Genomic DNA, 56,672 nt, shown 5'->3' with positions numbered 1-56,672 from the left:
CGTGCCCGCGCCGCGAGGGTGGCGCCATCCAGCCCGTGCAGCCGGTCCAGCAGCGCGACCTGGAAGCTGCCGGGCCCGACGGTGCCTTCGGCCGCCTGCTCGGCCGCCACGCCCAGCGCCGCCAGCCCTGCCACCGCGGCATCGAGCGGCGGCAGCCCCGCGCCCAGGAAGGCGCCGACCAGCGCCGTCGCGGTGCAGCCTGTGCCGGTGACGCGGGTCAGCATCGGGTGGCCGTTCTCCAGCGCCACCATCCGTTCCCCATCCGTGACGTGGTCGGTGGCGCCGGTTACCGCCACCACCAGACCATGCTGCCGGGCCAAGATCCGCGCGGCGTCCCGGGCCCGCTCCGGCGCCGCGCCACTATCCACGCCGCGGCCGCCCCCCTCCTCCCCCAGCAGCGACAGGATCTCGGAAGCGTTGCCGCGCAGCACGCGCGGGCGCAGGGCCAGCAGGCTGTGCGCCGTGTCGCGCCGGAAGGCGGTGGCGCCGGCGGCCACCGGATCCAGCACCCAGGGGATGCCGGCCTCGCCCGCCCGCCGCGCGGCCAGGTGCATGGCGCGGCGCTGCGGCGCCAGCAGCGTGCCGATGTTCACCACCAGCGCGGCCGCCTGCACCACGAAGGCTTCCACCTCCTCCTCGGCCTGCACCATGGCGGGCGAGGCGCCGATCGCCAGCAGCGCGTTCGCGGTGAAGTTGGCCACCACCTGATTGGTAATGTTGTGCACCAGGGGGGCCGCCGCGCGCAGCCGTGACAGGGCGCCGGGCAGGTCAGTGGCAGTCATGCGGCGGTCTCCGGCCAGGTTCGATGCGGGTCGGGTGCAGGGCATAGCCGGTTGCGCGGCGCCTGTTGACTCCCGTTGCCGCCCGGCGGCGAAGCGGCCGCTCACGGTGCTTGTGATCGGCGGCCAAGGCATCCCTGAACCGCCCGGCGCTTTCCCTCACCAGAGGAAGCCATGGTTTTTCCGGGGCTTAAGCCTCAGCTTCCGCCAGAATGGAGGATTTCCGACGTGGACCATGACGCCAGCAAATATCCCACCCCGCCGAACCCCTCGCAGCAGCAGAGCCCGCCGGGCGAAACCAAGGCCATGTCCCCTGCCCCGGATCATGGCGAAACCAGCTACAAGGGCAGCGGCCGCCTGAAGGACAAGGTGGCGCTGATCACCGGCGGCGATTCCGGCATCGGCCGCGCCGTGGCCATTGCCTTTGCCCGCGAAGGCGCTGACGTGCTGATCTCCTATGCGGAAGAGCATGACGACGCCAAGGAAACCGCCCGCTGGGTGGAGGAAGCCGGGCGCAAGGCCGTGGTGCTGCCGGGCGACATCACCTCCGAAGCGCATTGCCAGTCGCTGGTTCAGGCGGCGGTGGACCAGTTCGGCAAGCTCGACATCCTGGTGAACAATGCGGCCATGCAGCGCAGCCACGAGGACATCCAGGAGATCAGCTCGGAAGAATGGGATCTCACCTTCCGCACCAACATCTATTCGCAGTTCTACCTGTCCAAGTCGGCGCTGAAGGTGATGAAGGCGGGCGCGTCGATCGTCAACACCACCTCGATCAACGCCAAGAACCCGAGCCCCAGCCTGCTGGCCTATGCCACCACCAAGGGCGCCATCGCCAATTTCACGGCCGGGCTGGCGCAGATGGTGGCGGAGAAGGGCATCCGCGTGAACTGCGTTGCGCCGGGGCCGATCTGGACGCCGCTGATCCCCTCCACCATGCCGGAAGAGGCGGTGAAAACCTTTGGCCAGAACACGCCGATGGGCCGTGCCGGTCAGCCGGCGGAACTGGCGGCGGCCTATGTGATGCTCGCTTCCGATGAAGCCAGCTACATCACTGGTGCGTTGATCCCGGTGACCGGCGGCCGGCCGATGCTGTAACCGCCCCGACCAGGAGAAGCGCCATGACGGACCGCCACGAGGAACTCAAGGATGTCGGCAGTGGACCGCCGACCGCGCGGCCCAAGAGCGTGGGACAGCATGATCCGCTGAAAGGCCAGATCGATCCCAATGATCCGGGCATTGATCCCGGCGAGTATCACCTGAAGCCGGGTGACAACAACAACTTTACGCCGGAGTCCGGAGGCCCCGCCGGGCCGGTGAATATCCCGGTGAAGTCCAAGGACTAGATGAGGATGGGGCGGGTCGAAAAACGCCCCGTCGACCGAAACCCGCCCTACAGCTCGACGTTCCCCGGCAGACGGGGAGCAGGATGACGATTGTGTTAGGTTTCAGCGCCCCCCGCCCGCTGCGCGGGTTGGGGGCGGCAGGTCTTGCGTTGATCCTGGCCGGTTGTTCGGGTCGGCAATCCGCCTTGGATCCCGCGGGGCATGAGGCACGGGTCGTGGGCGACCTGTTCTGGTGGATGCTCATTGCCTCGGTGGTGATCTGGGCGCTGGTGATGGCATTCTCCTTCTATGCCAGCCACCGCCGTGGTGAGCCCTGGAGCAGCCGGGCCGCCGCGCGCGTGATCCTGATCTGCGGCGCCATCCTGCCCACCCTCTTGTTGGCGATCTTGCTGGTATTCGGCCTGCGCCTGATGCCGATGCTGCGCGCGCCGGGCGAAGAGTTGCGCATCGCCGTGGAAGGGCAGCAATTCTGGTGGCGCGTCACCTATGAACTGCCCGACGGCACCCGGGTCAGCAGCGCCAACGAGGTGCGCCTGCCGCGCGGCCGCCGCACCGAGTTCGTCCTCACGGCGCAGGATGTGATCCATTCCTTCTGGGTGCCGCCGCTGGCCGGCAAGATGGACCTGATCCCCGGCATGACCAACCGCCTCGTGCTGGAGCCCGAGCGCACCGGCCGCTTCCGCGGCGCCTGCGCCGAGTTCTGCGGCGCCTCGCACGCGCTGATGGCCCTGGATATCGAGGTGATGGAGCCGGATGCCTTCGAGGCCTGGCTGCAATCGCGCCGCACTCCGCCCGCGCCGCCGCGCACCGAAGACGGCGCGGCGCTGTTTCTGGCCAATGGCTGCGGCGCCTGCCACACCGTCGCCGGAACCGAGGCCGCCGGCCGCGTCGGCCCCGACCTGACGCTGTTGTCGGAGCGGCCCTCCATCGCCGCCGGCATCCTGCCCAACAACACCGACAACCTCGTCAGCTTCATCCGCAACACGCGGGACATCAAGCCCGGCGCCCGCATGCCCTCCTTCGCCATGCTGTCGCCGGAACAGGCTGCCAGCATCGCCCACTGGCTGCTCACACCCCGAAGCGGAACAGCCGGCACGCGCCGCGCGGATGCAACGCCATGAGCGAGACCGATCACAAGACGCGCCGCGAAGCGCAGGAAGAGCGCCTCAACAAGGTCTGGGCGAGCAAGCCGGGCTGGCGCTACTGGTCGGCGGTGAACAACACCGAGGTGGGCGTCTGGTACACCGTCACCTCCTTCGCCTTCTTTCTGTTCGCCGGCGTGCTGGCGCTGCTGATGCGCGCCCAGCTCGCGGTACCGGAGAACGACCTGCTGTCGCCCGGGCTCTACAACCAGGCCTTCACGCTGCACGGCACGGCGATGATGTTCCTGTTCGCCGTGCCGATCTTCGAGGCTGTGTCGATCCTGATGCTGCCCACCATGTTGGGCGCGCGGGACCTTCCTTTTCCGCGCCTCTCGGCCTTCGGCTACTGGTGCTTCCTGATCGGCGGCGTGTTCGTTTGCGGCTCCATCTTCTTCAACGCGGCGCCGGATGCCGGCTGGTTCATGTACCCGCCGCTGACCACCGATCCGAAGCTGACCGGCATCGGCGCCGACATCTGGCTGCTCGGCCTGTCCTTTATCGAGGTTGCCTCCATCGCGGCCGCCGTGGAGCTGATCGTCGGCGTGCTGAAGTGCCGCCCGCCGGGCATGCGCATCAACATGATGCCGCTCTACTGCTGGTACGTGCTGATCGTCGGCGGGATGATCCTGTTCGCCTTTCCGCCGCTGATCGCCGGGGACATCCTGTTCGAACTGGAGCGGCTGGCCGACTGGCCGTTCTTCGACCCGGCGCGCGGCGGCGACCCGCTGCTGTGGCAGCACCTGTTCTGGATCTTCGGCCATCCCGAGGTCTACGTCGTCTTCCTGCCCTCGATCGCGCTGATGGCGATGATCATACCGACCTTCGCGGGGCGGCCCATTGTCGGCTATTCCTGGATCGTGCTGGCCGCGGTGGGCACTGGCTTCCTGAGCTTCGGGCTGTGGGTGCACCACATGTTCACCACCGGCCTGCCGGCAATCTCGCTCGGCTTCTTCTCGGCCGCGTCGGAGGCGGTGGCAATTCCGACGGGCGTGCAGATCTTCGTGTTCCTGGCCACCATGCTGGCAGGGCGCGTGCGGATGTCGTTGCCGATGCTGTTCGCCTCCGGCTCGTTGGCGATCTTCGTGATCGGCGGGCTGACCGGCGTGATGGTGGCGATCGCGCCCTTCGACTGGCAGGCGCATGACAGCTACTTCGTGGTGGCGCACCTGCATTACGTGCTGATCGGCGGCATGCTGATGCCGCTATTCGCCGGCGCCTATTATTACATGCCGCTGGCGACCGGGAAGAAGCTGTCGGACCGCCTCGGCCGCTGGGTGTTCTGGCTGATGTTCGCCGGCTTCAACATCGCCTTTCTGCCAATGCACTTCACCGGGCTGCGCGGCATGCCGCGCCGTGTCTTCACCTATCCCGGCGACATCGGGCTGGACTGGCTGAACCTCGTCTCCACCGTGGGCGCCTACATCTTCGCGGCCGGCGTAGTGCTGTTCACCTGGGACTGCGTCTTCGGCATCCGCCGCCGCAAGAACACCGGGGCCAATCCCTGGGAAGGCGGCACCATGGAATGGATCTCGCCGCTGCCGGCGCCGGATTACGGCATCCGCTCGGTGCCCGAGGTCTCATCGCGCTACCCCCTGTGGGACCAGCCCGAGCTGGCGCGGGAGGTGGCGGAAGGCCGCTGGTACCTGGCCGATGCCGAGGAAGGAAAGCGCGAGACGCTGGTCACCTCCGTATTGGACGGCAAGCCGCTGCAATGCCTGCGCGTGCCGGGCAACAGCTTCATGCCGATGATCTGCGCCATCCTGATCGGCACCAGTTTCATCGGCACCGCCTTCCACTTCTACTGGTCCTCCCTGGTGGTCGGGCTGGCCGGGGTGTTCGGCATCATGGTGTGGCTGTGGCACGGCACGGCGATGATCCCGGAAACCGACAGCAAGGATATCGGCCGGGGCATGCGCCTGCCGCTCTACGTGTCCGGCACACAATCGGTCGGCTGGTGGGCCATGTTCATCACCATGTTCGGCGACATGACGGCGTTCGCCAGCCTGGTGTTCGGCTACTTCTACTACTGGACCATTCACCAGCAATTCCCGCCGCTTGGTCTCGATGGATTGCCACGAGGGCCAGGGCTCGTGTGGCCGGCCCTCGCCCTGCTGCTGCTGGCCGGCGCCTGGGGCGCGATGCTGTTGGCGCGCGCGCGCAACAGCGCCGGAAGCGCCACCGGGCTGCGGCTGTCGCTGGTGTCCTCGGCGGTGCTGGCACTGGCCAGCGCCGCCGCCATGCTGTGGGCGCCGTGGCAGGCCGGGCTGCAACCCACCGACCATGCCTATGACGGCATCGTCTGGGTGCTGCTGCTGTGGACCGCGCTGCACCTGGTGCTGGGCGTGCTGATGCAGGCCTACTGCCTGGCGCGCTCCCTTGCCGGCAAGCTGACCACGCGGTGGGATATCGACATCCGCAATGTGGTGCTGTTCTGGCACTTCGCCGGTATCACCGGTCTGACGACCATCGCTGTCGTCACTCTGGTCCCGCTGCTGGCCTGAGGGGAGAACGCCATGGTCCTCCGCCTGCGCGAGCGCGCCGATCTCTGGAGCCTGCTGATGCCGCCCACCATCTGGGCGCTGCATTTCCTGTTCTGCTACCTGGTGGCGGCGGTGACCTGCGCGCGCCTCGGCGGCGTCACCCTGACCAAGCCCAATCCGGGCGCCAGCTTCGCCTCACTGGAAAGTTTCCAGCCCTGGGTGATCGGCGGCACCGCCGTTGCACTGGCGCTGATCGCCATCTCCGCTTGGCAGGCCTGGCGCCATTCGGGCTTCGGCCTGGAAGACCCGCCGCACGACGCCGCCACGCCGGAGGACCGGCAACGCTTTCTGGGCTATGCCACGCTGCTGCTGTCGGCGCTGTCCTTCGTGAGCGTCATCTTCATCGCGCTGCCCGCCTTTCTGATCCTGGACTGCCGCTGATGCGCGGGACCCTGCTGGGCGCCGGGCTGCTGGTGCTGGCGCTGGCCTGGGGCGGTCCAGCAATCCTGCTGCTGGGCCACGGTTTTACCTCTGGCATGGCCATTCACATGGCCGTGGTGGCGGTTGCCGCGCCGCTGCTGGCACTGGCCATCGCCAACACTAGATGGGACCCGATGCGCCGGGTCACCTGGATCGGCCCGATTGGCGCCTCCATGGTGGAATTTGTCGCCGTCTGGGGTTGGCACCTACCCGTGCCTCACAATCTGGCGCGGCACGAGGTGGCCTTCGCGGTGCTGGAGCAGGCCATCTTCCTGTTCACCGGGATGCTGCTCTGGCTCGCTTGTCTGCAGCCTGGACGCCAGGGTGCCGGCATCATCGGATTGTTGCTGACCTCTATGCACATGACCCTGCTGGGCGTGCTGATGACCCTGGCGCCTCGCCCGCTGTTCGACCACGGGCACAGCACCTGGCTGTCGCCGCAGGACGACCAGGCGCTGGGCGGTGTCGTCATGCTGCTCGTCGGCGGCGCCACCTATCTCGCGGGCGGCGTGGCGCTGGCCGCCCGCATGTTGAACCGGCAGGGAGATGCCGCATGACCCTTCGCCTGACCTGGCGCCGCATCGGGATCGCGCTGGCGGCCCTGGTGCTGGGCGGGTTGCTGTTCGGCTGGTCCGGGCTGTTCTACGTCGGCGCCACGGGGGGTCACTGGGGCGTCACCAACTGGTTCCTGCACTGGGTGATGCAGAATTCGGTGCGCACCTACTCGCTGTTGGTCGAGGAGCCGCCGGACCTGCGGGACCGTGCCCTGCTCGCCCGCGGCGCCGGGCATTACGCCACCGGCTGCGCGCCCTGCCACGCCGCCCCGGGCGAGCCGCAGAACCCGGTGGTGTCGCAGAGCCTGCCGGCGCCGCCGGATTTCTCCCGTCGCATCGACGAATGGGACAGCAAGGAATTCTTCCGGATCGTGCAGCACGGGGTCCGCTATTCCGGCATGCCGGCCTGGCCCGAGCCCGGGCGGCAGGATGAGGTCTGGAGCATGGTGGCGCTGCTGGAAGCCCTGCCGTCCCTGTCGCCGGAGGAATATCGCCGCCTGGCCTATGGACAGGAAGCCGCGGAATTCCCGGCCGGCGGCAGCGCCGCGCTGGCGCGCCTGTCCGATCCGGCCGCACCGGTGCTGGCGGATTGCGCGCGCTGCCACAACCGCGACGGGCTGGGCCGCGACGGCGACGCCTTTCCGATCATCGCCGGCCAGTCCGAAACCTATCTGGTGGAAACGCTGCGCGCCTTTGCCGAGGGCCGGCGGCACAGCGGCATGATGCAGCCCCCGGCTGCCCGCGCGGGGGACGAGGCGTTGCAGGCGATTGCCAGGCATTACGCCGCCCAGCCCCGCGCCGCCGCCGCAGCCGCGCCAGCCGACGCGGCGCTGATCGAGCAGGGCGAACGCATCGCCCGCGAAGGCGTCGTGGCGCAGCAGGTGCCCGCCTGCCTGTCCTGTCACGGTGACGAGGCGCTGCGCCGCAACCTGGCCTTTCCGCGGCTGGACGGCCAGCATGCCGGCTACCTGCAGCGGCAGTTGGAAGCTTGGCAGAGCGGCGTGCGCGGCGGCGGACCACGCCAGGAATTGATGCGTACCGTGGCTGATCGGCTGACGGCGGATCAGGTGAAGGCTGTCTCCGCCTGGTTCGCGGCGCAGGGCACGCGTCAGGAAGCGGCCAGCCGCCCCTGACGCCCTGCCTCCGGTGGTGCCGGCACGGCGCCGCGGCGGGGCCTGCCCCGCCGCGTTGTCCTGGGCGCGGCTGCGCCCCGGCGGCTAGCTCAGGATGCGCACCGGAACCGATTTCGCCGCCGGCACTTGGCTGCGCTCGGCATGGTGCCACAGCGGGATCAGCGGGTTGCATTCCGGGTAATACGCCGCGATGCAGCCCGGCGGCAGGTTATAGGGCACCACGCGCAGGCCGCCGACGCGGCGCTGCCGCCCGTCATCCGCCACGGTTTCCAGCGTCACATACTGGTCCGGCCGCAATCCCAGGCGGCGCATCTCCTCCGCACCGGCGAACACCACCTCGCGCGTGCCGCTGACGCCGCGGAACCGGTCCTCATAGCCGTAGATCGTGGTGTTGAACTGGTCGTTGGACCGCAGCGTGATCAGGCGCAGCGCGTCGCCATCCTGCGCCTGGTCGAGCGAGCGCGGCACCATGAAGTTGGCCCGCTTCGTGGGAGTGTTCCAGACGCGCTGCCGCGCCGCGCGCGGACGCGGAAAGCCGCCCTTGCGGCCGAGCCGGGCATTGTAGTCGCGGAACACCTCCGGAAAGGTCTGCTGCGCCGCTTCCCGGATGCGGCTGTAATCCGCCGCCCACTGGTCCCATGGCGCCTCGTGGCCCGGTGGCAGCGCCGCCTTGGCGATGCCGGCGATGATCCAGGGCTCGGAGCGCAGTTGCCGCCCGGCCGGCGGCGTCATGCCGCGCGAGGCGTGGATCTGCCCGTTGGAATCCTCGATCGATACCACCTGCCGGCCGGTCTGCTGCTCGTCGAACTCGATGCGGCCCAGGCAGGGCAGCAGAAAGGTGACCTCGCCCGGCACCAGGTGGCTGCGGTTCAGCTTGGTGGCGATCTGCACCGATAGCCGCATCCGCGGCCAGGCTTCCTCCATGGCCGCGGTTTCCGGCACGGCGCGCAGGAAGTTGCCGCCGAGCGACAGGAAGCCGCGCACGCTGCCCTTCAGGATGCCCTCGCAGGCCTCCACCGTGCTCACACCTTTGTGGCGCGGCGGCTCGAACCGGTACTGCTCGGCCAGCTTGTCGAGCGGCACCAGCTCGGGCTTCTCGCTGATGCCGATGGTGCGCTGGCCCTGGACGTTGGAATGGCCGCGCACCGGGCAGATGCCGGCGCCCTCGCGCCCGATATTGCCGCGCAGCAGCAGCAGGTTGACCAGCATCTGCACCGTCTCGACGCCGCGCCGGTGCTGCGTCAGCCCCATGCCGTAGACGGCGATGCAGCGTTGGCTGGCGGCATAGCCGCGCGCGGCGGTGGTGATCGCGTCCCGCGTCAGGCTGCTTTCCCGCTCGATCTCCGCCCACGCCGTGTCGCGCAGGAACTCGGCGAAGGCGTCGAAGCCGTGGCAATGCTCGGCGATGAAGGCGCGGTCCAGCACCGGCTTCTCCGCATCCATCTCCAGCAGCGCCTTGCACATGCCGGTCAGCGCCGCGAGGTCGCCGCCGGCCCGCAGCTGGTGGTACTGGGAGGAGATGCGGGTTTCCCGACCCGCCAGCATCTCGGTCGGCGATTGCGGGTTGGTGAACCGCTCCAGGCCGCGCTCGCGCAACGGGTTGAAGGTGATGATGGCAGCGCCGCGCTTCGCCGCCTCCTGCAGCGGATGCAGCATGCGCGGGCTGTTGGAGCCCGGGTTCTGGCCAAAGAACATCAGGCAATCGGCTTTGTTGAAATCCTCCAGCGTCACCGTGCCGACCGGCACGCCGATGCTCTCGGGCAGCGCCACCGAGGTGGTCTCGTGGCACATGTTGGAGGAATCCGGCAGATTGTTGGTGCCGTACATCCGCGCCATCAGCCCCCACATGTAGGAAGCTTCCAGCGAAGCGCGGCCGGAAACGTAGAATACCACGGAATCCGGCTCCAGCCGGCGCAGCTCGGCGCCGATCTCGCGAAAGGCGTCCTCCCATTCCACGACCTTGTAGGTGTCGCTGCCCGGGTCGTAGCGCATCGGCCGCATCAGCCGGCCTTCCGCCTCCAGCGCGTGGTCGGTCCAGCCGCGCAGCGTGGTCAGGCTGTGTTCGGCGAAGAAGCGGCTCCGGATGCGCCGCGAGGTGGTCTCCCACGCCGTCGCCTTGGCGCCGTTCTCGCAATACTCGAACAGGCGCGGCTCCGCCGGCTTGGCCCAGGCGCAGCTGACGCAGGAGAAGCCGTCCTCCTTGTTCTGCTTCAGCAGCAGCGCGTTGCCCCCGACCAGCCGGCCTTCCTGGTGCAGGATGCCTTCCACCGAGCGGATCGAGCCCCAGCCTCCGGCCGGGCCCTCATATGGTTCGATGCGCCCGTCAGCCATGCCCGCCTGCTCCCGCTTGTCCCTGATCCGAACAACGCCCTGGCTTGAGCAGGCGTTGCCGTGGGGGCACCGGGTGGCGCCGGATCGGGCGGAATGACCGGGGATGGCGCGATCACTCCCCGACCGCGCCGGCCTTGGCTGTTATGCCGTCACATGCTCATCGGTGAGGCCAGCGGGGATCCGCAGAGCTGACTGCTTCGATGGCGAGATGCAGGCTCCTGTTATGGTGGATCAGTCACCGCGACAGCTTGCCGATAGGTACGCGAAAGCACGAGAACCGAAACTACCCGCCAACGAAGTCGTTGAATGCAAGCACAAATCAACGGGCCGCCCTTGACGGGCGCCTGTCGAAGTTACCGGGTGCTTCGCTCCAGCTGCTCAAGAGCACCCTCTCCTAGTCAGAAGGCATGAATGATGACGCGCACTGTGACGGCCTATTTCGACACGCCTCAGGCAGCTGAACAGGCCGCCTTTGATCTTGCCAAGCAGGTCAGTGGCGTGCGTGCTCAGGTCTTTGACTCGAAGAGTTCCACGAGCGACCTCAGCGTCTTGTCCATCCCGCAGGAGGATCTGGCCACCCTGCGAGAGGGTTTTCGGCGTGGCGGCGCAACCGTCTATGCCGAGATCCCTGACAATCAGTTCGAGACAGCGGCAACGGCGCTCGAAGCCAGCGGGGCCATAGACCTGAACGAGCGCGAAGCCGCCTGGCGCCAGGAGGGGTGGACAGGATCATCCACGTCAAGCTCCAACCAGACATCGCCTGCGGCGGTTATGCCGACCAGTGCCGGGTCGGCCGCCTCGAGAACTGCCGGGGTGGAACACCTGGGACCTGCGACTTCCGAGGAACACATCCCGATCGTCGAGGAAACCGTCCGGGTCGGAAAGCGTGAGGTCGAGCACGGCCGCGTGCGGGTTCGCAGCTATGTGGTCGAGACGCCAGTCAGCGAGCAGGTCAGTTTGCGGGAAGAGCATGTTGATGTGAGCCGCCATGCCGTCAATAGGCCCTTGACCGATGCTGACGATGCGTTCCACGAGCGCGTGATCGAGGCGACCGAGCACGCAGAAGAGGCGGTTGTCTCGAAGGAGGCGCGGGTGCGCGAGGAAGTGGTGATTCACAAGGAAACGGAGGAGCGCGTCGAAACTGTGCAGGACACCGTGCGCCGCACGGAGGTCGAGGTCGACGATGGCCGGACGAGCGGGACAGCGGCCAGCAACAACTCGTCTGGCACGGTTACCGGCCGCTCGGTGGACCATGCTCCCGACACCAAGACCAGTGGGGCCAACCCGAAGCGGTAAGCAGCGCATGATCCGCTGACTGAAAGCTGAAGTGGGGCGGGCCAGTGATGCCCGCCTTACTTTTCGTGGTGCTCAATGGCCGCAGCGGTGGCTTGGCGCTGAGTGGCGGCAGCGGTCACAGCAGAGAACATTGATCCGGCCGCTGTCTTCTTCTGACGAACCCCATCAGCCTGTCTGCCGCCGCGACTGGAACGCCGGGCGGGTTGCGGTGTTGTCCCACCACCATGCGCGCCATCCTGATCCTGAATCCCAAATCCGGCGACGCCGAGCACAGCCCCGATCGCGTCGCCGCGCCGCTGCGCGCCGCCGGCTTCACCGTTCTGCCGCAGACCGGCACGGCGGAGGAATGGATAGCGGCGCTGCGCCAGCCGGCCGACCTCGTGGTGGTGGCCGGCGGCGACGGCACCGTGGCCGAGGTGGCGCTGAACATGCCGCCCGATGCACCGCCCCTGGCGGTGCTGCCCTTCGGCACGGCCAACAACCTGGCCTGCGCCGTGGGCGGCTGGGCCGATGCCGAGGCCCTGGCGGAAGGCTGGGGCGAAGGCTCGCATCGCAGCCTCGACTTGGCCGAGGCCACCGGTCCCTGGGGCGCGCGGCCCATCGTGGAGGCGGCGGGCTTCGGCGCCTTCGCCCATGGCGTACGGCGCGCCGACCGCATCGGCCTGAAGGGCGTGGAGAATGGCCGGGCGGCGTTCCGGGACAGCCTGCGCAGCGCCCCCGTGCTGCGCCTCCGGCTCCGCATCGACGGCGGCGAGGCGATCCCGGTGGAAACGCTGCTGCTGGAAGCCTGCACCATGCCCGGCTTCGGCCCGCAGCTGCGGCTGGCGCCCTGCATCGCGCCGGGCGACAACCGCCTGGCGGTGGTGACGCTGGCCCCGGCCTGCCGCGACGCCATGCTGGACTGGCTGGAGCAGCCGGATGCCGGCCCGCCGCCCTGCGATTGCCGCCCGGCGCGCGACGTGGCCTTCGAATGGCCCGGTGGCGCGGTGCGGCTGGATGACGAGCCCCTGGCGCCGGAACCCGCCGGCCCGGTGCGCATCGCCCTCAGCGGTGCCCGCGTCCGGGTGCTGTCCCCCCCGCATTCCAGGAGGTGGAACGCATGAACGAGGATCCAGCTGGCATCTCAACAACTGGGCGGCCAACTTGTGCCATCCCCCGCGCCGGCAAGAGCGCCGCCTGCGATTTGACCCGATAATCCGTGATAGATGATGTGAAATGCCGCAGTGATGACCCGCCGCAAACCAGAGAGCCAGGATATGTCAGACCTCCGAGTGTCCTGATCGATACTGCGGCCCCTCGATCAGGGTGGTCAGTTCTGCTGCAGGCAAGGGCTGGCTGTACAAATATCCCTGGGCATCATCGCATCCAAGGCGGCGAAGAGCATCAAGTTGTTCAGCTGTCTCCACGCCCTCAGCGGTGACCGAGATGCCAAGGCTCTGGCTCATGCTGACAACAGCTCGAATGATGGCTTCCGACTCTCTGCGATTGGGTAATCCGGAGACGAACGAGCGATCAATCTTGATCTTATCAAATGGGAAGCGGAGCAAGTAGCCGAGTGATGAGAAGCCCGTGCCAAAGTCATCCAGAGCGATGCGCACGCCCAGTCTGCGCAGCTCCTGCAGGATTGCCAAGCTCGCCTGATCATCCTGTAGCAGGACTGATTCTGTGATCTCCAGTTCAAGCCGCCCAGGAGCCAAGCTGGCAGCAGCGAGGGCACCAGCCACCATCTGCAACAAGTCTGGACTCCGGAACTGGACCGGGGAAAGGTTAACAGCCACACGGATGAATGGAGGCCAGTGGGCTGCTTCGCGGCCCACTCACCGATCCGCATGATCAACCCGGTTTCCTCAGCTGCTGGGATGAACTCGGCCGGCGAGATCGCTCCCCAGTTCGGAGGCTGCCAGCGTAACAGCGCTTCAAAGCACCTTACCTCTCCTGTCTGAATCCCGACCAACGGCTGAAAGTGCAAATCCAACTCACCGCGGTCGAGGGCCGTACGCAGACCCGCCCTCAATTCCTGTCTGCGTCGAACTTGCTCATCCAGTGCGGGCTCGAAGAAGCGAAAGGTAGCACGCCCGTCTGCCTTGGCTTGATAGAGGGCCATATCTGCTTTTCTGACGGTATCTTCCGGAGCGGCCTTCTCGTCAGAAACCAGAGCGATGCCGATGCTCGCACCTACGACTGCCTGCTTCTGCTCGATCTGATAATCCTGCCCCAGGATCTCCACGACGCGCCGGGCGAGAGTGGCCGCGTCGTCCGGCTCCTTCAAGCCGGTTTGTAGAATAGCGAATTCGTCGCCGCCGAGACGGGATAGCAGGCTGCCTTCGGGAACACAGCGGCGGAGCCGGTCGGCCGCCTGACGCAACAGCGCATCACCCGCAACATGTCCGAGGGTGTCATTGACGCCCTTGAAGTGGTCAAGATCAATGCAGTGGAGTGCCAGGTGCTCACCGGGACGGCGGGTCGTTAGCGCTTGCTCCAACTGTCGGCCGAACAGGTGGCGATTGGCCAGATCTGTGAGCGGATCAACGCCATGTAAGAGACCTGCTGCTCGGCCAGCTTGCGCTCGTGGATGTCTTCATCCGTACCGTACCAGCGGAGAACTCGCCCTGCCTCATCACGGCGCGGAGCCGCACGCGAGCGAAACCATCGGTAGCTTCCATCCTTGAGGCGAATGCGACTTTCCACATCAAGCTGTTCGCCAGAGGTCATGGAACGGGTCCAGCACGCCTCCATGCTGGTCACGTCCTCTGGATGGATAGCACTCAACCATCCCATCCCCAGTGTTCCACCTGGTGTGGGACCAACAAGGCTGCCCCAACGTGGGCTGATGGTGATGATCTGCCCCCCGGTGCGCATCGCCCTCAGCGGTGCCCGCGTCCGGGTGCTGTCCCCCCCGCATTCCAGGAGGTGGAACGCATGAATGTTGATCTCCCCGCCATCGCCGCCACCGCGCGCGAACTGGCCGAGCTGGCCGGGCGCGAGATGGCCGCAGGGCTGCGGCGCAACCCGGCCGTCAGCTACAAGCCCTCCGCCGGGGGCGGCAACAGCCTGCGCGACCCGGTGTCCGAGGTGGACCAGGCGGTGGAGGCGATGATCCGCGAGCGCTTGGCCATCGCCTTTCCGGATCACGACGTGCTGGGCGAGGAAATGGCCACCCGCCCGGCGCGCGGCAGCCGCTTCCTGTGGGCCGTGGACCCGGTGGACGGCACCGCCAACTACATCAACGGCTTTCCGCTGTTCGCCGGCTCGGTGGGCGTGTTGCGCGACGGCGCGCCGGTCGCCGGCGCGGTGTGGTGCGCCTCCTCCCACGCGCTGCGGGCGGGTGTCTACCATGCCGTGGAGGGCGGCGGATTGTTCTTCGACGGGGAGCCGGTGCGGCCGGTGTTCAACCCCGATGTGCGGCGGCGGATCGGCGGCTTCGTGGATGCCTCGCCGCGCTCCCCGGAAGGCTGGGAAGCGCGGCGCACAGGCTCGGCCGCCATTGAATGCGCCTTCGTTGCCGCCGGGCTGATGGAGGTGGCACGGTTCGAGCGGCCGAATGCGTGGGACGTGGCCGGCGGCTTTCCGCTGGTGCGCGCCACCGGCGGCGCCATCAAGGTGCTGGGCGAGGCCGGCTGGCAGGACTTCACCCGCTTCGATGCCGGGGGCGATCCGGGGCAGTGGCGGCACCCGGTGATCCTCGGGCGGCCCGAGGCGGTGGAACGCCTCTGCGCGCTCGGCGCATGAGCGCGAGCCCTGCGCCCCGGGCCGATGCAGCCTGGGTCGCGACATCCCGCGCCGCCTTCGCGGAAGCGCTGGCGGGCTTCAACCGGGACCGGCCCTTGCTGGTGCTGGGGCACCACGATGCGGACGGGCTGTCCGCCACCGCCATCCTGGCCCGCGCCCTGCCCCGTGCCGGCTGGCGGGTGGAATGCCGCATCCTGGGCCGCGGCGAGAACGCCTGGTCTCCGGAGATGGCGGCGGAACTGGCGGCGCGCCCGGTCGGTGGGCTGATCGTCACCGATCTCGGCACCCGTGCCGAGCCGCCCTTGGCCGGCGTGCCCACGGTGCTGCTGGACCACCACGTGCCCACCGGCATCCCGGAGCAGGCGCTGCTGATCACCGGCCACGGGCTCGATCCCATTCCCACCAGCTCGCTGCTGGCCTGGTGGTGCGCGGGGGCCGTGGCGGAGGTGGACGACCTGCTCTGGCTGGCCGCCATCGGGCTGATCGGCGACATGGCGGAGAAATCCGGCTTCGCCGAGCTGCAGGCGGCGCGGGAAGGCTGGGGCATCACCGCGCTGCGCGACGCCGCCGCCCTGGTGAATGCGCCGCGCCGCGCCGCCTCCGGCGATGCCGCCCCCGCGCTGGCGCTGCTGATGAAGGCTGACGGACCCAAGCAGGTGCTGTCCGGCCCATACCCCGAGACCGCCGCGCTGCGGGCGGCGCGGGAGGAGGTGCAGCAGGCGCTGGCGGAGGGCCGCCGCGTCGCCCCGCGCATCCAGGGCGATGTGGCGCTGATCCCGCTGCACTCGCCCTGCCAGATCCATCCCCTGGTGGCGCAGCAATGGAGAAGCCGGTTGAAGAACAAGATCATCATCGCCGCCAACACCGGCTACCGGCCCGGCTGGGTGCATTTCGCCGCGCGCTCGGGCACCGGCACCGACCTGATCGCCTTTTTCCGCGACCACCGCCCGGACGGCGCCGATCCGGTGCAATATGGCAATGGTCATGCCCAGGCCTCGGGCGGCGCGCTGCCGCCGGAAGCGTGGAACCGCTTCCTGGAGGAGCTCGGCTTCGGCGAGGACGCGCAGGTGCCGACATGAGCGCCGCGCCGCTGCGCCTCGGCTTCCCGGTGAAGCTGATGGGTGACCCCACCATCAAGAGCAACGACACACGGCGCTGGCAGCAGGACCCGCACCTCAAGGTGTCGCTGGAATACATGGACCGGGCGCTCGATTACCTCGACAAGCACAACATCCGCATGTACCGCATGTCGTCCGACCTGGCGCCCTACGCCACCCATCCGGACATGCCGCAATTCCATTCCATGGTGCGCGACAGCGATGCGGAGCTGCGTGCCTTCGGCTCCAAGGCCCGGCGCCTCGGCATGCGGCTCTCCTTCCATCCCTCGCAATACGTGGTGCTGAACAGCCCGGACCCTGTATTGGTGGAGAAGAGCATCTGGGACCTGTCCTCCCAGGCGGAGATGCTGGACCGCATGGAGCTGGGCCCCGAGGCGGTGATGGTGATCCATGTGGGCGGCACCTATGGCGACCGTCCGGCCGCCAATGCCCGCTGGGTCGACACCTGGAACAACAAGCTGCCGGAGCATGTGAAGCGCCGGCTGGTGCTGGAACATGACGACCTGCGCTTCTCGGTGTCTGACATCCTGTGGATCCACGAGCGCACGGGCGTGCGGCTGATTTTTGACCACCAGCATTTCTGGTGCCTGAACCCGGACGGGCTGGCCATGCGCGACGCGCTGGAGCGGGTGCTGCGCTCCTGGCCGGACGGGCAGCGGCCCAAGGTGCATTTCTCCTCGCCGCGCACCGAGATGCGCGAGCTGAAGCGCAAGGAGAAGGGCACGCGCAAGCTGAAGACGGTGCTGGTCGCGCCGATCAACACCGGCCACGCGGATTTCTGCAACCCGTTCGAGTTCATCACCTTCATGCGCATCGCCGAGGGGCTGGAATTCGACGTGATGCTGGAAGCCAAGGTGAAGGATCTGGCGCTGATCCGGCTGCGGCCCGACCTGCTGCGCTACGCCCCCGACGTGGCGCGGCGCTTCGGCCTGAACCCGGCCGAGGCGCCGGTGCTGGAAGCGGAGGAGGACGCCCTGCTGGAAGAGGACGCCGATGCCGGCGCCTGACAACCGCGCCGGGCCGGCGCTGCTTCCTGTCCGCCTCCTGGGCAGCGGCTGACGCCATGGCCTATCTGTTCGCGATCCTGGCCGGCATCCTCAACATGGTGCAATCCGGCAGCAACGCCACGCTGAACGAGAAGCTGGGCGCCGGCCCGGTGCTGCCGGGCCTGGTGGTGTATCTGGGCGGCATCCTCGGCCTGCTGCTGGCGGCGCCATTCCTGTGGCAGCCGGCCGGTGCGGCGCTGCGCAATGCCGGTTCCGTGCCCTGGTGGGGATGGATCGGCGGGCTGCTGGCGTCCGGCTACGTGATCGCCACCCTGACCATCGCCAAGGGCATGGGGGCCGGCGCCTTCACCGCCGTGACGCTGACCGCGGCGGTGGTGACCTCCATCCTGCTCGACCATTTCGGCCTGTTCGGCTTCGAGGTGCGCGCCGCCACCGGGCTTCGCCTGCTCGGCGGCGCGCTGATGATCGCCGGCGTGGTGCTGGTGGCGCGCCACTGAGCCCGCCACTGAGCCGGCCACCGGGTCCCGCCACCGGGTCCCGCCGCCCGCCGGGTGCGCGGCGGCGTCAGTCCAGCGGCGCCGCCCGCACCTGCCAGATCTCCCCGGCATATTCCTGGATGGTGCGGTCGGAGGAGAACCAGGCGACATTGGCGGTGTTCAGCACCGCGCTGCGCCACCAGTCGGACGGGCTGGACCACCGGGTCGCAACGTGGCGCTGGGCGCGCACATAGCTGTCGAAATCGGCGGTGACCAGGAAATGGTCATGCGCCAGCAATCCTTCCACCAGCCCCTTGTAGCGGTCCGGCTCGCCCGGCGAGAACACGCCGGAGCTGATCGCCTCCAGCACCCCGCTCAGGTCGTCAGATGCCGCCATGGCCGCCCGCGCATCGTAGCCATCGCGCCGCAGCACCGAGGCCGGACCGGCTTCCAGCCCGAAGATGAAGATGTTGTCGAGCCCGACCCGCTCGCTGATCTCCACATTGGCGCCATCCAGCGTGCCGATGGTCAGGGCGCCGTTCAGCGCGAACTTCATGTTGCCGGTGCCCGAGGCCTCCAGGCCCGCGGTGGAGATCTGCTCCGACAGGTCCGCGGCCGGGATGATGCTTTCCGCCAGCGTCACGTTGTAGTTCGGCAGAAAGGCCACCTTCAGCAGCCCGCGCACGGTGGGATCGCTGTTCACCACCCGCGCCACGTCATTGGCCAGGCGGATGATCAGCTTCGCCTGGCGGTAGCTCGGCGCCGCCTTGCCGGCGAAGATCTTGGCGCGCGGCACCCAGGGGGAGGTCGGCTGCGCCCGCATGGCGTTGTACAGCCACACGGTGTGCAGGATGTTCAGCAATTGCCGCTTGTATTCATGGATGCGCTTGATCTGCACGTCGAACAGCGCGTGCGGATCGAGTTGCACTCCGATGCGCTCCTGCACCACGCGGACCAGCGCCTGCTTGGCCACTTGGCGCTGGGCGGCGAATTCCTGCTGGAACGCCGCGTCGCGCGCATAGGGCACAAGGTCCGCCAGCCGCTCCGGATCATCCAGCACGCGCGGGCCGATGGTGTCGACGATCAGCTGCGTCAGCCCGGGATTGGCGCGCAGCAGCCAGCGGCGGAAGGTGATGCCGTTGGTCTTGTTGGTGATGCGGCCGGGGCAGACGCGGTTCAGCTCGGCAAACACGGTGGTCTTCATCAGCCCCGTATGCAGCGCGGAAACGCCGTTCACCTTGTGCGAGCCGATAAAAGCCAGGTGGCCCATGCGGACCCGGCGGCCATGGTGCTCGTCGATCAGCGACACGGCGGATAGCAGCGCATCCCCCGCGCCATCGGCGCGCGCCGCCTCCAGGTGGCGGCCATTGATCATGTAGATGATTTGCATGTTGCGCGGCAGCAGCCGCTCCATCAGCGGCACCGGCCAGCTTTCCAGCGCTTCCGGCATCAGCGTGTGGTTGGTGTAGGAGAAGGTGGCGCGGCTGATCTCCCACGCCTTTTCCCATTCCAGCTCATGCACGTCGACCAGCAGCCGCATCAGCTCCGCCACACCCACCGCCGGATGGGTGTCGTTGAGCTGCACGGAGATCTTGTCAGCCAGGGTCAGGATGTCGCCATGCAACCGCACATGCCGCCGGATCATGTCCTGCAGGGAGGCGGAGGCGAAGAAATATTCCTGCCGCAACCGCAACTCCTGCCCGGCCGGGCTGTCATCGCCGGGATACAGCACGCGCGAGATCGCCTCAGCCCGCACCCGCGCCAGCTGGGCACCGACATGGTCGCCGCTGTTGAAGGCATCAAGGTGCAGCGGGTCGGTGGCGCGCGCCGACCACAGGCGCAGCGTGTTGACCCAGCGGCCGCGCCAGCCCACCACCGGCGTGTCATAGGCGATGGCACGCACCGTCTCGCCGGGCACCCATTCCAGCTGTCCGTCCGCGGCCTGCGCCACATGGCCGCCGAAGCCGACATCGTAGGTGACGCTGGAGCGCTCGAATTCCCACGGATTGCCGAGCGACAGCCAGTCCTCCGGCACCTCCTGCTGCTGCCCTTCCCGGACCAGCTGGCGGAACAGACCATGCTCGTAGCGGATGCCGTAGCCGATGGCGGGGATGCCGAGGCTCGACATGCTGTCCATGAAGCAGGCGGCCAGCCGCCCGAGGCCGCCATTGCCCAGCGCCGCGTCCGGCTCCTGCCCCAGCACCTCGTCGAGGTTGACCTCCAGCCCGGCCAGCACCCGGCGCACCTGATCGGTCATGCCAAGATTGCCGAGCGCGTCGCCCAGCAGCCGCCCGATCAGGAACTCCATCGACAGGTAGCAGACCTGCTTGCGCCCTTCATCCGCGATGGCGGCGTTGCACAGCCGCCAGCGGTCGATGATGCGGTCGCGCACCGCCAGGGTGGTGGCCAGGAACCAGTCGCGTGGTCCCGCCCGTTCTTCCCGGGCCGCGACGGAATAGATCAGCTTGTTGACGATCAGCTCGTGCAGTTCGACGTCCCCGGCGGGCACGTCCATCGGGCTGGTCTTGATCATGCGCAGTTCCTTGTTTCCGTCGACGTCCAGGCCCCGTGCGTCAGCGGCGCGCGATGGCCCGGTAAAGCGCGGCGTATTGCGCCGCCGGCCGCGACCAGCTGACATCGCAGGCCATGGCGTTGCGCTGGATGCGCTGCCAGCCTGCCCGATCGCCCCATAGCAGCGCAAGGCGGTTGAGTGTCGCCTCCAGAGAATCGCGCGTTGCGTTGGCGAACTGGAGGCCTGTGGCCACGCCCGCGGCCTGCGCCATGGCATTGGCGTCAATCACCGTGTCGGCCAGCCCACCGACCCGCGCCACCACCGGCAGGGCGCCGTAGCGCAGGGCGCAGAGCTGGGTCAGGCCGCAGGGCTCGAAGCGCGAGGGAACCAGCAGCGCGTCGCAGCCGCCCTGGATGCGGTGCGCCATGGCCTCGTCATAACCGAGGTGCAGGCCGATCCGCCCCGGATTCGCCGCCGCGGCGCGGGCGAAGCCGGCCTCGATGGCGGCTTCCCCGGTGCCCAGCGCCACCAGCCGCAGGCCGAGCCCCAGCAGCGCCGGCAGCGCTTCCAGCACCGCATCCATGCCCTTCTGCCAGGACAGTCGGCTGACCACGCCCAGCACCGGCGCTGTCGGGTCGTCATCCAGGCCGAATTCGCGGCGCAGCGCGGTGCGGTTGGCTTCCCGCGCGGCCAGCCGGCGGGTGGAGAAGGGCTTGGCCAGCGCGCTGTCGCGCGCCGGGTCCCACACCGCCGTGTCGATGCCGTTCAGGATGCCGAACAAGTCCGGGCCGCGATCCCGCAGCAAGCCAGCCAGCCCCATGCCGCCCGCCTCGGTGCGGATCTCGGCGGCGTAGGTGGGGGACACGGTGGTGACCCGGTCGGCCAGCCGCAGCCCTGCCTTCAGGAAGCCGATGGCGCCGTAATACTCGACCCCATCGATCGAATAGGCTTCCGGCGGCAGGCCCAGCTCGGCCAGCAATGCGGCCGGGCACTGGCCCTGGAAGGCCAGGTTGTGCACCGTCATCAGCGTGCCGGGGCGCGGCCCCTCGCCGTAATGCAGGTAGGCCGGCACCAGCCCGGCCTGCCAATCATGCGCGTGCACCACCTCGGGGCGGTAGCCCGGCAACGCGCCGCGCCCCAGCCGGGCGGCGGCCTGCGCCAGCGCCGCGAAGCGCTGCGGGTTGTCCGCCCAATCCCCGCCCGGGCCGGCATAGGGCCCGCCCTCCCGGCCGAAGAGGTGCGGCGCGTCCAGCACGAACAATGACAGGCCGGCCGCCTCGGCCGCCAGCAACCGCGCTGGTCCGCCGAACATCGTGCCGAGGTCCAGCACCGCCTCGGCCGAGGCCAGCTGCCGCAGCACGGCGGGATAGCCCGGCAGCAGGCTTTGCGTCGTGATGCCCTCGGGCACCAGCGCACCGGGCAATGCTCCCGCCACATCGGCCAGCCCTCCGGTCTTGATCAGCGGATAGAGTTCCGAGGCGACGGACAGAACGGAAAGGGTCATGCGGCGAAAGGTCTCAGGCGCCGGGCGGGGCCTGCTTCAGGGCATCCACCATGGGCTGGGTGATCAGGGTGACACCGCGTTCGGTGCGGCGGAAGCGGCGCGCATCCTCGGCCGCATCCTCGCCGACCACCAGCCCCTCCGGCAACTCCACGCCGCTATCCACCACCACGTTGCGCAGCCGGCTGTGCCGGCGCACCACCACCTCCGGCAGCAGCACGGCGCTGTCCACGTTGCAGAAGGAGTTCACCCGCACATTGGTGCACAGCACCGAGCGGTTCACCCGCGAGCCCGACACGATGCAGCCGCCCGACACCAGGGAATCGAGCGCCGTGCCGCGCCGTCCCTCGTCGTTGAAGACGAACTTGGCCGGCGGCGTCACCTCGCTGTAGGTCCAGATCGGCCAGTCGCGGTCATACAGGTCGAGCGCCGGCACCACGTCGGTCAGGTCGATGTTCGCCTGCCAGTAGGCATCCACCGTGCCGACGTCGCGCCAGTAATGCTCGGCCTCGGCGCCGGAGGTGACGCAGGAATCGGTGAAGTGGTGCGCCACGGCGCGGCCATGCTCCACGATGCGCGGCACGATGTTCTTGCCGAAATCATGCTCGGAGGCCGGGTCGGCGGCGTCCTGGCGCAGTGCCTCGGCCAGGAACTCGGTGCTGAACACATAGATGCCCATGCTGGCCAGCGCCTTGTCCGGCTTGCCGGGCATGGCCGGCGGGTCGGCCGGCTTCTCCAGGAAGGAGTGGATGCGGCCGGAATCGTCCACCGCCATGACGCCGAAGGCGGAGGCTTCCAGGCGCGGCACCTCGACGCAGGCCACCGTCACATCGGCACCCGAGGCCTCGTGCTGCTGCAGCATCACCTCGTAGTCCATCTTGTACACATGGTCCCCGGCCAGGATCACCATGTAGCGTGGCCGGTGCGCCTCGATGATGTCGAGGTTCTGGTACACCGCGTCGGCGGTGCCGGAGTACCAGCCGCTGCCCTGCACCCGTTGGCTGGCAGGCAGGATGTCGAAGCTCTCGTTGCGCTCGGCGCGCATGAAGTTCCAGCCGCGCTGCAGATGGCGGATCAGGCTGTGCGCCTTGTACTGGGTGGCGACGCTGATGCGGCGGATGCCGGAATTCAGGGCGTTGGACAGGGCGAAGTCGATGATGCGCGACTTGGCGCCGAAGAACACCGCCGGCTTCACCCGCCGCTCGGTCAGCTCCATGAGGCGGGTGCCGCGGCCGCCGGCCAGCACATAGGCCATGGCGTGGCGGGCCAGGGGGCGCGCCACCGGCGCCCGAATCGGCTGTCGCGTGCTCATTTGACTGTCTCTCCTCCCCCGTGCCGCTCGCCAGCTCCGTCGGGCGGCTAGGGACTTACCCGCGCCGCCACTGGCGGGCCAGCCCGGCAACCGTGCCGCACGACACAGGAAACAGACGAACAAGGCGAGGGGAAAGTTGCCGGCTTACCGCCCAGTCCCCGCTATTGCGGATGCGATTCCTGTTTCAGCAATCCGGCGTTGAGATGGAAGGCGGCAATGCTGCCCTGCGCCGCCGCCACCACCGCCATTTGCAGCCCGGGCGAGGCATCGCCGGCGATGAACAGGCCGGGGATGTCCGTGCCCCCATGCCGGTTGGCCCGCACCTGCCCCGCCGCCGTCAGCTTGCAGCCCAGGCTTTCCGCCAGCGCCGAGCGCGGCCGCTGCGCGATGGCCAGGAACAGGCCGGCGCGTTCCAGCTCCCTGCCATCGGCGAAGCGGAGGGCGCGCAGCCGTCCGTCCTCCACCCGCAGCGCGGTGACGCGGCCTTCGCGCAGCCCGATGTTCAGGGCGGCGAGGCGGTCCCGGTCGGCCTGGCTGACCGGCCCGTCGGTGCAGGCCACCAGATCGCCGGTCCAGTTGCGCACCTCGATGGCCAGCCGCACCGCGTCGTGGCCGGCGCCATGCACCGCCAGCGGCTCATCCTGGCGCTCGAACCCGTCGCAATACGGGCAATGCCAGATATCGGTGCCATAGGCCTCGTCCAGGCCCGGCCAGTCCGGCAGTTCGTCGGCCAGCCCGGTGGCCAGCAGCAGGCTGCGGCTTTCGGTGGTCTGCCCCGCCAGCGTCACCGCGAAGCCGTCCCTGTTCCGGCGCGCCGCCTCCACCTCGCCCTGCCGCAGCTCGATCGAGGGGTAGCGGCGCAGTTCCTCCTGCGCCATGCGGCGGAACTCGGCGGGCGGCGTGCCGTCCCGCGTCAGGAAGCCGTGAATGGCGTGGGAACGGGCATTGCGCCCTTCCCCGGCATCCACCAGCAACACGCGGCGCCGGGCGCGGCCCAGCAGCAGCGCGGCGCTCAGGCCGGCGGGACCGCCGCCAACAATGATGGCATCGTGCATGTTCAACCCAGCATCGATGAGATGTTGGACGCGCCGGAGGGATAGGCGGTCATCAATTCGGACAAGCCATCCGCATCCATGCCCGCCTTCATGGCGAAGCCGAACAGGGTGACCACCTCGGCCGCATCCGGGCCCAGCAGGTGGGCGCCCAGGATGCGCCCGCTGCCCTTCTCCAGCAGGATCTTGTAGGCGGCCGCGGTTTCGCCGGTGCGGCGCACCGACAGGAAATCCGACATGTCGCCCTGCCGCACCTCGTAATCGGCACCGGCGGCGCGCGCCGCCTGTTCGGTGGCGCCGACGCTGGCCAGCTGCGGGATGGTGAACACCACGCTCGGCACCACGGAGTAATCCACGCGGCGCGAGCCGCCGAGCAGGTTGTCCGCCACCACCCGCGCATCGTGGCTGGCCACCGGGGTCAGCGCCGGTCCCTGGGCGGCGGCGTCGCCGGCGGCGAAGACGCGCGGATTGCCAGTGCTGCGCAGCCGGTCATCCAGCACCAGCCGGCCCTTCTCCACCGGCACTCCGGCCGCTTCCAGCCCCAGCCCTTCCAGCGCCGGGCGGCGGCCAAGGCCGTGCACCACCATCTCCGCCTGGAAGGTCCGGCCATCCTTGCAGGTCGCTTCCAGCCCGGCACCGGCACGGCGCAGCGCCGAAACCTCCGCCTCCAGCTCCACCGCGATGCCCATCTCGCGGCTGCGCCGCACCAGCCGCTCCACCAGATCCTGCTCGAACTGCGCCAGCGGCGTGCGGTCGGCCTGCAGGATGCGCACCTCGCTGCCGCCGCGCGCCGCCATGTGCGCGATCTCGAAGGAGATGTAGCCGCCGCCCAGCAGCAGCAGCCGCGGAGGCAGCGCATCGAGCGCCAGGAAGTCGTCGCTGGTGTCCATCAGCTCGGCGCCCTCGATCGGCAGGTGCGCCGGCAGCCCGCCGGTGGCGATCACCACGTGCCGCGTCGCGAGCCGCGTGCCGTCCAGGTCCAGCGCGTCGGGGGCGATGAAGCGGGCACGGCCGTGCAGCGCCACGATGCCGGCGTCGCGCAGCCAGGTCTCGCGCCGCGCCGGCACAGGATCGGTGAAGCTGCGCTTGAAGCGCTGCGCCGCGGCCCAGTCGATCGACACCGCATCGCCGCCTGCGACGCCATGCGGTGCCAGGCGGCGGGCGCGCTCCATCGCTTCCGTCAGCATCCAGAAGGTTTTCTTGGGCTCGCAGCCGCGCAGCGCGCAGGTGCCGCCGAACTCGCGGCATTCAACCAGCGCCACCCGCCAGCCGGCGGCGCGGCAGCGCCGCGCCACGCCGACGCCGGCCGTGCCGGAGCCGAGAACAATGAGGTCAAAGGTGTCGTCCTGCGCCATTCTGCTTCTCCAGGCTGCTGCGGGAACACCGCGCCCTGCCGGGGCGTTGCCGATGGAAGAAGGCCGGCGGAACGTTCCGGCGGGATGTCCGGGCGGGCGTGGGCGCCGCGATTATTCCGCGGCCGCTTCCAGCCCCGCCACCGCCACCGCCACCTCGCCGCCGGGCGGCAGCAGGGTGGTGCCGCTAGCATGCACCACCGGGACCGGCCCGGCATTGCCCCCGTCGGATCGCAGCCGCAGCACGCCCTCGCCGCCCCAATCCAGGGTGAAGCGGCCGAAGCGGCAGCGCAGCGCCAGCCGCACCGGGCCGAGCTCCGCCGGCGGGGCCGGGTTCAGCAGGATGCGGTCCCAGTCGAGGCCGAAGCCGAGATAATGCCGCTGCAGCACGTCCAGCGCCCCGCCCAGCGAGCCGAGATGCGCCCCGTCGGAGGAGGCGGTGGGGCCGGACGGGTTGTGCTCGGCGCGCAGCGTGCGGCTGAACGCGCTCCAGGACGCGGCGGGATCGAGCGGCGCCAGCGCCGCCGCGCAGACCAGCTCGGACAGGCTGGAATCATGCGACATGCGGGCCAGGTCGTGCTGCGCGGTGCGCCGCCATTGCGCGGCGTCCATCGGGTAGCCCAGCCGCTCCAGCACCTGCTCCAGCGCCCCGTGCGACAGCAGGTAGCGCAGCATCAGCGTGTCCGCCTGCTTGGTCCGCTGGTAGCGGTTGATGCTGTCGCCGGATTTTTCCAGCCCGAGATCCGGCCGCTCGCCCGGATGCTCCGCCTCGAAGGCCTCGGCATCGAAGGGCTCCAGCCGGTCGAAGCCGTCGAAGGGCAGCAGCACGCCCCCGGCGTCGAACACCAGGCGCAGCCGGCGGCTCACCGCGTCCCAGCGGCGCAGTTCCGCCTCGTCCAGCGCCAGGGCGGCGCGCAGCGCGGCCGCGCGTTGCGGTGGCAAGCGGTCGAGCAGCCGCAGCGCGCAGCCCAGCGTCCAGGCCGCCATGACGTTGGTGTAGGCATTGTCGCGCAGCCCCGGCTCCGGCGCGCCCGGATACTGCACATGGAACTCGTCCGGCCCCACCACGCCCGCGATGCTGTAGCGGCCTGTGGCCTCGTCCCGCCGCGCCAGGCTGTTGAAGCAGCGCGCGATCTCCAGGATCATCTCCGCGCCGTCGCCGAACAGGAAGTCGTCGTCCCCCGTGGTCATGGCGTAATGCCAGACGTTGAGTGCGACTGCGGCGCCGATGTGGCGCTGCAGCCGGGTGTGGTCCGGCATGAAGCGGCGCGACAGCGGGTTCCACTGGAAGCGCGGCGTGTGCTCGCCACCGTCGCTGGCGCTGCGCCAGGGATACAGCGCGCCGCGCAGCCCGGCCTCCTCGGCGTTGCGCTTTGCATCCGGGAGCCGGGCCCGGCGGTAATCCAGCAGTTGCCGCGCCAGTTCCGGCAGGCGGGTGGCCAGAAACGGCAGCACCAGCGTCTCGTCCCAGAAGATCTGGCCGCGATAGGCTTCCTGCCAGCCGCGGGACGGAAAGCCGACATCGCGGTGGCGGCTGTGCGGCGACACCGTCTGCAGAATGCGGACGGTGCCGAGCCGCAGCGCGCAGCCGAGGTCGGCGGGCTCGGCCTCCACGCCGATCCGCTGCCGCAGCGGCGCCCAGGCCGCCCCATGCGCGTCGCGCAGCGCCGCGAAGCCCGGCGCATCCCGCAGCTCCGCCAGCGCCCGCGCGGCGGCATCGCCGCCGGAATGCACGCACAGCGTCTTCTCCACCACGGCGGGCGCCCCCGGCCCGGCAGGGACGTGCAGCGTTTCGGCGATGCGGCAGGCGGTGGCCGTGACGGGCCAGGCCTGTTCCGCCGCGCCATGGATCCGGGTGCGGGCCGCCACCGCCACGACGATGCGCGATGTCCGCGTGCGGGCGGACACCAGCAGCAGGCCGTTCCGCGCTTCCGGCGACACCGCCTCCAGGTGGCGGCTGGCGAAGGGGCGCAGGCAGTTCACGCTGCCATTGATCACGTCGCCCTCGATCGCCGCGCGGACCTCCAGCCGGCCGGACCAGTTCTGCGGCGCGATCTCCAGCCGCAGTGCCGCCAGATGCGGCTGCGCCATGCTGACCAGCCGATCTTCGGTCAGCGCGGTGCGGCGGCCTTCGCCATCCTCGAACAGCACCTCGCGCCGGGTGATGCCGGTTCCGCCATCCAGCGCGTGGCGGTAGCGCAGGATCTGCACGGCCTCCGGCGCGAACCACCGCCGCTCGCCCTCGACGCGAAAGTTGAGCAGCAGGCCATTGGGCAGGTTGACCAGGGATTCGTTGTTCACCGGCTCGCCCTCGATCAGGTCCGGCAGGCGGTTGTAGAGGCCGGCGAGGTAGGTGCCCGGATAATGGGTTTCATCGGCCTCGGCCCAGCACGCCGTGCCGCGCAGGCTCAGCCGGCCATTGCCGAGCGCGAGCAGCACCTCGCGCCGGCCCTCGTCGTCCGGCTCGTAGCGCGTATAGGCGGTTCCGTCCGGCGGCTCGAACGGCATCAGGGGGTCGCCATCCGGCGGATGCCGGCTTGCAGGCGCGGCAGCATCTCCGCGATGCGTGCCCGGTCGGGATAGGCCTCCTGCGAACCATAGGCCGTCACGGCGAGGTGCGAGGCGGCGGCGGCGAAGGCCGCGGCCGCCACCGGCTCCTGCTTCTCCAGCAGGGCCACGGCCAGGGCGCCGGTGAAGGCGTCGCCAGCCCCGGTGCTGTCGCTCACCTCCACCGGTACGGCGGGCACCTGGGTCAGGCGGCCACCTTCCAGCAGCACGCAGCCGCCATCGCTGAGCTTCACGCACACCAGCTCGATGCCATTCCGGGCCAGGCGCCGCGCCGCCTCCGCCGCGTCCTCCGGTTCGCGCACCTCAATTCCGGTCAGCTCGCCGGCTTCGGACGCGTTGGGGGCGATGGCGTGCAGCCCGTCCAGCCATTCCGGGCGCAATCGTTCGGCCGGGGATGGGTCCAGCACCGCGCGCAGGCCGCGCCGCCGGGCCGCGGCCAGCGCCGCGTCCACCGCATCGGGCGCTACCTCCCAGTCCAGCACCAGCACCGAACCGTCCGGGGCCGCATTCACCGCATCGGCCGCGGCGGCGCAGGCCGCGGCATCCCAGCTGTCATTGGCGTTGCCGGCCAGGACGATGGTTTTGCCGCCATCCGGCAGCACGCAGATCATCGACACCGCCGTGGATTGGCGGGGGGCAGCCGAGACGCCGGCCAGGTCCACCCCGGCGCGGCGCAGCGGCGCCAGCGCCTGTTCCGCCAGGTCATCCTCCCCAACGCGGCCGAGCAGCGCGGCGGGATGGCCGAGGCGGCGCGCCAGCAGGGCGACGTTGGCCGCCTTGCCGCCGCTCAGCCGCACGAAATCACGTCCCATCTGTGTGCGTCCTGGCCCCGGCGCGGCCTCGGTCCGAAGTTGGAAATCGGCATTGATGCTGCCCAGAGACAACAGGAGGGGTTGGGTCATGCGGGCTCCGGAGAGATGACAAACCAGCAACTTTCCAGCTCCAACGCCGCAGCCGGCGATTGGATGTGAACGGTTACACGGCGTTGCCGAGCTTCACCGGCGCCGGACGCATGGGCGCCATGCGGGCCACCCCCTCACGGGGCCTTCCCGGCCACCCATCTTGCACTGCAACATCCGTTTCGGAGCCTTGTCCTGATGAGCCGACCCGCCGACACCGCCGACCTGTTCCAGCCCATTCGCCTGGGCGAGCTGACCCTGGCCAACCGCATCGCCATGGCGCCGCTCACCCGCTCCCGTGCCGGGCGCGGCGACGTGCCCGGTCCGATGAATGCCGAATACTACGCGCAGCGCGCCTCGGCCGGGCTGATCATCAGCGAGGGCACGCAGATCTCCCAGCAGGGCAAGGGCTACGCCTTCACCCCCGGGATTTATTCGCCCGAACAGGAAGCCGGCTGGAAGCTGGTGACCGACGCGGTGCATGCCAGGGGCGGCAAGATCGCCGCGCAGCTCTGGCATGTCGGCCGCATCTCGCACCCCGACCTGCAGGAGAACGGCGCGCTGCCGGTGGCTCCCTCGGCCATCCGTGCCGAAGGCCAGGCCTTCACCGAGAGCGGCTTCAAGCCGCTGGAAACCCCGCGCGCGCTGGACACCGGCGAGATCGCCGGCATCGTCGCGCAATATCGCCACGCCGCCGGGGTGGCGCGCCGCGCCGGCTTCGACGCGGTGGAGATCCACGGCGCCAATGGCTACCTGATCGATCAGTTCCTCAAGGACAAGACCAACCTCCGCACCGACCGATACGGCGGCAGCGTGGAGAACCGCATCCGCTTCCTGCTGGAGGTGGTGGAAGCGGTCACCGATGTGCTGGGCGGCGGCCGCGTCGGCCTGCGCATCTCTCCGGTGAGCCCGGCCAACGACATCGCCGACAGCAATCCCATGGCGGTGTTCGGCCCGGCGGTGGAAGCCCTGAACCGCTTCAACCTCGGCTTCCTGCACGTGGTCGAGGGTGCCACGGGCGGTCCGCGCGACGTGGCGCCGGATTTCGACTTCCTGGCGCTGCGCCGTGCCTTCAACGGCCTCTACATGGCCAATAATGGCTACAACCTCGACCTCGCCGTGCAGGCCCGTCGCGAGGACCGCGCCGACCTGATCGCCTTCGGACGCCCGTTCATCAGCAACCCGGACTTGGTGGAGCGGCTGCGCTCCGGCACGCGGCTCGCCGAGGCCGACAAGGCCACCTTCTACGGCGGCGACGCGCAGGGCTACATCGACTACCCGGCGGCGGCATGATCCCGCGGGGAGCCGGGACGGCTCCCCGCATTCATTCCCGGGCGTTCCTCAGCCCGAGGTGCGGCGGCCGACCTCCTGCTGCAGCCGTTGCACCTGGGACAGCATGTTGCGGGCCGGCGTCGTGATGTCCTTGGGCTCGGTCGCCTGGTCGATCTGGTTCAGCTCCTGCCGCACCTGGGTTTCCACCTCGGTATAGGCCGTCTCCCCGCGGAACGCGCTGGGCGCGCGCCGCACGGTCTGCAGCGCGTTCTGCGCCGCGGCCTTCAAATCCATCCAGGCCGGGGTCACGGCGCTCTGCTGGTTGGCCGGGGTTTCGCCGCCGCTGCGGCCGATCGCGGCTTCCAGGCGGCTGCGGGCCTCGCCCAGCGCGTTGGCGTATTCCTGCAGCGTTTCCAGCGCCTGCGCCGGCGCCTCGTTGCGCCATTGCTCGGGCCGCGTCTTGCCGGTGTAGCCTTCGGTCTGGTTGGGGGCGACTTCCTGGCCCAGCGTGCCCTGGGAAACGGCCGGGGCCGCGAAGGGGGCGCACAGCAGCAGGGCCAGGGCGGCGCGGCCGGTGAGATTGCGCATGGTCATGGGATCGGCTCCTCGTGTTCAGGCCTCGGTGTGGCGGCCGGCTTCCTGGCTTTGCATCATCAGCAAAGCCTCGTCCCGGGTGAGCTGGCAGGTGGCCTTGTCCTGCTCCACCGTGGAAAATTCCGACAACGGCAGAACGCCGAGCCGTCCATCCTGCGCCACCAGCTCGACATGGCCGGTCTGGAAGCCGCCGATCCGGCCGAGCAGCGCGCCGTCGCTGGTCATCACCGGCATTCCGTCGCGCAGCAGCGTGGTGTCCACCATGGGGTGGTTCCTCCTTTGGCTGGGCCCGGCATCACCGGGCCTGATGGGGCTTCAACGCGCGGCGGGCGGATCGGTCGCCGCGGTTTCCGCTTCGCGCCGCGCCTTGCGGCGGTGCCGGCGAACATTGTCGAGCAGCCGTCGCAGCAGCCGCAGCCGCTCGGCCGCCGTGCGACTCGGCTCGCGCAGGATCAGCCGCTCGCCATCCAGCTGCGCGGCCACGCCCTGCGGCCCAGCTTCCAGCCGACGCACGCCGAGCCGCCGGCAGCGCAGCCGCAGCCGGGCAACCACAAGCCAGTTCCGCACCGGCTCGGGCGGCGGGCCGAAGCGATCCTCGATCTCGGCGCCGAGATCCTCCAGCGCCGCCGCGTCGTCCTGGCGCAGGATCTCGGCCAGGCGGGCATGCGCCTCGACACGCAGCGCGTCCTCGTCGATGTAATCAGCCGGGATGCCGGTGCTGATGCCGAGGGCCAACTCGGGTGACGGCACCTCCTCCGTCGCCTCCCCCTGGGCCTGGCGCAGCGCGCGGTTCAGCAGGTGCTGGTACAGGCCGATGCCGATCAGCTTCAGGTGGCCGGCCTGTTGCTCGCCCAGCAGGTCGCCGGCGCCGCGCAGATCCATGTCGCGCGCGCTGATGGCGAAGCCGGCGCCGACGCGATCGAAGGCTTCCAGCGCCTTCAGGCGGCGCTGCGCGGACGCGCTGGGCGGCACCTCCGGGTCCTGCAGCAGCAGGATGGTGCCGCGCGACCGGCCACGGCCCACGCGGCCGCGCAGCTGGTGCAGCTGCGACAGGCCGAAACGGTCCGGATGCCAAACCAGCATGGTGTTGGCGCGCGGCACGTCCAGCCCGGTTTCCACAATGTTGGTGGACAACAACGCATCCGCCCCGCCATCGGCGAAACGCACCATGGCGGCGTCGATCTCCTCCGCCGGCATGTCGCCATGCGCTTCCAGCAGCGTGAGGCGCGGCAGCAGGCGGCGGATGCGGTGGCGTAGTGGCGCGATGTCGGCGATGCGCGGGCAGACGATGAAGCTCTGCCCGCCCCGCCGCTGCTCGCGCTGCAAGGCGTCCCGGATCACCGCGTCGTCGGCCGGCATCTGCAGCGTGCGGATCGGCTGGCGCCGCGCCGGCGGCGTGGCGATCACCGACAAGGATTGCAGCCCGATCATTGCGCCCTGCAGCGTGCGCGGGATCGGCGTGGCGGTGAGCGTCAGCCCGTGCGCCGCCTCGCCCTTCCTGCCGCCGCGCTCGTGCAGGCGCCGCAGCATCGCCTTCTGCCGCGTGCCGAAGCGCTGTTCCTCATCGACGATCACCAGGCCGAGCCTGCCGAACCGCACCTCCCGCCCGGCCAGGGCCTGGGTGCCGATGGCGATGCCGATCTCGCCGCTGGCCAGGGCTTCGCGCGTGGCGCGCGCCTCGGCCGCCGGGCTGAGGCGGCTCAGGGCCTCCACCCGGATGTTCATCGCCTCGAAGCGGCGCCGGAAGGATTCCAGATGCTGCCGCACCAGCACCGTGGTGGGCGCCAGCACCGCCACCTGGTAGCCGCATAGCACGGCGGCGGCGGCCGCGCGCATCGCCACCTCGGTCTTGCCGAACCCCACATCGCCGCAGACCAGCCGGTCCATCGGCCGGCCGGATGCCAGGTCGCGCAGCGTTTCCGTGATGGCGGTCTGCTGGTCGGCGGTCAGGGCGTGGGGAAAGCCGCGGGCGAAGCGCTCCATCGCCGCACGGGCTGGCTGCAGCACCGGCGCCCTCTGCCGGTCCCGCTGCCGGGCCTGCTTCATCAGCGCCCGCGCCGTGTCGGCGATCTGCGCTTCCACTTCGGCCCGCCGGGCGATCCAGGCATCGCTGCCCAGGCGGTCCAGCGACACGCCGTCGGCCTCGGCACCGTAGCGCCACAGCCGGTCCATGTCGCCGGCCGGCACCAGCTCGGTGGCGCCGTTGGCATAATCCAGCCGCAGGCAGTCCTGGGTGACGCCGTCCAGCTCCAGCGTTTCCACGCCCCGCAGCGCACCGAGGCCGTGGTCCAGATGCACCACCGCGTCGCCCGGCTGCAACGCGCCGGCGCCGAGCGCCAGGGCGGCGGATACCGGCCCCTCCTGCCGCGCCAGGTCGGGGCGCACATCGGCCGGCGCCACCACCCATGCGTCCGACGTGCGGAAGCCGGTGCTCAGGGGTCCCTCCAGCACGGCGAAGCAGCCGGGCGGCGTGTCGCGCAGCGCCATCCATCCGGGCAGCCGCGCCGGCTCGCCCAGCCGGTCCGCGGCCAACCGAAGCAGGGCCCGGGCGGCGCGCGGCGGGCCGCTCAGCGCCACCCGCACCCCCGCATCCCGTGCCTCGGCCAGCAGATCCAGGAAGGCTTCCTCCGGCTGCTCCGCCGTGGCGAGTTGCGGCAGGCTGGCGGCGTCCGTGGCGGGCTCCTCCAGCGCCAGCACCTCCCGCCCGGCGCAGGCCTGGTCCCAGGCCGCGGCGTCCAGAAACAGGGCGGCGGGCTCCGCCGGCACCAATTCGAGCCCGCCCTCGCCGCCCAGCACCAGGGCGGTGCGGAACGCCTCGGCGACCTCGCGCTCGCGGCGGCGGCGCTGCTCCTCCACCTCCGGATCCAGCACCAGCAAGGCCTCCGGCATCAGCGCGAAAACCGTGGTGAGGGAGGCGTAGAAGCCGGGCAGCGCGTGCTCCGCGCCCACCGGCAGCGGCAGGGCCGTGCCATCGGCATCGACGATCTCGGATGCCGGGCCGAGCCACACCGCCTCCGCCTCCTCCACGCTGCGCTGGGTCAGCGGATCGTAGCGGCGGATGGCGATGATGCGGCCTTCGCCATGCTCGATGCGGCAGGGCATGGCCGAGGGCTCGGCCGGGAACAGGTCCAGCACGGCGCCGCGCAGCGCCGCCTCGCCGGGTTCATCGACCCGTGCGTCTAGCCGGAAGCCGAGCCGCAGCAGCTCGTGCTCCAGACCGTCCAGGTCGAGCGGCGCGCCGCGGCGCAGCTCGATGCGCCGCACCGCCGCGGGCGGCGGCAGGCGCTGCAGGGCGGCGGCCAGGCTGGCGACCAGCAGGCGGGGGCGCTCCGCAGGCTGCGCCACCGCGGCCAGTGCTGCCATCCGCGCGCCCATCGCCGCGGCGGAGGGCGAGGCACGGTCATAAGGCAGGCAATCCCAGGCCGGCAGCCGCAGCACCTGCAGCTCCGGCGCCAGGGCACGCGCCGCCTCGTATAGCCGCTCGGCCCGCGCCTCCGAACGCGCCAGGTGGATCACCCCGGCGGCGCCGCGCCGCGCCGCTTGTTCCACCAGCCGCGCCGCCAGCAGGCCAGCCGGTTCCGCTTCCAGGGCGGCCGGGCCGCCGCCGGCTGCCGGACGTGCGAGCGGCCGCTCCGGTGATCCGGAACGGCCGCGGGACTTTCGAACGGGAGACAAGGATCTCAGAGGCGGCTGGAGGCTTCTTCCATCCATTGGCGATGCCGCAACTCATCCTGCAGCGCACGCTCGAAGATCGGGCGGGCTTCCGCCGTGACCTCGGGATGCTTCACCGCGCGCTCGTAAGCGGCGACGGTGTCCTCCTCGTTGGTGCGCATCGCCTTGATGGTGGCAGCGTCGCCGAAGATGCTGGCCATGGCTACCTTGCCGGTGGTCAGCAGCTGCTTCATGTCGCCGCCTTCCGTGACAGGCTCGCCGAGGTTGGTGGCGATCCGCTCCAGCTCCTGCACGTGCCGGTCGTGATCGCCCTTAAAGAGGGCGATCTGCTGCTTCGCCTCCGCATTCTCGAGGCGTTCGATCGTGGACTCATAGGCCGCGATGGCATCGTGCTCCAGCGTCAGCAGGTTCTGCACCAGCTTGGTGAAGGTGCTCTCGGTTCCGACCGTGGTGACCATATGGCTTTTCCTTGATTGTTGCCGCGATCCGTCGCGCCGCTCAGGCGGCCTTGGCGTCGGACAGGGCAGCCGGCAGGATGCCCGAGCGCGTCACTTCCGTGAGCAGCTCGTCCTGCTTCTTCTCCTCGGCCAGCGTCGCCGCCAGCAGATCGGCCACCTCGGTCTGGCCCAGCGCCTTGGACAGCTCGACCATGGTGCCGTAGGCGGCGATCTCGTAGTGCTCCATGCGCTGCTGGCTGGCCACCATCACCAGATCCAGCACCGGACCCTTCTCGTATTCTTCCATCTCATGCTGCGCTTCCTCGACCAGGCCGCGCATCGCCTCGCACACCTTGCGGCCGGGGCGGGCGCCGAGCTTCTCCAGCGCCTGCTCCACGCGGTCACGCTGGGTTTCGCTCTGCTCGATATGCGCCTCGATCCCCTGCTTCAGCTTCGGGTCGGAGGCCTTGCGCATCATCTTGCGCATCGCCTGGATCGCCTGCTTCTCGGCGCTGAAGGCGTCCTTGAGCTGGTCAACCATCATTTCATCAAGCTGTGCCATGGGCTTTTCCTTGTTGCTGTGTATCGATCCGGCCGCTTAGTGCCGGATGCCGCCGGGGGTCGTCGTCGAACCCAGCCCGGCCACGCGGACCGGCTGCGGCTCCGGCTTGTCCGCCGGCTTGTCCGTCGCGCTGCCCGCCGGCTTCTCGGCTGCGGTGTCGGTCGACTTCTCGGCCGATTTGTCCTCGACGCTGGACTTGGCGACCTGGCCCAGATCCTGCGTCGTCTTCACCGCCACGCTGGCCACGCCCTGCACCGCATCCTTGGCGGCGTCCACGAGTCCTGTGGCACGGCCATCCTGCTTCAGCGCGTCGGCGGCCTCGCCGGCCCGCTCCGTCACCACAGACTTCGCTTCCTCGTAGTGATGCTGAGCCGTTTCGGTGACCTGATGGCGCACCGCGTCGCTGGCCTCGCCCATCAGGCGGTCCTCGGTGCGGGTGCGCGGCAGCATGGCTCCCAGCGCGGCGCCGAGCAGCAGACCCATGCCGCCGATGATCAACGGCTGCGCCGGACCGGCGCGGTCCCAGCTGTCGCGCATCTGCCCGCTCAGGTAATTCGCCTGGCCATAGGCTCGGTCCATGCCCTGCGAGGCCATGTCACGCATGTCATGGCTGCGCGCCCGCATCGCATCGCCGGCGGAGGATGCATGACGGCCGAACTGCGACGCCTGGTGGGAGGCGGAGGACGCCGCGCCGCTCACCGCATCGCGCACGCTATCGGCTGCCGAACGGATCGCCGATCCGGCGCTGCTCACCGCACCGCTCACCGCGCCGGCGGCGTTGCTGGCGGCATCGCCCACCGTTCCGGCCGCGCCGCTCGCCGCGTTGGACACGCGCTCGGTGGTGGAGGGCCCGCTGCTGGACGAGCCGTGCTGGCCCGCCACGCCGTAAGGGCGTTGCGCGGCATTGTCATAGGGCAGCAGCGGCGTCCGGCCCGGATACACCTCGCGATGCACCGTCGTTTGGCCGCGATTCTGGTTCGACAGCATCATCCAGCCGATGCCGGCGCCCACCAGCAAAAGCGGCAGCGGATTGTCGCGGACCGAGGCGCCCAGGTTGCGGGTGAACTCGGCACCGCCCGAGGAGCGCGCGTAATCCACGACCTGGTCCATGATCTGGCCGGGCGAGAGGCTGCCGCGCAGCTGTTCCAGGGTGTCGGACACGCTGGCGCGGGTCCGCTCCACATCGGCCTCGATCTCGGCCGCAGAGCGGTTGTCATGCTGGTGATCGCTCATCGCACGGCCTCCTTGGCCATCGTTGCATCGCGGGAAAGCTGTTCCGTGGTGCGCTTCGGCATCAGGCTGTCGGCCTTCATCGCATTCATGCCGCTGCGCAGCAGGATGTAGGCGATCAGCGCGACGACGCCGCCGACGATCAGCCCGGCCAGCGGCGTGGACACGCCGAAGCTGACCAGCAGGGCCACCGCCGCCTGCAACAGGATCACCACGCCGGCCATCAGCAGCGCGGCGGCAACGCCGATCGACGCGGCGCCGGCCCCGAGCTTGGAGACCTTTTCACTGACCTCCGTACGGGCCAGCTGCATCTCCTGCTGCACCAGCGAGGAGGATTGCCGCACCAGGTCGGACAGCAGGTCAGGAACCGATTTCTGTGGATCGAGCGCCATCACACCCTCCCCGCGTCAGGACCGGGCATACTGCCGGGCAAGGCGGTGCCCGGCCGGTGCGCCGCGGCGCCGCCCAGCGTGGCCGCCGGCAGCGTCGCCGGCTTGAACTCGCCCTCGCGCTCGCCGGTCCAGCCGGGCGCGCGCTCCGCCGACGGGCGCGTGGTGTAGGGCCCGGGCCCCCGCCGCGGCATCGTCGAACCGGACGTGGAATAGCTCTGCTGCTCGCTGGAGCTGCGGGCGAAGCGCACCGCCGCGAAGCCGGCCAGCATGGCGGCGCCGAAGAAGGCGGCCGGCTGGCGTTGCGCGAAGCCGCTCACCTCCTGCATCAGCTCGCCCACATTCCGCTGCCGCAGCGACTGCGCCATGCTCTCGATGCTGTCGGCCGCGCTGCGCACGTGCCGGGCGATTTCGGGCGACTGGTCTTCCAGATCATCGGCGATCCGCCGCGCTGCCTGCGCCAGACCTTCGCCCTGCTGCGCGCCGGCTTCCTTGCCCTGTTCCGCCAGGGCCGACGCCCTTTCGCGGGCCGTGTCGGCGAGATCCTGGCCGACGGCCTTGACCTCGCTGGTCACATCCTGGGCCGCGCGGCTGCCTTCGGCCTGCACCGATTGCGCCGCCTGCTTGGCATCTGCGGTCAGGCCCGCATTGGTGTTCTGGTCACGCTGCGTTCCGGGCATGATGGGGGACTGGCCCGGCGCTCGGTTCGCTTCTGGGTTAGACGGTTCCATGTCCAATTCCTCATTGTCACGGGCGACGGCCTGGTGGCCACGAAGCGACGGATTGCGTCCGTTGCCGGTCAGGCAGCCGGATCCGTCGGGCTGTGTCGGGAATGTCCCAGGCCTGCGAACAGTTGCGTGGCCATGAGACATCTCCGTGATTCTGTTCATGCGCGGGTCATGCGCCCGGCTTGGCGACGGTGTCCGCCATGGCGGCGCCACGCTGTCCCATCGGCCGCTCCGGCCCGGTGGTGGTATCGGCCACGGTTTGCCGCTCCAGCTCCGCGTCCAGCTCGGCGCCCACCAGCACCACCGTGGCCGAGAGCCACAACCAGGTCATGAAGCCGATCACCGCGCCGAGCGGACCATAGGTCTTGTCGTAGCTGCCGAAGTTCGACGCGTACCAGGAGAAGGCGATCGAGAAGACGAGCCAGCTGAAGGCCGCGAAGGCCCCGCCCCAGCTGACCCAGCGCCATTGCGCGCGCTCCCGGCTCGGGCCATAGCGATAGATGCAGGCCAGGGCCACCGTGACGATCAAGAACAGCAGCGGCCAGCGCCCGAGGCGCAACGCCCATTCCAGCGCACCGCCGCCGCCGATCACGTTCAGCACCACCGGCAGCACAACCACCGAGCTCAGCGCCAGCATCAGAAACACGATGCCCGCCAAGGTGAAGCTCATGGTGACCACGGTGCGCCAGACGAAGCTGCGCTTCTCCTTCTCGTCGTAGACGATGTTCAGCGCGTCAAACAAAGCCTTGGTGCCGGCATTGGCGCTCCACAGCGCGGCGAGGATGCCCGCGATGGCGCCGAAGCCCAGCGCCCCGCTCTGCTGCGCCGCCAGGCTGCGCGTTCGCTCCTCGATGATCTGCATGCCGCCGCCGGGCAGGATGCCGGAGGCTTGCTGCAATTCGTTCGAGATGGTGTTGGGATCGGCCACCAGCCCATAGAGCGACACCAGCGCGGTCAACGCCGGAAACAGCGCCAGCAAGGCGTAGAAGGTGACGCCGGCCGCCTCCGTCAGCACGCGGTCCTCGGACACGCCGAGGGCCGTGCGCTTGAGCACATCCCACCAGCCCCGCGCCGGCAATTGCTGCGGCGCTGTGGCGCGGTTGCCGTGTGGATCGGCCCCGCCGCCGCTGCCGCCGGGTGCCTGGGGCGGCCCGCCCCCCGCGGGCGCTTTCCGGGGCCGGATGCCCGCCGCGGCCAGCCCGACACTGGCGGCCAGGCCAGCCAGCTTTCGTTGGGATGCCTCCATTGTGCCTCTCCTGACCGCGCTTCTCGCGGCATTGCCGTGGATGCCGGGACCGTGCTTCCCGAGCCTGCGGAATGCCGCGATGTGATGCGTTGGCGCGGCAGTCCACCGGCAGCAACTCGCGGCCGCGAAGCGGAGTTTCCGGCTACCTCCCGCGCGGATCCGCCGACCAAGCTCGTGCTGGCCGGATCACGGCCGGATGCCGCGCCCAGGGACGAGAAAACCAGTTGGCGACCGGATCGAATGGCCGTGCATCAGGCGCGGCTTAGGTACGAAAACGTACATTCAGCCCGTTGTACGAGATCGTACAAAAAACCTCTGGCCGCTTCGCACCCGCGACGTTCCGACCCGCAACGGAGGTCTGCCACGCGGCTCCGGATGTTCCACCCGCCGACCGCCACGAGGCGTACGGTGCCCGTCCGTTTCCGGGAGGACGATGCGGTGGCCGCAAAAGATCGGGAAGGAACCGGCGCGCCCGCGTCAGCCGGCCGCAGTGCCGAAATGCCGTGCCCAGACCGGCGCCACCCGCGAGCGTGCGGCGACGGCCTGGGCAAGCCGCTCGATCGCCGGGCAGTGCCGCGGCATCCAGGCTTCGCCGCCCATCCAACGGGACAGCACCGCGAGATAGGCATCGGCCACGGTGAAGCGCTGGCCGAGGATCAGGGGCGCCGGCGCCGCGTCTCGCGCGATGATGGTCCAGATCTCCCGCGCCATCTCCACGGCGCGAACACGGATCGCCTCGGCGTGGGCCGGGTCGGCGCTGAAGCGCTCGGGATAATCGCTGCGGGTCACGCAGGGATAGATCTCGCCGGCCGCCAGTGTCATCCAGCGCAGCGCCACGGCCCGGGCGGGATCGTCGGGCGCGGGCAGCAGGCCGGCCTCCGGGTGCCGCCCCTCCAGCGTCAGGAGAATGGCCAGGGATTCCGTCACCACGGTGCCGTCCGGCAGGATCAGCGCCGGCACCCGCCCCATGGGGTTGATGTGCCGGAACTCCTCGCCCAGCTGCGCGCCGGCTTCCAGGGACACGTCGCGCAGTTCCGCCTCGACGCCGATCTCGGCGAGGGCGATCTCGACGATGGCGCCGCCGGAACGGCGGTCGGTGTAGAGGACATATCCCATGCCCGCAGCTTGTCAGGGGTGCCGCTCGTCAACAAGAGGATCAAGACCGCAGCGGAACCGTCACGGCCAGGCTTGCGCAGGCCGGCGCTTCCGGAAACATCCTCGCCAATGGCAAGTATTGGCTGGAAGGTAGGCCCCAAGGTCCGGAAAGACGATTTCTCGGAAATACGAATTTGAGGAAACAAGAGAATTAGGGCCTATTCGGCCGCGAACCCGCCTCTACCACCGGTTACCCTGTTCAACCGGGAAACGACAGGAATGGGTGCCGGAAGATGTAGGCCACGGCGGCGGCGCCCCCGCGGAGAGCCAGCGGCTGCGCGGGACATCCCTGAGGATCTTCAAGCAACTGACGAAGAGACGGATCGCGGCCAGGCAGGCGGCAGTCAGTCAGTCATGCAGCGAGACGATGAGGCATCTCGCCTTCTGCAGGTCGCTCGACGCCATAGGATCATGGGCCGGCGTGCAGAATGACGGATGGTTCCGGTGCCTTTCCGCGGCTCAGTGTTTGTTCAACGCGAGCCAGGCTGCGCTGGATGTCGCGCTGGTCGCCGGGTTCCGCCGCTGCGCGCAGGCCAGCCTCCGCCACCATGCGGGCGTGGCGGGCGAGCGCCTCATGGTGCTCTGCAACACGGGCATGCTCAGCGAGCCGGGCGAGCGCCTCAGTAAGGTGGATGACCACTGCCGGGTGACTTGCTCCGGCCTGGCGGATCTGGTGGAAGGCTGCATCGGCGAGGCCCGTATAGGTCGTCACCTCCCGTACGACACGGACCTGCCCTCCATCATCACGCAGCACCCCTGCGGGGAGCCGCCGGTCAGTGAGCCGCGTTAAGCAGCCACGCAGCCGGTCAATGACCACAATGGCGGTGAAAGGATCGTTGGTGCCGGGAGAGAGAGCCCGCACCGCGACCTCCAAGCCGCACCCCGCCTGCTGCACAGGAGCGCTATACAGAAGCGGCTCGCTTCTCGTTTAGGTGACTGATTTGACGAAAAAACAGGTTGGTTGGGGCGCCAGGAGCGTTATGCCTCAATTCGCCATAACCGCCTGCTTCTGCTAGAAAAATCAGTGTCCGGAAGCAGCCTCGAACCCATTGTGTAGCACACACCTGCTACACATAGCATCAGCATGCGCGCAAGCCCAGGAACCTCTCCCGCAGGCGCTGCGCAGGGCGCGAGTTAGCAACCCGGCCTATGCAAGAGCGATCACCGGAGTCTGCGGGCCTCCAGAGTGGGCGCCCCTCATAAGACGATAGGCAACTGAGGAGACAGCCGGTGGGGCCTCCTCAGGACCGCGTGCCGGAGGTCGTGCCTGGCCTTCCGGACCGGCTTATCCCGCAGGACGCTCCTGCTGCCGCCCTGCTCAGGAGGCGCACCCTGACCGCGCTCTACAACACGCGCCGCATGCCCGAAGGCGCTTGGCTGGACAACCTGCACCACGCCCTCGATGCCGCCGTGGCCGAAGCCTATGGCTGGCCCGCCGATATCACCGAGCCGGATGCGCTAACCCGCCTGCTGGCCCTGAACCACGTCCGGGCCAGCGGCCCTGCTGCTGTGGCGATACCTGCCGCGGAGGCTGATGCCTGATCGTTCAAACTGGCGCACAGAAAAGCTTGATCGTGCCCAGAGATTCCCCCTATAGTTGATTTAAGCCCGGTTCTACTCTCCCTGCATCAATCTGGGGAGCGTCTTGCAACCGAGAGCTTGACGCGAGGCTCTGTCCGCGAGGGGCAGAGGGAGCCGCAGGCTGAGAGGTCAGCGGAGAGGCCGTGGTCCTTGTGATCACGGAAGAAATCGAACCGGGCTTGGACGCTCCTCGGCTTAAAGCCGGAGATCCCACCGTGCCTACCCTGTCACCAAAAGCCTTCAACACCCGCGACGCAGCGGCGCTCTGCGGTTCGTCCGCGAGCCATTTCGCCAAGCTCCGCCAGCGAGGTGATATGCGTCGGTCCGGCCTGCCTGAAGGGCCCCGCTTCCGTCGCATCGGCCGCAAGGTCATCTACCTTCGCGCCGATCTCGAGGCCTGGCTGGCGTCGCTTACCGACAACACGGCCGCGACTAGCCCCCTTCCCAGCGAGGAGGGCTAAGTCATGCCGTTCATCCTCAAGGCTGCCGCTCTGGCCACTGGACGGCGGCTGCTCCTCGTGTCGACCGCCACCAATGGTTGCCACTGGGCGCGCCCTGTTTGGCTCTCCCTCGTGATGACGGATGGGACGCCGTACACTCGCCGCGACGGCAAGGGTGTCTTGCGCACCTTCCGACGTGCGCGGGCCGACTCGCGCTATCAGGGCGATCGCAGCAGCTACCGAGCAACCTACAACTCGCTTGTCTCCGATCTGGAGCGTCTTGCTGCGGAGGCGGGCGGTACGATCTTGCAAGAGGGGGAGGTCTGAGCATGTTTGTGCTCCCCTTCTCCGCCTTCGGGCAGGGCCCAGGCGGCGACATTTGCCGCCGCCTGGGCATCCAGATCGAAACCTGCCGGTCTTGGAACGACCTCACATTGGCTGCGCTCCGGCGGAACCGTGACGGCGCTCTGGTCGAAGAGGCTGCCCGTCTCGGCCGCATTCTGGCTCCTGGGGAGCGGGTCGTCTTGCATGCCCTCCTCCACGCCCTCGATTTCGACGCGGTCGCGGATGACTTGGCGGGCGGTCGAACATGGTGGCGGATGTCGATCGTCGGCGGTCCCCACCGCGATGCCGTGCTCGCCTGCCTCGTCCGGCGCGATGACCCGCTGTCATCAAACGACGAAGAAATTCCGTGGTGACGGAGGCCGGAGGTCAACCTCCGGCCAACTTTCTTGCGCCAAAATCTCCGACAGTTCTTCTTTCTGACGACGTGTCATGCACCAAAACCGCCTACATGTATCCGCGCTCGGCCTGGCGCTGGCGACACTGCGCCGGGGCGCCAACCTTTCACAGGTCGAAGTAGCCGAGCGTGCCAAGTGCGCTCGAACAACGGTCATCTCGGCCGAGGCTGGGCGTGGCGCTGCGTCCGCATACTTGGCCCTGGCAACGGAGCTGGAGCACGAGATCAGCGGTCGCTCGCTGCCTCCAGGAGCGACTCTCTCTGAACGGCTTGCTGCCCTTAGGGCACGCCAGGGTACCAGCCGCCGGGACTTGGCGCGACAGGCAGATGTTAGTCCGACCACCCTTGCTACCATGGAAGGCGGTAGCTTGGGCCACTTGGCCGCGGTGGAGCGAGTTGGCATTGCCTTGGGCGCTGGCCTACGGCTAGTGCCGCGAGGCGCATCACCTGGGTTCTGGACGAATGCAGCGGCTTCGTCGGCGTACGAGGCATGGACCACTCCGCCGGACCTCCTGGCGCGGATTTACCCTCTGCTGCCTGAAGGCCGCTTCTGCTTGGATCCCTGTTCCCCGACGGCGGATAAACGGCGGGCGCCAGTGCGTGCGATGCTGCACTACACGGCGGAGGACGACGGACTGTCGCTCCCGTGGCGCGGACGGACCGTTTGGCTAAATCCACCTTACGGCCGCAGTACCGGCTCTTGGACCGCGAAGGCCCGGATTGAGGTATCTACTGGCAACGTAGGAGCCGTGTTCGGGTTGTTCCCTGCACGAACCGATACGCGGTGGTGGACCGATGTGGCAGGGCATGCCGATGTCCTGATGCTGCGGGGGCGCCTGAAATTTGGTAACTCTACGGCACCCGCGCCTTTCCCGTCGGCCCTGAGCATTTGGGGCGGCGATGACGCATTGAGACTCGGTCTACAGAGGGCGTTCTCGGAAGCGTGGTACATCAACCGTCCTGCCGGATAGGGCCGGGTAAGCGGTCGGGGGGGGCGCTCAAGATAGTCCGTGCCTCTGCTTTGCGCTTGCGACCGCCTTCTCGATCTCACCCACGACGTCGGGAGAGCCATTTCTTCCGGTGGGAAGTTGGACGTTCCGAATGAGCCAGTCTGCCAACTCAGCGGCCTCCCCCACCGCATCGGCTTCCCCTTCACCCAGGGGCTCGAAGATGTGCCGGAAGATGACCGAGTTGAACGAGGCCGACCCGCCCCGCATCGATGCGTGCCGAAAGTCGGAGGGAGCGAAAGAAAAGTTCAAATTCAGCGCGGCAAGGCGGAGCAGGGTGTCCTCCTTGGCGAGGATGAGATTGTCCAGGGGCAAGCCATAAAGGGCGAAGCGGAAGTCCGGTTGTGCGACCAGAACCTCCTTGTATTTCGGCAGCCGCTCGCCGTCGGGCCAATCGGAGGCGATCCGCTCATTGAGGGGGAGGACCAAGCGGCGAACGGCCCAAACAAGCTCGTCCAGCATGTGCAGGTCCTGCGAGAACGTGTTGTAACCGTAGATCAGGTAACGGTTATCGGCGTTGCCATACCGCACGAGGTGCGCAATGAACTCCTCCGTCGTGCGGTCGAACCAAGTGGGAATCGCAAGCTTTTCTGGCTTCGGCAGGCACCCAGGTAGAAGGCTCCCAGCGAGTTCCTTCACCTGGGCATAGAGACCTTCAATATCGTGCCCGAACCTCCTGGCCGACTTACCATTCATCAGCAGGACGGCCTTCAAATATTTTTCCGTCGCGTGCAGGGCCAGCCAGAGAAAGTCCGTGTAAAGAGCGTTAGCGCAGCACCAACGGGCCGCAATGTAGTTCTCATCAGCCGTATGCACGAATATTTCATGCACAACGGCGGTTTTCAGTGCTCTAAGCCGCATCCCTGCCTCAAGCTTCAGATTTAGTCTCTTAGCAGCCAATACAACGATGGTGCCATTGTCGAGATAGATGTTGCGTTAGGCTCCTACTCCGTATGGCAGCGTCCTGGTCAGGCTCTCGGTCGCCATTTTGGCCCGGGTACAGGCTCCTGCTCCCCCCTGCGTCTCTCATCCTCCATCGCGTGTTTCCTCTCGGCCATCCTGTCCTGACGTCGATGCCATTCGGCTGCGGCCGTTTCCACGTCGAACATCCGCCCGGTGCGGACGGCCTTGATCGTCGCCTCGTCACCCGCCAACGCAGCGGCCGTGGCCCGTCGTGCCGCCGTCAGCCGCGCCGGATCGGCCTCCACCTGCCGTTCGGACGCCAACAGCGCCCGCAGGGCCGCCGCGCGGGGATCGCGCGGCAATGCACCGGTGACCACTGCCTCCGCCGCGACTTGCTGCCGTTCGGCCCGCCACGCCTCCGCCCGGGCTGCGGCTGTCGGCAGGTCCGTGCGCGCGGCGGCCGCGATCGTCGCCTCGTCGCCTTCCGCGATGGCCGCCATCACCACCTCGGCCGCCGCCCTCATCCGCCGGGCAGCCTGGGTCTCGGCCCGGTCCACCCAGGCCACCAGGGCATGCCGGTTCGCCTTGGCCGCCCACTCCGCCGCCGCCCGGGCCGTCCGCACATCGTTCTCGTACCCGCGGCCGATGCGGTCCGCGTCCTGCCGGGCGGCCAGCGCGGCAGCCGCCAAGCGCCGGTGCTCCGCCCGCCATCGGGCATCCGCTAGGCGTGTCCACCAGCCTGACCCGCATCTGTGGTCCCAAACCGCCTGCCGTGCCGCCCGCAACCGCTCCACCGCTTCGTCCCGGCGCCGGGTGAGCCGCCCCCGCGCCTCCGTCGCCAGCGCATCAGCGTCCACGGACCCGGTCGGACGTCCGCGAAGAACCCGGTCGGCGGCCCTGATGACCTCCTCAATCCGGCGCCGCGCCGCCGCCGCCGGATCTTTGCGGGCGAAGCAAGCCCGGCGGGCCTCCCGTACCGCCAGCGCCGCCCGCGCGGTCGCGTCGCCAGCGGCCGCGCGCTCCTCAATCCAGCCGCCGAAGGTCGGGAACATGGGTTCGGCCGCCGCACTAAACATGCGCTCCGCCTGCTGCGCCACGGTGAGCGCCTGCCGCTGCCCGGCATGCCGGTGTACCTGCACACCGAGGACGATGGTGCGAATCGTCCGGCTGCCGCGCGTCACGGCGTAGGTCAGTGATCGCGCGTGCCGCTGCCCGGACCGGAGCGAGTCCCGCTCGGCGGCGTGCCGCCGCTGCTGCGCCGCCCGGGCCGTCTGGCGCCGTACGCGGAGCGCGGCGTAGTGCTCGGCGGCGGCCGCGGCGTAGGCCGCCCGCGCCTCCTGCCAAGCAATCTCCCGCCGCGCCGCCGTCCGCTCCGGTCGCCAGGCCAGGACCTCCCGCACCGGCCCGGCTGCTGCACTCTCCGGCGCCGTCCGGTGCGCGGTCCAGGCCGCCCGCGCCACGTTCGCCTCGGCCGCCGGGCCGGGGATGCCCCGCGCTTCGTGGGTGCGGTGGTCCACCCGGAGGACGACGCCGTTAGCCTCCAGCCAAGCATTTGTCGCCGCAGCGACCCGGCCGCGCATCGCCCGACCCTCCTCGGCGCGGAACGCCTGGTTCCAGGCTCGCTCCTTCGTGGCGGCGAATCCGGCGCCATCGAGGCGGCGCAGGGTCAACAGCACGTGGGCATGGGGCTGCTCGGCGCCATCGGATGCCATGGGGCAGTGCAGATCTACCTGCGCTGCCATTCCCTCCGTGACCCAAGGCGCCACCACCGCACGCACCAGGTCCATGCGCCGGTTGATCGGGATGGCACGCGGAATGGCGAACTCCACCAGGCGGGCCACCTGCGCATCACCGCGGCGCTCTGCATCCTCTGCCGCTTGCCAAAGGGCGGCCGGGTCAGCCGCCCAGGCCGGTGCGCCTTCGGGCAGCAGCATCGCATGCCCGATATGCTCGGCCCTCTTCCGACGAAAATCGTAGGGCTTGCCGTCCCGCCTCTCCACGCGAGCGCACCGCTGGTACGCCGACATCTTTCGGGCGTCCTGGCCCGCGCTGCGCTGCACGACGCCAAACTGGACGTGGAATAGCTGGCACATCGCGTGTCTCCGCCGCAGGCGAGCCGACGTTCCGCAGGAATGTATAGGCGAGACTGCGGCTCCGCCGCCCTTTGGCTGCTCTCTATCAAGTATTGTCTTCTGAAATTTAGATCTTCAAGATCATTGAATCTGACGTCGACTTGATCTCACCTTCGTCTAAGGGGACGGAGACTTCTGAGATGACGGCCAAATTGTTGACGGATGCGGAGATAGAGCGCCGCCTACTGGTTGCGCGCGATGCAGAGCGCCGGGCGCGGGCGCGGGTCGCACGGCTCAAGCGCGCCGCAGGAACCGCGTCACGGCGCTTGCTCACACAGCGGAAGTGCACGCTTGGTGGTGTGCTGCTCGCAATTGCCGGGCGCGACACCGAGGCGGACCGGCGGCTCGTCGCCTTCGTCGGCCAATTCCTCGCTGCCCACCCCCCCATCCATCGAACGCTCGTGCGCTGGAGAACACTCCATTCGCCGCCCCCGCTGTGCAGGAGACCTGAGCCATGCCCTCACTCCCACCCCCTTGGATCTCCGACCTGGATCTATTGCGCCTGATCATGCGGATTACCGGCTGGCCGCGTGCGCGGATTGACCTTCGCGCCTGGCGCCGCGCCATTGAGCGTGAGCGGGCACGGGTCACGCGGCGGCGCCTCGGCTTGCGGCCCCTGCCACCGCAAGACCGCGCTGCGCTCGCCGCCTCCGGCATCCTGCTTGACCTACTGGCGTCGTCGGAGGCGCAGGCGGTCATCGCGCTGCTCTGGGCGGGGCACTCCCTAGCGGTCGAGCTGCTCGATGCTCAGGCGCGAGCGCTTTACAACCGCATGCTGACGGAGCGCGGCCTGGACCGGGACATCCGAGCTAACATCGAGGGGCTGCGGCAGTATGCAAACGAGAAGGCGGCGCCGCATGGTCGCGCGCCTTGCAGCGGTTTGGACCCGGCGTATGCGCTGCCCGCCGACGCCTTGGCGGCGCTGAATGCGGCGACCCCAGAGGCATTGGCCGAATGGCGCGACCGGCTCTCCGCCGCGCGCCGCGCTCCAGCCACACGGCCCCACCTCCTGCGTAGGCTGCGGACCGAGGGGGCTGCGGCACGCCGGGCGTACCCGGAGCTGGATCTCTGTCGTCCGGCGCCCGGGCCTTCTCGATCCGTCTGGCCACAGCCTTCACCGACGGTAGCTTCAGAAGGGGATGGTGAGCCAGAGCGCCCTCCTGCGCCGATGCGGCATCCCTGACCGGCCTGCTGTCTGGCACGGCGCGGTAATTCCAGTTCGGTGAAGCAGATTACGGTTCGGAACTGTCTCCCTGCGCATGTGCTTGCGGAGTGATCACTCCTCCGACTGCCCTGCCACGGGCCGCATTCGCCTCTTCTCGGCCCCTCGACGCAGGGCAACCATAGTCCGGCTCCAGGATGGAAGCGGACGCATGCGTGGAGATTACGGCCTCAGCCCTAATCGGACCTTGATGTTCTGCATCAGACAGCCCCGGAAGCTGACACCGAGTGCATCACGTAGCTGGTCCTGACCACAGGCCATGTCCCGCTGATCTCACACCAGCGGCGGCCCACTTTCAGGACGAGCGGTTAGTCAAGATTGATACTTATAGTCCGTGTATTTAGGGTCACAACCCTTGCCTTTTTAGAGAGATGGAAACAACGGACTCGGCTTTCGATGACGAAAGGATCCGATTTGGTCGGCGCGTGCGTTATCTTCGGCTGAAAGCTTGCATGTCCCAAGAAGACCTTGCAGATGCGTGCGGCCTCGACCGCACGTACATCGGTGGGATTGAGCGCGGCGAGCGAAATCCGAGCTTGAAGAACATCTTGAAGCTCGCTGGCGCGTTGCGCGTCACCATACCCGAGCTGTTCGCCAACGCTTCAGAGGCAGACTGATTAGAAGTATGGTTGATAAGACAAGACTACTGCCCGAACTTCATGCAAGTCTTACGCCTGCAATTGAGAAAATTGCGAAGTCGGGGCTGACGCATCAGCAGAAAGCGCAGCAGGCCAACACACTCGTTACTGAGCAGCGCAATAGGCTTGTGGAGGCCATAAAAGCGCTCCCAAAGGAAGAGCGCGGAACCGCGGCTTTAGTCATCCAGTATTGCTGTACCGTTGTTGGACTAGAGTATCGTCACCGCGTATGGCCATACGAGTATATGGCGTTCTCCCGTCGGATTGGCGAGTTGTGGGAAGCATTTTGCCGTACTGCATGGACTTACCCGGTTGATGCCACTGTCGCGCGGATGGACGCCCCCAATTTTTCGGATGTGCGAAGCGCGCTTCTTGAGCGGATTACATCCAACCTGGGCGTGCACGATAAGGCCAAGGAGGTGATGTCTGACGTATCGACGTTGTTCGAGATCGTCGGAGACATAAACATGAAGGAGGATGAGGTTTTCCGCAAGGCCGATATTCCCCACGTTATCGACTTCAAGAGCGGCTTTGGTTCCAACGAGAAGGGGAACATGCTCCGGCTTCTTACCGTAGGGCGGGCGTACCGAATCTGGGACCATAGAACAAAGCTAATGCTGCTGGTGCGGCAAGATGAGAACAACAACTATCTGAAGGTTTTGCTCCGCTCTAAACTCTGGGAAGTCCATACCGGAGCTAACACTTACAAAAAAATTGAAGAAATAACCGGCGCAGACGTTCAGTCAATAAGAGAGGGGGTGATTGATTGGCGCGCTGATTTAAGCCCTGAATTCTACAATTATCTCAAGTCGCAGCCAACCGACCTGACGGCCTATCTTGCTTGGTAAGGTGACGGCCCACAAACAGGTCGCATGTCTCCGTTTCTAATGCGCCTTTCTCGCGAGCGACTGCGACAATACGCGTCGCCTCAGCAAAGTCTGCTTTGGTGAATACTGGAATCGGAAGCCTCTTTAGGTAATTGGCGGAATTGTTTGCACTGCCGTTCACCATCTCGTTCCGAAGCTCGGTTGCAATTGAGGAATTGAGGTAAAGTAAAAATGCATAGCGCGCTTCTGAATCGAAGGGGAATACACCTACAACTCCTTGGTCAAACACCGCGTTATCCATCAGCGAAGCTGATATACGGCGGGATGTAACCATGGGAACCGCTATTCCAGGTTTGAAGTAGTAGCTTGAGTTCTGTAGGCGAGCCTTCTTGTCATTTTTATAGAATTCGAGCGCTTCTTTATCCCACCGTATTGCCCAAGCGGTTTTCTCCGCGAAAAGGCGGTGCCCTCCTCTAATTAGAGGCACATAGGTCCTTGCACCAGCTAACCCATGCTGTCTTTCGGAAGCACTCAACTCATCAACACAGACCTGTTCCCAACTAATAGAATGGCCATTTAAGCGTTTATTTATGCGCGCCGCGTCGAACCCAATAAATCGGCCATTGTCTCCGGTGTAAATGCCAGTCTTACAATCTGCCACTTCGCCGAGTCTTGTCCAGCCATCCGTATCTGAGCGGACCTCGCACATGCTTGCGCGCCAACCCGCATCAATGAAGTTCTGTAGATCGGTGCCAGAAAGCGAGAACATGGCGCCGTCTGGCTGCGCCATCAAAGGAAGACGGTCGTCAAAGGCCTCGATCCAAATCAAGGATGTCTGGGGTGATGTAGGCCGCTTGTTCCCCGCGATGATGCAGAGGTTTCCATACCCGAAGTTGACCGTTTCGAAGCGTCTGGAGGGAAAACGGATGATGTGCGAGGGCGCGCCAGTACTGAAGATATAACGTCGTAGGGATGAATGATTTCTACTGGTTAGAAAGGTGTCAGGCAGTAGAAATACATACCGTCCGTTGTTTCTTAGTAGCATGAGAGAGAACGCAAAAAAAAGTCCGTAAGATTCACGAACGTATAGATTTGGGAACAGGGACTTTAATCGCTTTCGGTACCCAGTGCTAAAAAACAAGCCGAACGGCGGATTGGAAATCACAGCATCATAGTCTCGTCGCAGATGGTTCAAGTCTGCGAGCATAAAGCCGTCGGCGAACAGGTCTATGAAGTCCGCGTGATGAGTGTTCAGCGCCATGTCGGCATACCGCTGTCTGGTGAGAGCCAAGACAGCCGGGTCCACATCGATAGCGTCAATATGCCTGGGCGATCCTTGAAGCCCATTAAGGAGGGCGCCGTTGCCGACACTAGGTTCGAGCAACGTCAGCCCTTCGACGTTCCCAAGGAGTTGAGTCATTGCAGAGTTTACTTCAAGCGCATCGGTAAAATATTGCTTGAGCGCAGTCTGCTGGATGAGGGTCGTGGCCATAGGATCTCTTAGGTGTGATACCTATAAGCATCTTTAAGGCCGCTTGAGGCGACGGGCAAGTCTATTGCTCGCTTGCCACTCAGCCGCCTTCACCTAGGCTAGGTATCTGCTCTCGACCGCTTTTCACCGTTTGCGATCAGCGCACCGGCTCTCCCATTCCTCAATTCCGTTAGGGAAAGGCAGAAGCGCTATCCGGAGGTTAGCGAGAATTTACAGCGGGTCGAGGGCAGCGGAGCGGGAGCTGCCGCCGGATGTCTGCTTCTCCGGCGTCCTGCCTCGTGAGTGGACTGACCGCCTATGGCCAGATCATGCCATTGAGAGGCGGAGTAGGAGACCGGTTCCTATGTCCCCTGAACAGGCTAGAGCAGATGTTCAGGGGGAAGTTATCAAAGGCGCCACCTGCCCTGAGCGGCTGCTCTGAGCCGTAACTCGGATTCAACTCGCCCGGGCTACGCCGTGCTAGCGGCGTGGCCCGGCCCGCGACGCCCCTCCCCACTGGGGGAGGGGCTAGCATCGGGAGGGGGCATGGCCTCGGTCAGCCTTCATCTCAACCGCTTCTCTCTTACCCCTTGGCACTCTCATACGGAGAGGTCACGTTGTCCCCGTCCTCCACTCAAACTGTGTGATTGCCGTAGGTCCAGCGCCTGTTTAGCCGCTCTCTCACACCATAGTTGCCAACTCCGCACGCTTTCCACTGCGCGCCCGGCGGCTTCGGCTAAGCTAAGCCCCCGTTCCTGCCAATGCGCTGTCCATATTCTTGTGTCCCGGCGGCGTGCGATCAGGGCTTCCAGCGCCTTCGCCGCGGCTAAGTCGCCTGGATCAGCGCCCGGGGGCGGCGCCGCAGGCGCGTCCCTTGGAGCAATTGCCACAACTGTAACCTGATTTCCGTTCTGGGACGGCAGCGGTACTTCAGCACCCTTCACAGCAGGCACGAGTTCCGCCTCCTGCCGCTTTAGCGGCATGCTCTCGCCTGTATCATTCCAGGCCGTCACAGTGCGGGTGCGCTTCTGTCCGCGTTTCGTGACGTACTCCTCCTGTACCGTCTCCCGCACCTCCTCTCGAATGGTGGTCGGCCGCTTTGTTGGCCGTCCGTACTCCGTCGTTGTCTCTTCATAGCCAAGGCGCAGGCGACCGTCCCCTCTTGGCAGCCCGCCGATAAGCCGAAGTGCCTGCGCCGCAGCCGCCGCTTGGTCGCGCCGCGCCACTTCCCGCTCCGGCGAGTCCGCCTCAGTGGTTTTCGCTGCTGCGCCATAGGCTTCGCAGCGCCGCATCGCCGCCCGTGCCATCGCCGCACGGCGGGGCAGGAGTTCATCGTCCGGTGAGGTCCAGAGGCGCTGCCATATTCGTAAGCTGCCGTGGACGCCGACTAAGCGCATGCGACGGATGCCGCGGGACGATGCCCAGGCCCGGTGCCGCTCCGCACCCTCCCTGCCCGCGCTCATCGTTTCCTCGTCGTCGAGGCTCTTGAGTACGTATTTCATCACGTAGCTGGCCGGAGAGGCGTACCGCTTCATAGTGCCGTCGGTGCGGCGCCGGTCGGGGCGCTTCCGCACGATCTCCAGCCTAGCCTGTCGGTCGGGGGCAAGGTCGCGCAGGATGCCGCGCAGAACCATGGCCGTGCCGAGCCGCCGCTCTTTGTGCTCGATGTATTTTGGGAGCCAGACCATGGCGTGGAGGTGCGGAGTGCCATCCTTGTGCGGCTCCGGAACAGCGATGCCGAAGTACTCGCGGAGAGGTTCGTACTTCGCCAGCCGCGCCCGTATCCACTCCCACCGCTTCTGTAGCTGCGTCCACTGTGCCCGCGGCCCAAGGGCGGGGTTCCAGTCATCGTTGGCGCGGGCGTGTGGATAGCTGCCGTCCATTGCGCGCGCCCCGGCCGTGAATGGGTGATAATCGCCTGGCAAGGTTAGCGTAATGAAGAATGCCTGCATGTCGTGCTCGTCGCCATGGTGCTCCATCCCTTTCACTACGGCGTACATCTGGGCGCGGCGAGACTTGCGCGAGCAGGCCTGCACCTCCGCCAGCGGCACCTCGTCGCCGCTCTCGAAGCGGACCACGGTGGCGCTCGCCCAGGCCAGGCTCCTGGCCTGCACCTGTCGCCATGCCCCGAGGGTAAACCGGCTCACGGCAGGGGAGGCCGGTCCCACGAGCCGCAGAGCGCAGTCGAGCCATGCCTGTGCCCGGCGCACCTCCGTTCGGATATGCCGACGCTGCCACCGCGGGCATTCGCGCTCCGCCTGGAGCCAAGGCTGGTTGCGCTCTGCCTCACGCCAGCGCGGCGAAACTACATACGCCTCCAGCCATGCTCGCGCCCGCTCCTCCGCCACTGCGCGGATCTGCCCCTCATCCCCCAGGGCAAGGCGCATGCCGATTTCACCCGCGCCCTCGATAATGCGGTCCTCGCCATCGGCAGCGGGAAGCACCCCTAACGTGCGCAGCGTCTCGCCAGCCGCCAGCGCTCGGGCGTAGCGGCTCCGCAGGCCCTTATCGGTGTCCCTCCGATGGTCAATTGGCCGTCTCACCGTCGCCACCAGGTCGGCGAGGTCCGGCACGCAGCCCCATCGCTCACGCGCCGCCGTGGCCTGGAGGATGGCGTAGGCATACGTGCCGGGAAGATGGACGAGTGCATCGGTGACGGACTGCGCTTCCGCCTGCGCCGCCCGCAGCGACCTAGTCTTCTCGTCCAGCGCCTCCGCCGTGGCGCGGTGCCGCTCTACCGCCGCCTCGATCGCGGCGACGCGGGTTGCGTGGACTTCGGCATCCGCTCGCAAGTCCTGCGCGGCGAAAAGAGCCTTGATGTCGTCCGTATCGGTGCGCGTGTCGGCAAGGTGCCTTAGGCGCCGCTGAGCGGCTCGCGGCGCAGGCAATGCAAAGATGCGCGCCGTTGCATCGCTCTTGTCAACAGTGTCAACTTTTCTCGGAGTGTCTTGGGCTGCTGGGAAAACCGGGGTTTTCCGCAGCCCCGCGCTCACCGATTACGGACGCGCGGGCAATCCTTGATATCTGCGCAGCAGCGCCGCATCATTTGGATTACCAATGTTGAAAGGCGGCGCGGGGAGCCTGGCAGGGCCGAGATCCGCGCCGTCTTTCATTCTGAGGTCAGCCCATGGCCCGGATCAAGAATTCTCTCGCACTTCATCGGTCCTTGTGCTGTCGCGCGGTCCGCATACCGCCGCAGTTGCTGTCAGGATTCCGAGGTCCAAGCCATAGGCCGCGTAATCCAGTCGTCCGATCGCCTCCGCCAAGGCGCTGATGCTGTAATCGGTGTAGTCATTCGTCTGCTGCACCCGGCGCAGTTCCGGTTCAGAGTCATCATGGCCGACGATGGCGGCGACGGTCAGGGCATCCACCCCCGCGCGGGTCCGCAGCGTCGTCACGAAGGTACGCCTCAGGGAATGAAAGTCCCGCAGCGGCTCGTAGAGCCCGCAAGCGCGCCGGTAATCGGTGAAATGGGTGCTGTAGAGGGCGCCCCAGGAGGGCGGTCGGCCGTGCTTCTTCAATTCCGGCCAGATGCGGCCGCGCCCTCCGGGACGGAAAAGGTCCAGAAAACTGAGGCTGCGAAGGAAGAGGTGAACCGGCACGTTCCGAATGCTGTGCGTGGTCTTAACCTTCCGGCCACCCTCGTCATGGATCCGCAAGAACGGGATACCTTCGCGGTCCCAGCCAAGATCCTCATGCTGAAGTTGAGCCAGTTCTTCGAGCCGGGCGCCGGTCCAGAGCGCGGCGATCGGCAGCCACCAATAAGCATCCCGGTGAATCTGCGGCCCCTTCTCGTGTCGCCGCGTCACATCATCGCGGCGGCTGCGGGTGCCTGACCAGATGGGGGACGCCAGAAGCTCGCCAAGCTGCGCCACAGTCCAGGACTTTCTAGGGCGAGCATCGGGAACATGGCGGCTGAGCGGGATGTCTCGAAAGAGATCTTCGATGTCCTCGGCCGAGGCCCATTTATAGTGGCGGTTGGCCGACACAAAAAAGGCCTTCAGGTGCGTGATGTGCTTCTCAATTGTAGTCCGGTTGAGAGTCTTCTCCCCTTCCGACTCCCTAAGAAGCTGGCGAGTCGGCTTGGCGTCGTCCCCCTTCCGCTTCCCGTAGCTCGTCCGTAACCCTTCCAGGACACGCACCCACTTGATGACGTCCTGCCGCTTGTAGTCTGCCAGCGGCTTGTCCCCTGCGGCCCTGGCGAAAAGCGTGACGTACCCAACGACGTGCCGCTGCGCGTCCTCCCGCAGGCGTCGTTCGGCGGTATAGGTGTCCTGCAAGAAGGCTGTAACGGTTGGAGTGGGCACTGCGGTGGAGCGGACGCCTAGGCTCTTGAGAAGCTCCCGGAGTGATCCGAGGGCGGCAGGATCCATGGCCCCAGCGACGGCAGTAGCGCGCGCTGTGGCTCCGGCAGCTACTTCCGCTTCCTCGATCTTGCCAAGAAGGCTAGGCAGGCTCGCCAGCGCACCGGCATGCACCTCCATGCGCTCAGCGGTGGCCACCATTTGCAGCATGCTGCGCCGTCCGCCCCGGGTGCCCTGAGCCTCAGCATCAATCGCGCCGCCAAGGGCGCTGAGCACCTCCTCCAGCAGCCGCTGCATCTCTTCGGCAGTCCCGCTCATCCGCCGCATCTCCGCCCAGGCATCTACCACCCGAACATGTATTCGGGCCGCCTGCTCGCGTGCCACGCGTGGGTCTGCCGTGTCCAGCGCGCGGACGATTTCTCGGCGCCTCAAAATCGGCACCAGGTCGGATGGGACCCGCGATCGCCAAAAGTAGCGTCCACCACGCCGCTGCACATGCTCCAAGCCGCACCCCGCCTGCTACACAGGAGTGCTACACAGAGATGGCTCGCTTCTAGCCTAGCGTACTGAATTTTAAGGAAGAATCAGGCTGGTTGGGGCGCCAGGATTCGAACCTGGGAATGGCGGTACCAAAAACCGCTGCCTTACCGCTTGGCTACGCCCCAGCAGGCTCCGCCGCTGAATAAAGCGAGGATACCCCCGCCGTAAAGCCCCCTCCCCACCGCCACCAGGCCGCCGGCAGCCCCGCGGCCACGGTGGCGGCGGTCGCCGCATCGGGAAACAGGCCGAAGCAGGTGGCCCCCGAGCCGCTCATGCGGGCCAGCAGGCAGTTCGGCGCCGCCCGCAAAGCGGTCAGCACCATACCCACTTCCGGGCACAGCCTCAGGGCCGGCGGCTCTAGGTCATTGCCGCAGGTGCCGAGGTCGCGCGCCATGGTGGCGGCGTCCCCCCACCCAGCGGGCAAGGCGGCCGGGGCGGAGAAGCCCACCATGCCGCGCGCGCGAAACACCGCCGGGGTGGAGAGCGGCCGGCGCGGATTGGCCAGCACCAACCCGG

The 56,672-nt window shown here is 68.0% G+C and carries 49 protein-coding genes, 1 tRNA gene and 2 pseudogenes (2 of these 52 running past the window's edge); 21 read left to right on the top strand and 31 right to left on the bottom strand.

Annotated elements, in window-relative coordinates:
* Nucleotides 1–782 carry the 5' portion of a hydroxyethylthiazole kinase gene (gene thiM, locus D2K64_RS11395; RefSeq protein WP_120008467.1) on the bottom strand. 10 nt of this gene lie to the left of the window's left edge, so 782 of the gene's 792 nt are visible here — the first part of the coding sequence; the start codon lies at nt 780–782; its stop codon lies beyond the left edge, outside the window.
* 225 nt (nt 783–1,007) lie between these two features.
* Between thiM and D2K64_RS11390 the strand changes: the two genes are divergently transcribed.
* The 7 genes from D2K64_RS11390 to D2K64_RS11360 all read left to right on the top strand — a co-directional run bounded on the left by D2K64_RS11390 (nt 1,008) and on the right by D2K64_RS11360 (nt 7,914).
* Nucleotides 1,008–1,877, top strand: a complete 870-nt coding sequence (locus D2K64_RS11390) for an SDR family oxidoreductase (protein WP_238384145.1) — start codon at nt 1,008–1,010, stop codon at nt 1,875–1,877.
* A 23-nt stretch (nt 1,878–1,900) separates the two neighbouring features.
* The gene (locus D2K64_RS11385; protein WP_120008465.1) at nt 1,901–2,125 is read left to right on the top strand and encodes a hypothetical protein; all 225 of its coding nucleotides are present in this window, start codon (nt 1,901–1,903) and stop codon (nt 2,123–2,125) included.
* A gap of 92 nt (nt 2,126–2,217) precedes the next feature.
* A complete protein-coding gene (gene coxB / locus D2K64_RS11380; protein ID WP_274379300.1) occupies nt 2,218–3,246 on the top strand; it encodes a cytochrome c oxidase subunit II in 1,029 nt (342 codons plus the stop codon).
* Nucleotides 3,243–5,768, top strand: coding sequence for a cytochrome c oxidase subunit I (gene ctaD / locus D2K64_RS11375; RefSeq protein ID WP_120008463.1), 2,526 nt, complete (start codon nt 3,243–3,245; stop codon nt 5,766–5,768). Before coxB ends, ctaD begins: the two co-directional genes overlap by 4 nt.
* Nucleotides 5,769–5,780: 12 nt before the next feature.
* Nucleotides 5,781–6,188: a hypothetical protein gene (locus D2K64_RS11370; RefSeq protein WP_120008462.1), complete on the top strand. Its 408-nt coding sequence runs from the start codon at nt 5,781–5,783 to the stop codon at nt 6,186–6,188.
* Nucleotides 6,188–6,784, top strand: a complete 597-nt coding sequence (locus D2K64_RS11365; protein ID WP_238384143.1) for a cytochrome c oxidase assembly protein — start codon at nt 6,188–6,190, stop codon at nt 6,782–6,784. The genes D2K64_RS11370 and D2K64_RS11365 overlap by 1 nt, the downstream gene beginning before the upstream one ends.
* On the top strand, nt 6,781–7,914 hold the full coding sequence (locus tag D2K64_RS11360; RefSeq protein WP_120008461.1) for a c-type cytochrome: 1,134 nt from the start codon (nt 6,781–6,783) through the stop codon (nt 7,912–7,914). Before D2K64_RS11365 ends, D2K64_RS11360 begins: the two co-directional genes overlap by 4 nt.
* 84 nt (nt 7,915–7,998) lie before the next feature.
* Here D2K64_RS11360 and D2K64_RS11355 read toward each other — a convergent pair whose 3' ends face one another.
* Entirely contained in the window at nt 7,999–10,245 is a 2,247-nt protein-coding gene (locus D2K64_RS11355) for an FdhF/YdeP family oxidoreductase (protein ID WP_120008460.1), read from the bottom strand.
* Nucleotides 10,246–10,659: 414 nt separating this feature from the next.
* Between D2K64_RS11355 and D2K64_RS11350 the strand changes: the two genes are divergently transcribed.
* Nucleotides 10,660–11,541: a YsnF/AvaK domain-containing protein gene (locus D2K64_RS11350; protein ID WP_120008503.1), complete on the top strand. Its 882-nt coding sequence runs from the start codon at nt 10,660–10,662 to the stop codon at nt 11,539–11,541.
* Between the two features lie 224 nt (nt 11,542–11,765).
* On the top strand, nt 11,766–12,644 hold the full coding sequence (locus D2K64_RS11345) for a diacylglycerol/lipid kinase family protein (protein ID WP_120008459.1): 879 nt from the start codon (nt 11,766–11,768) through the stop codon (nt 12,642–12,644).
* Between the two features lie 156 nt (nt 12,645–12,800).
* Here D2K64_RS11345 and D2K64_RS11340 read toward each other — a convergent pair.
* Nucleotides 12,801–14,023 (bottom strand): annotated as a pseudogene (locus D2K64_RS11340) (putative bifunctional diguanylate cyclase/phosphodiesterase).
* Nucleotides 14,008–14,400: a PAS domain-containing protein gene (locus tag D2K64_RS11330; RefSeq protein WP_120008457.1), complete on the bottom strand. Its 393-nt coding sequence runs from the start codon at nt 14,398–14,400 to the stop codon at nt 14,008–14,010. The pseudogene D2K64_RS11340 and the gene D2K64_RS11330 overlap by 16 nt, the downstream one beginning before the upstream one ends.
* A 60-nt stretch (nt 14,401–14,460) precedes the next feature.
* On the opposite strand from D2K64_RS11330, the gene D2K64_RS11325 reads away from it, so the two are divergent.
* The 4 genes from D2K64_RS11325 to D2K64_RS11310 are packed head-to-tail and all read left to right on the top strand — an operon-like array spanning nt 14,461 to nt 17,892.
* On the top strand, nt 14,461–15,270 hold the full coding sequence (locus D2K64_RS11325) for an inositol monophosphatase family protein (RefSeq protein ID WP_120008456.1): 810 nt from the start codon (nt 14,461–14,463) through the stop codon (nt 15,268–15,270).
* Nucleotides 15,267–16,349 (top strand): DHH family phosphoesterase, encoded by a 1,083-nt coding sequence (locus tag D2K64_RS11320; RefSeq protein WP_202910636.1) that lies wholly within the window; start codon nt 15,267–15,269, stop codon nt 16,347–16,349. Before D2K64_RS11325 ends, D2K64_RS11320 begins: the two co-directional genes overlap by 4 nt.
* Entirely contained in the window at nt 16,346–17,395 is a 1,050-nt protein-coding gene (uvsE, locus tag D2K64_RS11315; RefSeq protein ID WP_120008455.1) for a UV DNA damage repair endonuclease UvsE, read from the top strand. The genes D2K64_RS11320 and uvsE overlap by 4 nt, the downstream gene beginning before the upstream one ends.
* Nucleotides 17,396–17,451: 56 nt before the next feature.
* Nucleotides 17,452–17,892, top strand: coding sequence for a DMT family transporter (locus D2K64_RS11310; protein ID WP_120008454.1), 441 nt, complete (start codon nt 17,452–17,454; stop codon nt 17,890–17,892).
* 67 nt (nt 17,893–17,959) lie between these two features.
* Here the strand turns inward: D2K64_RS11310 and D2K64_RS11305 are convergent, their stop codons facing one another.
* From D2K64_RS11305 to D2K64_RS11275, 7 genes are all read right to left on the bottom strand, one after another.
* Nucleotides 17,960–20,404 (bottom strand): glycogen/starch/alpha-glucan phosphorylase, encoded by a 2,445-nt coding sequence (locus D2K64_RS11305; protein WP_120008453.1) that lies wholly within the window; start codon nt 20,402–20,404, stop codon nt 17,960–17,962.
* A gap of 40 nt (nt 20,405–20,444) precedes the next feature.
* The gene (gene glgA / locus D2K64_RS11300) at nt 20,445–21,887 is read right to left on the bottom strand and encodes a glycogen synthase GlgA (protein WP_120008452.1); all 1,443 of its coding nucleotides are present in this window, start codon (nt 21,885–21,887) and stop codon (nt 20,445–20,447) included.
* A 13-nt stretch (nt 21,888–21,900) separates the two neighbouring features.
* The gene (gene glgC, locus D2K64_RS11295) at nt 21,901–23,196 is read right to left on the bottom strand and encodes a glucose-1-phosphate adenylyltransferase (RefSeq protein ID WP_120008451.1); all 1,296 of its coding nucleotides are present in this window, start codon (nt 23,194–23,196) and stop codon (nt 21,901–21,903) included.
* Nucleotides 23,197–23,357: 161 nt separating this feature from the next.
* A complete protein-coding gene (locus tag D2K64_RS11290; protein WP_120008450.1) occupies nt 23,358–24,251 on the bottom strand; it encodes an NAD(P)/FAD-dependent oxidoreductase in 894 nt (297 codons plus the stop codon).
* Between the two features lie 2 nt (nt 24,252–24,253).
* Complete coding sequence (locus tag D2K64_RS11285; RefSeq protein WP_120008449.1) at nt 24,254–25,603, bottom strand: dihydrolipoyl dehydrogenase family protein; 1,350 nt, start codon at nt 25,601–25,603, stop codon at nt 24,254–24,256.
* A 111-nt stretch (nt 25,604–25,714) separates the two neighbouring features.
* Nucleotides 25,715–28,108 carry a glycoside hydrolase family 65 protein gene (locus tag D2K64_RS11280; protein WP_120008448.1) on the bottom strand — a complete coding sequence of 798 codons (2,394 nt, stop codon included), beginning with the start codon at nt 28,106–28,108 and terminating at the stop codon, nt 25,715–25,717.
* On the bottom strand, nt 28,108–29,070 hold the full coding sequence (locus tag D2K64_RS11275; protein WP_120008447.1) for a PfkB family carbohydrate kinase: 963 nt from the start codon (nt 29,068–29,070) through the stop codon (nt 28,108–28,110). Before D2K64_RS11275 ends, D2K64_RS11280 begins: the two co-directional genes overlap by 1 nt.
* Before the next feature lie 195 nt (nt 29,071–29,265).
* Between D2K64_RS11275 and D2K64_RS11270 the strand changes: the two genes are divergently transcribed.
* Entirely contained in the window at nt 29,266–30,360 is a 1,095-nt protein-coding gene (locus D2K64_RS11270) for an alkene reductase (protein WP_120008446.1), read from the top strand.
* Nucleotides 30,361–30,408: 48 nt separating this feature from the next.
* Here the strand turns inward: D2K64_RS11270 and D2K64_RS11265 are convergent, their stop codons facing one another.
* The 11 genes from D2K64_RS11265 to D2K64_RS11215 all read right to left on the bottom strand — a co-directional run bounded on the left by D2K64_RS11265 (nt 30,409) and on the right by D2K64_RS11215 (nt 41,226).
* Nucleotides 30,409–30,933 (bottom strand): hypothetical protein, encoded by a 525-nt coding sequence (locus tag D2K64_RS11265; protein WP_120008445.1) that lies wholly within the window; start codon nt 30,931–30,933, stop codon nt 30,409–30,411.
* 18 nt (nt 30,934–30,951) lie between these two features.
* Entirely contained in the window at nt 30,952–31,197 is a 246-nt protein-coding gene (locus D2K64_RS11260) for a hypothetical protein (protein ID WP_120008444.1), read from the bottom strand.
* Nucleotides 31,198–31,248: 51 nt separating this feature from the next.
* Nucleotides 31,249–34,608: a DEAD/DEAH box helicase gene (locus D2K64_RS11255; protein ID WP_120008443.1), complete on the bottom strand. Its 3,360-nt coding sequence runs from the start codon at nt 34,606–34,608 to the stop codon at nt 31,249–31,251.
* Nucleotides 34,609–34,613: 5 nt separating this feature from the next.
* Nucleotides 34,614–35,063: a DUF892 family protein gene (locus tag D2K64_RS11250; RefSeq protein WP_120008442.1), complete on the bottom strand. Its 450-nt coding sequence runs from the start codon at nt 35,061–35,063 to the stop codon at nt 34,614–34,616.
* Between the two features lie 40 nt (nt 35,064–35,103).
* Complete coding sequence (locus D2K64_RS11245; RefSeq protein WP_120008441.1) at nt 35,104–35,604, bottom strand: YciE/YciF ferroxidase family protein; 501 nt, start codon at nt 35,602–35,604, stop codon at nt 35,104–35,106.
* Nucleotides 35,605–35,640: 36 nt separating this feature from the next.
* On the bottom strand, nt 35,641–36,837 hold the full coding sequence (locus D2K64_RS11240; protein ID WP_120008440.1) for a DUF3618 domain-containing protein: 1,197 nt from the start codon (nt 36,835–36,837) through the stop codon (nt 35,641–35,643).
* A complete protein-coding gene (locus tag D2K64_RS11235) occupies nt 36,834–37,226 on the bottom strand; it encodes a phage holin family protein (protein WP_120008439.1) in 393 nt (130 codons plus the stop codon). The genes D2K64_RS11240 and D2K64_RS11235 overlap by 4 nt, the downstream gene beginning before the upstream one ends.
* Nucleotides 37,226–37,954, bottom strand: coding sequence for a hypothetical protein (locus tag D2K64_RS11230; RefSeq protein ID WP_157985816.1), 729 nt, complete (start codon nt 37,952–37,954; stop codon nt 37,226–37,228). Before D2K64_RS11230 ends, D2K64_RS11235 begins: the two co-directional genes overlap by 1 nt.
* Nucleotides 37,955–38,120: 166 nt before the next feature.
* Complete coding sequence (locus tag D2K64_RS11225; RefSeq protein ID WP_202910635.1) at nt 38,121–39,197, bottom strand: YihY/virulence factor BrkB family protein; 1,077 nt, start codon at nt 39,195–39,197, stop codon at nt 38,121–38,123.
* 477 nt (nt 39,198–39,674) lie between these two features.
* Entirely contained in the window at nt 39,675–40,313 is a 639-nt protein-coding gene (locus D2K64_RS11220; RefSeq protein ID WP_120008437.1) for a glutathione S-transferase family protein, read from the bottom strand.
* A gap of 448 nt (nt 40,314–40,761) precedes the next feature.
* The gene (locus D2K64_RS11215; RefSeq protein ID WP_157985815.1) at nt 40,762–41,226 is read right to left on the bottom strand and encodes a DUF2254 family protein; all 465 of its coding nucleotides are present in this window, start codon (nt 41,224–41,226) and stop codon (nt 40,762–40,764) included.
* A 356-nt stretch (nt 41,227–41,582) separates the two neighbouring features.
* Here D2K64_RS11215 and D2K64_RS11210 point away from each other — a divergent pair, with 356 nt between their 5' ends.
* From D2K64_RS11210 to D2K64_RS26150, 5 genes are all read left to right on the top strand, one after another.
* A complete protein-coding gene (locus D2K64_RS11210; protein WP_202910634.1) occupies nt 41,583–41,894 on the top strand; it encodes a hypothetical protein in 312 nt (103 codons plus the stop codon).
* Between the two features lie 182 nt (nt 41,895–42,076).
* Complete coding sequence (locus D2K64_RS24365; protein ID WP_157985814.1) at nt 42,077–42,394, top strand: MerR family transcriptional regulator; 318 nt, start codon at nt 42,077–42,079, stop codon at nt 42,392–42,394.
* A gap of 3 nt (nt 42,395–42,397) precedes the next feature.
* Nucleotides 42,398–42,700 carry a hypothetical protein gene (locus tag D2K64_RS11205; RefSeq protein WP_120008435.1) on the top strand — a complete coding sequence of 101 codons (303 nt, stop codon included), beginning with the start codon at nt 42,398–42,400 and terminating at the stop codon, nt 42,698–42,700.
* Between the two features lie 2 nt (nt 42,701–42,702).
* The gene (locus D2K64_RS11200; protein WP_120008434.1) at nt 42,703–43,071 is read left to right on the top strand and encodes a hypothetical protein; all 369 of its coding nucleotides are present in this window, start codon (nt 42,703–42,705) and stop codon (nt 43,069–43,071) included.
* A gap of 76 nt (nt 43,072–43,147) precedes the next feature.
* A complete protein-coding gene (locus D2K64_RS26150) occupies nt 43,148–44,083 on the top strand; it encodes a DNA N-6-adenine-methyltransferase (protein WP_120008433.1) in 936 nt (311 codons plus the stop codon).
* Between the two features lie 27 nt (nt 44,084–44,110).
* Here D2K64_RS26150 and D2K64_RS11190 read toward each other — a convergent pair whose 3' ends face one another.
* From D2K64_RS11190 to D2K64_RS25935, 3 genes are all read right to left on the bottom strand, one after another.
* Nucleotides 44,111–44,935 (bottom strand): HEPN domain-containing protein, encoded by an 825-nt coding sequence (locus D2K64_RS11190; RefSeq protein WP_157985813.1) that lies wholly within the window; start codon nt 44,933–44,935, stop codon nt 44,111–44,113.
* 152 nt (nt 44,936–45,087) lie between these two features.
* Nucleotides 45,088–47,049, bottom strand: a complete 1,962-nt coding sequence (locus tag D2K64_RS11185; RefSeq protein ID WP_238384142.1) for a MobA/MobL family protein — start codon at nt 47,047–47,049, stop codon at nt 45,088–45,090.
* A 362-nt stretch (nt 47,050–47,411) separates the two neighbouring features.
* Nucleotides 47,412–47,546 (bottom strand): hypothetical protein, encoded by a 135-nt coding sequence (locus D2K64_RS25935; RefSeq protein ID WP_274379299.1) that lies wholly within the window; start codon nt 47,544–47,546, stop codon nt 47,412–47,414.
* Between the two features lie 1,201 nt (nt 47,547–48,747).
* Here D2K64_RS25935 and D2K64_RS11175 point away from each other — a divergent pair.
* Together D2K64_RS11175 and D2K64_RS24360 are read left to right on the top strand one after the other, a co-directional pair.
* A complete protein-coding gene (locus tag D2K64_RS11175; RefSeq protein ID WP_120008429.1) occupies nt 48,748–48,993 on the top strand; it encodes a helix-turn-helix domain-containing protein in 246 nt (81 codons plus the stop codon).
* An 8-nt stretch (nt 48,994–49,001) separates the two neighbouring features.
* The gene (locus tag D2K64_RS24360) at nt 49,002–49,862 is read left to right on the top strand and encodes a hypothetical protein (RefSeq protein ID WP_157985812.1); all 861 of its coding nucleotides are present in this window, start codon (nt 49,002–49,004) and stop codon (nt 49,860–49,862) included.
* Here the strand turns inward: D2K64_RS24360 and D2K64_RS11170 are convergent.
* From D2K64_RS11170 to D2K64_RS11150, 6 genes and pseudogenes are all read right to left on the bottom strand, one after another.
* Entirely contained in the window at nt 49,819–51,333 is a 1,515-nt protein-coding gene (locus tag D2K64_RS11170) for an Eco57I restriction-modification methylase domain-containing protein (protein WP_120008428.1), read from the bottom strand. The two genes, D2K64_RS24360 and D2K64_RS11170, sit on opposite strands and share 44 nt — an antisense overlap.
* 578 nt (nt 51,334–51,911) lie before the next feature.
* The gene (locus tag D2K64_RS11165; RefSeq protein WP_120008427.1) at nt 51,912–54,200 is read right to left on the bottom strand and encodes a replication endonuclease; all 2,289 of its coding nucleotides are present in this window, start codon (nt 54,198–54,200) and stop codon (nt 51,912–51,914) included.
* 249 nt (nt 54,201–54,449) lie between these two features.
* Nucleotides 54,450–55,934 (bottom strand): site-specific integrase, encoded by a 1,485-nt coding sequence (locus D2K64_RS11160; protein ID WP_157985811.1) that lies wholly within the window; start codon nt 55,932–55,934, stop codon nt 54,450–54,452.
* Nucleotides 55,935–55,946: 12 nt separating this feature from the next.
* Nucleotides 55,947–56,111 (bottom strand): annotated as a pseudogene (locus D2K64_RS26145) (DUF6538 domain-containing protein); the annotation flags it as partial.
* A gap of 95 nt (nt 56,112–56,206) precedes the next feature.
* Nucleotides 56,207–56,281 (bottom strand) — tRNA-Gln (locus tag D2K64_RS11155).
* Nucleotides 56,272–56,672, bottom strand: the 3' portion of a protein-coding gene (locus D2K64_RS11150) for a 4-(cytidine 5'-diphospho)-2-C-methyl-D-erythritol kinase (RefSeq protein ID WP_120008425.1). It continues 496 nt past the right edge of the window; only the last 401 of its 897 coding nucleotides appear in the window; the start codon falls outside the window, past its right edge; the stop codon is at nt 56,272–56,274. Before D2K64_RS11150 ends, D2K64_RS11155 begins: the two co-directional genes overlap by 10 nt.

It is taken from the genome of Teichococcus vastitatis (assembly GCF_003604215.1).
Classification (GTDB): Bacteria; Pseudomonadota; Alphaproteobacteria; order Acetobacterales; family Acetobacteraceae; genus Pseudoroseomonas; species Pseudoroseomonas vastitatis.
Note: the sequence above shows the minus strand (reverse complement) of the source record. Positions and strands in the feature narration are given on the sequence as shown.

What these genes read in the sequence shown, in the direction of transcription:
- D2K64_RS11385 (WP_120008465.1), top strand. Translation starts at nt 1,901, where the DNA reads ATGACGGACCGCCACGAGGAACTCAAGGATGTCGGCAGTGGACCGCCG.
- ctaD (WP_120008463.1), top strand. Translation starts at nt 3,243, where the DNA reads ATGAGCGAGACCGATCACAAGACGCGCCGCGAAGCGCAGGAAGAGCGC.
- D2K64_RS11370 (WP_120008462.1), top strand. Translation starts at nt 5,781, where the DNA reads ATGGTCCTCCGCCTGCGCGAGCGCGCCGATCTCTGGAGCCTGCTGATG.
- D2K64_RS11365 (WP_238384143.1), top strand. Translation starts at nt 6,188, where the DNA reads ATGCGCGGGACCCTGCTGGGCGCCGGGCTGCTGGTGCTGGCGCTGGCC.
- D2K64_RS11360 (WP_120008461.1), top strand. Translation starts at nt 6,781, where the DNA reads ATGACCCTTCGCCTGACCTGGCGCCGCATCGGGATCGCGCTGGCGGCC.
- D2K64_RS11355 (WP_120008460.1), bottom strand. Translation starts at nt 10,245, where the DNA reads ATGGCTGACGGGCGCATCGAACCATATGAGGGCCCGGCCGGAGGCTGG.
- D2K64_RS11350 (WP_120008503.1), top strand. Translation starts at nt 10,660, where the DNA reads ATGACGCGCACTGTGACGGCCTATTTCGACACGCCTCAGGCAGCTGAA.
- D2K64_RS11345 (WP_120008459.1), top strand. Translation starts at nt 11,766, where the DNA reads ATGCGCGCCATCCTGATCCTGAATCCCAAATCCGGCGACGCCGAGCAC.
- D2K64_RS11330 (WP_120008457.1), bottom strand. Translation starts at nt 14,400, where the DNA reads ATGCGCACCGGGGGGCAGATCATCACCATCAGCCCACGTTGGGGCAGC.
- D2K64_RS11325 (WP_120008456.1), top strand. Translation starts at nt 14,461, where the DNA reads ATGAATGTTGATCTCCCCGCCATCGCCGCCACCGCGCGCGAACTGGCC.
- D2K64_RS11320 (WP_202910636.1), top strand. Translation starts at nt 15,267, where the DNA reads ATGAGCGCGAGCCCTGCGCCCCGGGCCGATGCAGCCTGGGTCGCGACA.
- uvsE (WP_120008455.1), top strand. Translation starts at nt 16,346, where the DNA reads ATGAGCGCCGCGCCGCTGCGCCTCGGCTTCCCGGTGAAGCTGATGGGT.
- D2K64_RS11310 (WP_120008454.1), top strand. Translation starts at nt 17,452, where the DNA reads ATGGCCTATCTGTTCGCGATCCTGGCCGGCATCCTCAACATGGTGCAA.
- D2K64_RS11305 (WP_120008453.1), bottom strand. Translation starts at nt 20,404, where the DNA reads ATGATCAAGACCAGCCCGATGGACGTGCCCGCCGGGGACGTCGAACTG.
- glgA (WP_120008452.1), bottom strand. Translation starts at nt 21,887, where the DNA reads ATGACCCTTTCCGTTCTGTCCGTCGCCTCGGAACTCTATCCGCTGATC.
- glgC (WP_120008451.1), bottom strand. Translation starts at nt 23,196, where the DNA reads ATGAGCACGCGACAGCCGATTCGGGCGCCGGTGGCGCGCCCCCTGGCC.
- D2K64_RS11290 (WP_120008450.1), bottom strand. Translation starts at nt 24,251, where the DNA reads ATGCACGATGCCATCATTGTTGGCGGCGGTCCCGCCGGCCTGAGCGCC.
- D2K64_RS11285 (WP_120008449.1), bottom strand. Translation starts at nt 25,603, where the DNA reads ATGGCGCAGGACGACACCTTTGACCTCATTGTTCTCGGCTCCGGCACG.
- D2K64_RS11280 (WP_120008448.1), bottom strand. Translation starts at nt 28,108, where the DNA reads ATGCCGTTCGAGCCGCCGGACGGAACCGCCTATACGCGCTACGAGCCG.
- D2K64_RS11275 (WP_120008447.1), bottom strand. Translation starts at nt 29,070, where the DNA reads ATGACCCAACCCCTCCTGTTGTCTCTGGGCAGCATCAATGCCGATTTC.
- D2K64_RS11270 (WP_120008446.1), top strand. Translation starts at nt 29,266, where the DNA reads ATGAGCCGACCCGCCGACACCGCCGACCTGTTCCAGCCCATTCGCCTG.
- D2K64_RS11265 (WP_120008445.1), bottom strand. Translation starts at nt 30,933, where the DNA reads ATGACCATGCGCAATCTCACCGGCCGCGCCGCCCTGGCCCTGCTGCTG.
- D2K64_RS11260 (WP_120008444.1), bottom strand. Translation starts at nt 31,197, where the DNA reads ATGGTGGACACCACGCTGCTGCGCGACGGAATGCCGGTGATGACCAGC.
- D2K64_RS11250 (WP_120008442.1), bottom strand. Translation starts at nt 35,063, where the DNA reads ATGGTCACCACGGTCGGAACCGAGAGCACCTTCACCAAGCTGGTGCAG.
- D2K64_RS11245 (WP_120008441.1), bottom strand. Translation starts at nt 35,604, where the DNA reads ATGGCACAGCTTGATGAAATGATGGTTGACCAGCTCAAGGACGCCTTC.
- D2K64_RS11240 (WP_120008440.1), bottom strand. Translation starts at nt 36,837, where the DNA reads ATGAGCGATCACCAGCATGACAACCGCTCTGCGGCCGAGATCGAGGCC.
- D2K64_RS11235 (WP_120008439.1), bottom strand. Translation starts at nt 37,226, where the DNA reads ATGGCGCTCGATCCACAGAAATCGGTTCCTGACCTGCTGTCCGACCTG.
- D2K64_RS11230 (WP_157985816.1), bottom strand. Translation starts at nt 37,954, where the DNA reads ATGGAACCGTCTAACCCAGAAGCGAACCGAGCGCCGGGCCAGTCCCCC.
- D2K64_RS11225 (WP_202910635.1), bottom strand. Translation starts at nt 39,197, where the DNA reads ATGGAGGCATCCCAACGAAAGCTGGCTGGCCTGGCCGCCAGTGTCGGG.
- D2K64_RS11220 (WP_120008437.1), bottom strand. Translation starts at nt 40,313, where the DNA reads ATGGGATATGTCCTCTACACCGACCGCCGTTCCGGCGGCGCCATCGTC.
- D2K64_RS11205 (WP_120008435.1), top strand. Translation starts at nt 42,398, where the DNA reads ATGCCGTTCATCCTCAAGGCTGCCGCTCTGGCCACTGGACGGCGGCTG.
- D2K64_RS11200 (WP_120008434.1), top strand. Translation starts at nt 42,703, where the DNA reads ATGTTTGTGCTCCCCTTCTCCGCCTTCGGGCAGGGCCCAGGCGGCGAC.
- D2K64_RS26150 (WP_120008433.1), top strand. Translation starts at nt 43,148, where the DNA reads ATGCACCAAAACCGCCTACATGTATCCGCGCTCGGCCTGGCGCTGGCG.
- D2K64_RS11185 (WP_238384142.1), bottom strand. Translation starts at nt 47,049, where the DNA reads ATGTCGGCGTACCAGCGGTGCGCTCGCGTGGAGAGGCGGGACGGCAAG.
- D2K64_RS25935 (WP_274379299.1), bottom strand. Translation starts at nt 47,546, where the DNA reads ATGGATGGGGGGGTGGGCAGCGAGGAATTGGCCGACGAAGGCGACGAG.
- D2K64_RS11175 (WP_120008429.1), top strand. Translation starts at nt 48,748, where the DNA reads ATGGAAACAACGGACTCGGCTTTCGATGACGAAAGGATCCGATTTGGT.
- D2K64_RS24360 (WP_157985812.1), top strand. Translation starts at nt 49,002, where the DNA reads ATGGTTGATAAGACAAGACTACTGCCCGAACTTCATGCAAGTCTTACG.
- D2K64_RS11170 (WP_120008428.1), bottom strand. Translation starts at nt 51,333, where the DNA reads ATGGCCACGACCCTCATCCAGCAGACTGCGCTCAAGCAATATTTTACC.
- D2K64_RS11160 (WP_157985811.1), bottom strand. Translation starts at nt 55,934, where the DNA reads ATGAGCGGGACTGCCGAAGAGATGCAGCGGCTGCTGGAGGAGGTGCTC.